48 protein-coding genes (2 of these 48 only partly in view) are annotated in these 56,368 nt (G+C 70.8%); 25 read left to right on the top strand and 23 right to left on the bottom strand.

The window, feature by feature from the left end; genetic code table 11:
- From AC1ROY_RS20970 to AC1ROY_RS20955, 4 genes are all read right to left on the bottom strand, one after another.
- Positions 1 to 555: the 5' portion of an ABC transporter permease gene (locus tag AC1ROY_RS20970; RefSeq protein ID WP_493150827.1), read on the bottom strand. Its footprint begins 453 nt before the window's first position; the window shows 555 of its 1,008 coding nt (coding positions 1-555); the start codon lies at positions 553 to 555; the stop codon falls past the left edge of the window.
- Positions 556 to 661: 106 nt separating this feature from the next.
- The gene (locus AC1ROY_RS20965) at positions 662 to 2,245 is read right to left on the bottom strand and encodes an ABC transporter substrate-binding protein (RefSeq protein ID WP_493150826.1); all 1,584 of its coding nucleotides are present in this window, start codon (positions 2,243 to 2,245) and stop codon (positions 662 to 664) included.
- A gap of 11 nt (positions 2,246 to 2,256) precedes the next feature.
- A complete protein-coding gene (locus AC1ROY_RS20960; protein ID WP_493150825.1) occupies positions 2,257 to 6,060 on the bottom strand; it encodes a hydantoinase B/oxoprolinase family protein in 3,804 nt (1,267 codons plus the stop codon).
- A gap of 135 nt (positions 6,061 to 6,195) precedes the next feature.
- Complete coding sequence (locus AC1ROY_RS20955; RefSeq protein WP_493150824.1) at positions 6,196 to 7,131, bottom strand: AroM family protein; 936 nt, start codon at positions 7,129 to 7,131, stop codon at positions 6,196 to 6,198.
- Positions 7,132 to 7,401: 270 nt separating this feature from the next.
- On the opposite strand from AC1ROY_RS20955, the gene AC1ROY_RS20950 reads away from it, so the two are divergent.
- From AC1ROY_RS20950 to AC1ROY_RS20935, 4 genes are all read left to right on the top strand, one after another.
- Positions 7,402 to 9,039, top strand: coding sequence for a thiamine pyrophosphate-binding protein (locus AC1ROY_RS20950; protein WP_493150823.1), 1,638 nt, complete (start codon positions 7,402 to 7,404; stop codon positions 9,037 to 9,039).
- On the top strand, positions 9,039 to 11,192 hold the full coding sequence (locus tag AC1ROY_RS20945) for an acetate--CoA ligase family protein (protein WP_493150822.1): 2,154 nt from the start codon (positions 9,039 to 9,041) through the stop codon (positions 11,190 to 11,192). Before AC1ROY_RS20950 ends, AC1ROY_RS20945 begins: the two co-directional genes overlap by 1 nt.
- Before the next feature lie 108 nt (positions 11,193 to 11,300).
- A complete protein-coding gene (locus AC1ROY_RS20940) occupies positions 11,301 to 12,266 on the top strand; it encodes a Bug family tripartite tricarboxylate transporter substrate binding protein (protein WP_493150821.1) in 966 nt (321 codons plus the stop codon).
- Between the two features lie 10 nt (positions 12,267 to 12,276).
- On the top strand, positions 12,277 to 13,254 hold the full coding sequence (locus AC1ROY_RS20935; RefSeq protein WP_493150820.1) for a Bug family tripartite tricarboxylate transporter substrate binding protein: 978 nt from the start codon (positions 12,277 to 12,279) through the stop codon (positions 13,252 to 13,254).
- 4 nt (positions 13,255 to 13,258) lie between these two features.
- Here the strand turns inward: AC1ROY_RS20935 and AC1ROY_RS20930 are convergent, their stop codons facing one another.
- Together AC1ROY_RS20930 and AC1ROY_RS20925 are read right to left on the bottom strand one after the other, a co-directional pair.
- Positions 13,259 to 14,137 (bottom strand): LysR family transcriptional regulator, encoded by an 879-nt coding sequence (locus AC1ROY_RS20930; protein ID WP_493150978.1) that lies wholly within the window; start codon positions 14,135 to 14,137, stop codon positions 13,259 to 13,261.
- A 65-nt stretch (positions 14,138 to 14,202) separates the two neighbouring features.
- On the bottom strand, positions 14,203 to 14,955 hold the full coding sequence (locus AC1ROY_RS20925) for a maleate cis-trans isomerase family protein (RefSeq protein ID WP_493150819.1): 753 nt from the start codon (positions 14,953 to 14,955) through the stop codon (positions 14,203 to 14,205).
- Between the two features lie 204 nt (positions 14,956 to 15,159).
- Here AC1ROY_RS20925 and AC1ROY_RS20920 point away from each other — a divergent pair, with 204 nt between their 5' ends.
- Positions 15,160 to 15,918, top strand: coding sequence for a class II aldolase/adducin family protein (locus AC1ROY_RS20920; protein ID WP_493150818.1), 759 nt, complete (start codon positions 15,160 to 15,162; stop codon positions 15,916 to 15,918).
- Between the two features lie 78 nt (positions 15,919 to 15,996).
- Here AC1ROY_RS20920 and AC1ROY_RS20915 read toward each other — a convergent pair whose 3' ends face one another.
- The 3 genes from AC1ROY_RS20915 to AC1ROY_RS20905 are packed head-to-tail and all read right to left on the bottom strand — an operon-like array spanning position 15,997 to position 19,026.
- Positions 15,997 to 17,157, bottom strand: coding sequence for a CaiB/BaiF CoA transferase family protein (locus tag AC1ROY_RS20915; protein ID WP_493150817.1), 1,161 nt, complete (start codon positions 17,155 to 17,157; stop codon positions 15,997 to 15,999).
- Positions 17,158 to 17,176: 19 nt separating this feature from the next.
- Entirely contained in the window at positions 17,177 to 18,142 is a 966-nt protein-coding gene (locus AC1ROY_RS20910; protein WP_493150816.1) for a Bug family tripartite tricarboxylate transporter substrate binding protein, read from the bottom strand.
- Positions 18,143 to 18,201: 59 nt separating this feature from the next.
- Positions 18,202 to 19,026: an enoyl-CoA hydratase/isomerase family protein gene (locus tag AC1ROY_RS20905; RefSeq protein ID WP_493150977.1), complete on the bottom strand. Its 825-nt coding sequence runs from the start codon at positions 19,024 to 19,026 to the stop codon at positions 18,202 to 18,204.
- A 123-nt stretch (positions 19,027 to 19,149) separates the two neighbouring features.
- Here AC1ROY_RS20905 and AC1ROY_RS20900 point away from each other — a divergent pair, with 123 nt between their 5' ends.
- Entirely contained in the window at positions 19,150 to 20,046 is an 897-nt protein-coding gene (locus AC1ROY_RS20900) for a LysR family transcriptional regulator (protein ID WP_493150815.1), read from the top strand.
- On the opposite strand, the gene AC1ROY_RS20895 is transcribed toward AC1ROY_RS20900, so the two are convergent.
- Positions 20,043 to 20,876, bottom strand: a complete 834-nt coding sequence (locus AC1ROY_RS20895) for a TauD/TfdA dioxygenase family protein (protein WP_493150814.1) — start codon at positions 20,874 to 20,876, stop codon at positions 20,043 to 20,045. The genes AC1ROY_RS20900 and AC1ROY_RS20895 overlap by 4 nt on opposite strands.
- A gap of 137 nt (positions 20,877 to 21,013) precedes the next feature.
- On the opposite strand from AC1ROY_RS20895, the gene AC1ROY_RS20890 reads away from it, so the two are divergent.
- A complete protein-coding gene (locus AC1ROY_RS20890) occupies positions 21,014 to 21,934 on the top strand; it encodes a LysR family transcriptional regulator (protein WP_493150813.1) in 921 nt (306 codons plus the stop codon).
- A 46-nt stretch (positions 21,935 to 21,980) separates the two neighbouring features.
- Here AC1ROY_RS20890 and AC1ROY_RS20885 read toward each other — a convergent pair whose 3' ends face one another.
- Positions 21,981 to 22,511: a hypothetical protein gene (locus AC1ROY_RS20885; protein WP_493150812.1), complete on the bottom strand. Its 531-nt coding sequence runs from the start codon at positions 22,509 to 22,511 to the stop codon at positions 21,981 to 21,983.
- Positions 22,508 to 23,596, bottom strand: coding sequence for an FAD-dependent oxidoreductase (locus AC1ROY_RS20880; protein ID WP_493150811.1), 1,089 nt, complete (start codon positions 23,594 to 23,596; stop codon positions 22,508 to 22,510). The genes AC1ROY_RS20885 and AC1ROY_RS20880 overlap by 4 nt, the downstream gene beginning before the upstream one ends.
- Positions 23,597 to 23,799: 203 nt before the next feature.
- Here AC1ROY_RS20880 and AC1ROY_RS20875 point away from each other — a divergent pair, with 203 nt between their 5' ends.
- Together AC1ROY_RS20875 and AC1ROY_RS20870 are read left to right on the top strand one after the other, a co-directional pair.
- On the top strand, positions 23,800 to 24,609 hold the full coding sequence (locus AC1ROY_RS20875) for a GntR family transcriptional regulator (protein WP_493150810.1): 810 nt from the start codon (positions 23,800 to 23,802) through the stop codon (positions 24,607 to 24,609).
- Entirely contained in the window at positions 24,606 to 25,670 is a 1,065-nt protein-coding gene (locus AC1ROY_RS20870) for an extracellular solute-binding protein (RefSeq protein WP_493150809.1), read from the top strand. Before AC1ROY_RS20875 ends, AC1ROY_RS20870 begins: the two co-directional genes overlap by 4 nt.
- 4 nt (positions 25,671 to 25,674) lie before the next feature.
- Here AC1ROY_RS20870 and AC1ROY_RS20865 read toward each other — a convergent pair whose 3' ends face one another.
- Together AC1ROY_RS20865 and AC1ROY_RS20860 are read right to left on the bottom strand one after the other, a co-directional pair.
- Positions 25,675 to 26,196, bottom strand: a complete 522-nt coding sequence (locus AC1ROY_RS20865; protein ID WP_493150808.1) for a hypothetical protein — start codon at positions 26,194 to 26,196, stop codon at positions 25,675 to 25,677.
- Positions 26,193 to 27,290, bottom strand: a complete 1,098-nt coding sequence (locus AC1ROY_RS20860; protein WP_493150807.1) for an FAD-dependent oxidoreductase — start codon at positions 27,288 to 27,290, stop codon at positions 26,193 to 26,195. The genes AC1ROY_RS20865 and AC1ROY_RS20860 overlap by 4 nt, the downstream gene beginning before the upstream one ends.
- 209 nt (positions 27,291 to 27,499) lie before the next feature.
- Between AC1ROY_RS20860 and AC1ROY_RS20855 the strand changes: the two genes are divergently transcribed.
- From AC1ROY_RS20855 to AC1ROY_RS20835, 5 genes are read left to right on the top strand one after another with little or no spacing between them, the layout of a single operon-like run.
- Positions 27,500 to 28,312, top strand: a complete 813-nt coding sequence (locus AC1ROY_RS20855) for a GntR family transcriptional regulator (RefSeq protein WP_493150806.1) — start codon at positions 27,500 to 27,502, stop codon at positions 28,310 to 28,312.
- On the top strand, positions 28,309 to 29,370 hold the full coding sequence (locus AC1ROY_RS20850; protein WP_493150805.1) for an extracellular solute-binding protein: 1,062 nt from the start codon (positions 28,309 to 28,311) through the stop codon (positions 29,368 to 29,370). Before AC1ROY_RS20855 ends, AC1ROY_RS20850 begins: the two co-directional genes overlap by 4 nt.
- A 27-nt stretch (positions 29,371 to 29,397) precedes the next feature.
- Positions 29,398 to 30,456 carry an ABC transporter ATP-binding protein gene (locus tag AC1ROY_RS20845; protein ID WP_493150804.1) on the top strand — a complete coding sequence of 353 codons (1,059 nt, stop codon included), beginning with the start codon at positions 29,398 to 29,400 and terminating at the stop codon, positions 30,454 to 30,456.
- On the top strand, positions 30,453 to 31,313 hold the full coding sequence (locus tag AC1ROY_RS20840; protein ID WP_493150803.1) for an ABC transporter permease: 861 nt from the start codon (positions 30,453 to 30,455) through the stop codon (positions 31,311 to 31,313). Before AC1ROY_RS20845 ends, AC1ROY_RS20840 begins: the two co-directional genes overlap by 4 nt.
- Entirely contained in the window at positions 31,310 to 32,089 is a 780-nt protein-coding gene (locus AC1ROY_RS20835; protein WP_493150802.1) for an ABC transporter permease, read from the top strand. Before AC1ROY_RS20840 ends, AC1ROY_RS20835 begins: the two co-directional genes overlap by 4 nt.
- Before the next feature lie 191 nt (positions 32,090 to 32,280).
- On the opposite strand, the gene AC1ROY_RS20830 is transcribed toward AC1ROY_RS20835, so the two are convergent.
- The 8 genes from AC1ROY_RS20830 to AC1ROY_RS20795 all read right to left on the bottom strand — a co-directional run bounded on the left by AC1ROY_RS20830 (position 32,281) and on the right by AC1ROY_RS20795 (position 40,960).
- Positions 32,281 to 33,066 (bottom strand): polysaccharide deacetylase family protein, encoded by a 786-nt coding sequence (locus AC1ROY_RS20830; RefSeq protein ID WP_493150801.1) that lies wholly within the window; start codon positions 33,064 to 33,066, stop codon positions 32,281 to 32,283.
- A gap of 16 nt (positions 33,067 to 33,082) precedes the next feature.
- A complete protein-coding gene (locus AC1ROY_RS20825; RefSeq protein ID WP_493150800.1) occupies positions 33,083 to 33,847 on the bottom strand; it encodes an IclR family transcriptional regulator domain-containing protein in 765 nt (254 codons plus the stop codon).
- Positions 33,848 to 33,849: 2 nt separating this feature from the next.
- Positions 33,850 to 34,620 carry an IclR family transcriptional regulator domain-containing protein gene (locus AC1ROY_RS20820; protein ID WP_493150799.1) on the bottom strand — a complete coding sequence of 257 codons (771 nt, stop codon included), beginning with the start codon at positions 34,618 to 34,620 and terminating at the stop codon, positions 33,850 to 33,852.
- Positions 34,621 to 34,874: 254 nt separating this feature from the next.
- Complete coding sequence (locus AC1ROY_RS20815) at positions 34,875 to 35,354, bottom strand: sarcosine oxidase subunit gamma (protein ID WP_493150798.1); 480 nt, start codon at positions 35,352 to 35,354, stop codon at positions 34,875 to 34,877.
- Positions 35,347 to 38,280 (bottom strand): sarcosine oxidase subunit alpha family protein, encoded by a 2,934-nt coding sequence (locus tag AC1ROY_RS20810; RefSeq protein ID WP_493150797.1) that lies wholly within the window; start codon positions 38,278 to 38,280, stop codon positions 35,347 to 35,349. Before AC1ROY_RS20810 ends, AC1ROY_RS20815 begins: the two co-directional genes overlap by 8 nt.
- Positions 38,277 to 38,522, bottom strand: a complete 246-nt coding sequence (locus AC1ROY_RS20805) for a sarcosine oxidase subunit delta (protein ID WP_493150796.1) — start codon at positions 38,520 to 38,522, stop codon at positions 38,277 to 38,279. Before AC1ROY_RS20805 ends, AC1ROY_RS20810 begins: the two co-directional genes overlap by 4 nt.
- Positions 38,522 to 39,793 (bottom strand): sarcosine oxidase subunit beta family protein, encoded by a 1,272-nt coding sequence (locus tag AC1ROY_RS20800; protein ID WP_493150795.1) that lies wholly within the window; start codon positions 39,791 to 39,793, stop codon positions 38,522 to 38,524. Before AC1ROY_RS20800 ends, AC1ROY_RS20805 begins: the two co-directional genes overlap by 1 nt.
- Positions 39,794 to 39,988: 195 nt before the next feature.
- Positions 39,989 to 40,960 carry a dipeptidase gene (locus AC1ROY_RS20795; protein WP_493150794.1) on the bottom strand — a complete coding sequence of 324 codons (972 nt, stop codon included), beginning with the start codon at positions 40,958 to 40,960 and terminating at the stop codon, positions 39,989 to 39,991.
- Positions 40,961 to 41,160: 200 nt separating this feature from the next.
- Here AC1ROY_RS20795 and AC1ROY_RS20790 point away from each other — a divergent pair, with 200 nt between their 5' ends.
- From AC1ROY_RS20790 to AC1ROY_RS20760, 7 genes are all read left to right on the top strand, one after another.
- Complete coding sequence (locus AC1ROY_RS20790; RefSeq protein WP_493150793.1) at positions 41,161 to 42,144, top strand: Bug family tripartite tricarboxylate transporter substrate binding protein; 984 nt, start codon at positions 41,161 to 41,163, stop codon at positions 42,142 to 42,144.
- Positions 42,145 to 42,275: 131 nt separating this feature from the next.
- Positions 42,276 to 44,393: a hydantoinase/oxoprolinase family protein gene (locus AC1ROY_RS20785; protein ID WP_493150792.1), complete on the top strand. Its 2,118-nt coding sequence runs from the start codon at positions 42,276 to 42,278 to the stop codon at positions 44,391 to 44,393.
- Positions 44,390 to 46,120, top strand: coding sequence for a hydantoinase B/oxoprolinase family protein (locus AC1ROY_RS20780; protein ID WP_493150791.1), 1,731 nt, complete (start codon positions 44,390 to 44,392; stop codon positions 46,118 to 46,120). Before AC1ROY_RS20785 ends, AC1ROY_RS20780 begins: the two co-directional genes overlap by 4 nt.
- Positions 46,117 to 46,983 (top strand): ABC transporter permease, encoded by an 867-nt coding sequence (locus AC1ROY_RS20775; RefSeq protein WP_493150790.1) that lies wholly within the window; start codon positions 46,117 to 46,119, stop codon positions 46,981 to 46,983. The genes AC1ROY_RS20780 and AC1ROY_RS20775 overlap by 4 nt, the downstream gene beginning before the upstream one ends.
- Complete coding sequence (locus AC1ROY_RS20770) at positions 46,980 to 47,774, top strand: ABC transporter permease (RefSeq protein ID WP_493150789.1); 795 nt, start codon at positions 46,980 to 46,982, stop codon at positions 47,772 to 47,774. The genes AC1ROY_RS20775 and AC1ROY_RS20770 overlap by 4 nt, the downstream gene beginning before the upstream one ends.
- A gap of 14 nt (positions 47,775 to 47,788) precedes the next feature.
- Complete coding sequence (locus AC1ROY_RS20765; protein ID WP_493150788.1) at positions 47,789 to 48,853, top strand: extracellular solute-binding protein; 1,065 nt, start codon at positions 47,789 to 47,791, stop codon at positions 48,851 to 48,853.
- Positions 48,854 to 48,861: 8 nt separating this feature from the next.
- Positions 48,862 to 49,983, top strand: a complete 1,122-nt coding sequence (locus AC1ROY_RS20760) for an ABC transporter ATP-binding protein (RefSeq protein WP_493150787.1) — start codon at positions 48,862 to 48,864, stop codon at positions 49,981 to 49,983.
- A gap of 94 nt (positions 49,984 to 50,077) precedes the next feature.
- Here AC1ROY_RS20760 and AC1ROY_RS20755 read toward each other — a convergent pair whose 3' ends face one another.
- Positions 50,078 to 50,839 (bottom strand): class II aldolase/adducin family protein, encoded by a 762-nt coding sequence (locus tag AC1ROY_RS20755; RefSeq protein WP_493150786.1) that lies wholly within the window; start codon positions 50,837 to 50,839, stop codon positions 50,078 to 50,080.
- A 90-nt stretch (positions 50,840 to 50,929) separates the two neighbouring features.
- Between AC1ROY_RS20755 and AC1ROY_RS20750 the strand changes: the two genes are divergently transcribed.
- The 4 genes in view from AC1ROY_RS20750 to AC1ROY_RS20735 are tightly spaced (at most 52 nt apart) and all read left to right on the top strand, a layout consistent with a single transcriptional unit that may run on beyond the window.
- Positions 50,930 to 53,077 carry a N,N-dimethylformamidase beta subunit family domain-containing protein gene (locus AC1ROY_RS20750; RefSeq protein WP_493150785.1) on the top strand — a complete coding sequence of 716 codons (2,148 nt, stop codon included), beginning with the start codon at positions 50,930 to 50,932 and terminating at the stop codon, positions 53,075 to 53,077.
- Positions 53,078 to 53,129: 52 nt separating this feature from the next.
- Positions 53,130 to 54,707 carry an ABC transporter substrate-binding protein gene (locus tag AC1ROY_RS20745; RefSeq protein ID WP_493150783.1) on the top strand — a complete coding sequence of 526 codons (1,578 nt, stop codon included), beginning with the start codon at positions 53,130 to 53,132 and terminating at the stop codon, positions 54,705 to 54,707.
- Positions 54,708 to 54,720: 13 nt separating this feature from the next.
- On the top strand, positions 54,721 to 55,665 hold the full coding sequence (locus AC1ROY_RS20740; protein WP_493150782.1) for an ABC transporter permease: 945 nt from the start codon (positions 54,721 to 54,723) through the stop codon (positions 55,663 to 55,665).
- On the top strand, positions 55,658 to 56,368 hold the 5' portion of the coding sequence (locus tag AC1ROY_RS20735; protein WP_493150781.1) for an ABC transporter permease. Its footprint extends 165 nt past the window's final position; only the first 711 of its 876 coding nucleotides appear in the window; the start codon lies at positions 55,658 to 55,660; its stop codon lies off the right edge, out of view. The genes AC1ROY_RS20740 and AC1ROY_RS20735 overlap by 8 nt, the downstream gene beginning before the upstream one ends.

Here is a 56,368-nt window from a genome sequence, read left to right as displayed (position 1 = left end):
ATCGAAGAGCACCATGCCGGTGACGGTGGGCGGCGGGTCGGCCGAGATGGAGAGGATGCCGCCCGTGGGCAGCCACTCCCACCACACCGCGACCACCAGCTGCAGCAGCAGTGCGATCCAGAAGGCCGGCAGCGCGACGCCGGACACCGCCAGCACCCGGATGCCGTGGTCCAGCCAGGATTGTCGCCGGACCGCCGCCAGCATCCCCAGCGGGATGCCCACCGCGCAGGCGAAGCCCATGGCCAGCAGCACCAGCTGCATCGTGGCCGGCACGTAGCGCAGCAGGTCGTCGCCGACCTGGTTCCCGCTCTGGATCGAGCGCCCGAGGCGGCCATGCGCGAGGTCGGTCACATATCGGAGAAACTGCTCCGGCAGAGGCCGGTCCAGCCCATATTCGCGGCGCAGCGTCGCCACCATGTCGGGCGTCGCATCCGGCCCGGCCGCCAGCGCCGCCGGATCCGCCGGCGTGACGTTGGAGATCACGAAGGTGATCAGCACCAGCCCCGCCAGCATCAGGCCGACATAGGCGCAGCGGCGGGCCAGGTAGCGGAGCATGACTAGATCATCATCCGGCCGGGCACTTCCGCCCGGTCGGATAAAGATGATCGTGAAAACACGAGGCTGGAGCGGTTTTCATGAGCCATGGCGAACGAAAGCCGCTTCAGGTTCGGGCGGCATAGAGCGGGAAGAGATCCACCTCGCCCGTCAGGTTCAGCGGCTGGTTCACGAAGCCGCGCACATAGCCGCGCATCGCCCAGCGCTGGTTGGCGGTCATGCAGAAGACCGCGGGCTGCAGCTCCAGCACGCGGCGCTGGATATCGGCATACATCGCCGCGCGCTTCGCGCCGTCCAGCTCGACGGCGGCCTCGGCGACCATCTGATCGATCTGCGTATCACGCAGGTGATGGATGCCCCAGAACTGCCCCGCTGCGGTGGAAGCGTATTGCGAGGCCACCGTGTCGGGCGAGGTGGTGACGGGGGTCACATAGACCGCCGTCATCGCCGCCGCCGTCTCGGGGCTTGCGCCGCGCCCGATCAGCGTGGGCCAGGGCTGGCCGACGATGTTCACGCGGATGCCCAGCGGCTGCAGCGCGTTCAGCAGCACGAGGCCGATCTGCCGCTGCACCTCGTTGCCCGCGACGTGCAGGTATTCCAGCTCGTAGCCGCCCTGCGGCGTGGCGGTGCGGGCCATGTACGCGCGCGCCTTGTCCAGGTCCTTGCGCGGCATGTCGAGCGTGATGCGCCCGGCCGTGACCACGGGGAAAGGCCCGTCCAGCACCTTCGCGTCGCCCTTGTGGATGGTGACCAGCGAATCATAGTCGAAGGCGTGCGCGATGGCCTTGCGCAGGTTGAGGTCCGCCGTCGGCCCCTTCTGCGTGTTCATCATGATGAAGAAGGGCGCGGCGCCGGGATCGTTGGTCACGACCATGCCGGGCATCCGCTCCAGCTGCTGAAGGTCGTCGGGCGTGAGGCCCGAGGCGATGTCCACTTCGCCCCGCTGCAAGGCCGCCTTGCGGGGCGCGGATTCCCGCATCACGCGGAAGATCACGCCGGCCGGCCGGTCGGCCTCCGGCATGGGCCAGCCCTTCCAGTATTCGGGCACGGCCTCCAGCGCCATCACCGTCTGGCCGTCCCAGCGGCGGATGCGGAAGGGGCCGGAGCCGGCGGCGTTGGTGGTCAGCCACTTCTGGGCATCGTCGTCGCCGTCGAGATTCGCCGCGACCTGCTTCGGATTCACGATGAACCACAGCGGCAGGAAGGCGATGAAATCCGGATAGGGGCGCTCGAGGGTGAAGCGCACCGTATGCGCATCCACGGACTCGATCTTCTCGGGCTTCAGGTGGCGCGAGAGCATCCAGGAGATGCCCTTGTTCAGCCGCAGCCCCCGCACGAAGGAGAGACGCACCGCCTCCGCATCGAGCGGATCGCCATTGTTGAACTTCGCGTTGGCGGCGAGCCGGAACGTCCAGACCGTGCCGTCGGCGCTGGTCTCCCAGCTTTCCGCCAGCCAGGGGATAACCCGGGCGGGCGTGCCGTCATAGCGCACCAGCGCATCGTAGAGGCAGCGCTGCATCATGCGGGTGGACCAGTCGTAGCGCTGGTGCGGGTCCAGGATCGGCACCGGCTGGTTGCCGGAGAAGACGAGGATGCGGCGATTGCCCTCGCGCTCGAAGCCGAAGGCCGGGTCGAGGGAGGAGGCGGCCACGAGGCCGCCGGCACCCAGCAGAAGATCGCGGCGTTGCATCGGTCCGTCTCCTATTCCGCGGCCTGGCGCGCGGCACCGGCGGCGACATGGCTGACATAGCCCTCGCGCACATCCCTCTCGACGAGGGCGGCGGGGCGCTCCTCCGGCGGGCCGAAGCCCGAGCCGCCGCAGAGGCGGATCTCGATCATCCGGCTGGTGTCGGTCAGCGTCACCAGCTCGCCGGTGCCGCAATCGCGGACCAGATTGCCCTCGCGGTCCAGCACGGCGCCGCGCGCGCTGCCGCCCTGACGGCCGCCGAAGAGGCCGGGCGCATGCACGCCGACACCTTCAGCCGCGACGGAGGCCTGGGTGGGCAGCCCGTCATCATGCAGCTTGCGCATGCGGGTGCGGGTGCCGAGGCCCCCGCGCTGCCGCCCCGGCCCGCCGGAATCGGTGATCAGCGACTTCTCCACCACCAGCACCGGCGAGCGCGTCTCGAAGAGCTCGATGGAGGTGTTGGCGGCCGAGGTCGGCCAGAGCAGCGCGGACTTGCCGTCCCCACGCGCGCCGGCCCCCTGGCCGCCCCCCATGAAGAAGTGGTCGGAGTAGAGGTGCCCCGTCGTGTCGCGCCCGTGCACCTTGATCGAGACGGGCAGCCCGGTATGCGCCTGCACGCGATCGGGCGCCGCCTCGGAGAGCGCCCGGAAGATGTTGGGCGCGAGGTACCAGCCGGTACGCGTGCGCAGCGCCACCGCGGCCGGGCGGGTGCAGTTCAGCACGGAGCCCTCCGGCGCCTTCACCGTGATGGGCCGGTAGCAGCCGGCATTGCCGCGCACCTGCGGGCTGAGGATGCATTTCAGCGGGTAGGAGCCGTGCGCCTCGGTATAGCTGTAGGTGCAGTTGAGGCCGCCCACCGGCAGCTGGGCCGGCGCGCCCGCGAAATCCAGCGTGATCTCGTCGCCCGCCACCGTCAGCTTCAGCGGATAGTGCAGCGTCTGGCCCAGCATGTTGTTGCTGACGCTGGAATGGTACTCGCCGTCCGGCAGCGCGCGGATGGCGTCGCGCATCGCCCGCTCCGCCCGGCCCTGCACGACCGCAGCCAGGGCGCGCAGATCCTGCATGCCGTAGTCGCGCATGAAGCCCAGCAGCCGCTCGCCGCCCTGGGCATTGGCGGCGATGAAGGCGTGCAGGTCGCCCAGCACCTCCTCCGGCTTGCGGACGTTCTCGGCGATGATGTCGAACAGCGTGTCGTTGGCCTCGCCCGCGCGGTAGAGCTTCGCCATCGGGATCTGCAGGCCCTCGTCGAAGACCTCCTGCGCCTTCAGCCCGTCCTTGATGCCGCCGATGTCGCCGACATGGCCCACCGTGCCCAGCAGCGCGACCATCCGCCCGTTCATGAAGACGGGGGTGACGATCGCGATGTCGTAGAGGTGGCCGGCGCAGAGCCAGGGGTCGTTGGTGACCAGCACGTCGCCCGGGCGCAACGTCTCCGCCGGATATTTTTGCAGCATCGCCTTCACGGCGCGCGGCAAGGTGAGGTTGAACACCGGCATGGCGCGCGGCGAATGGGCCAGGGATTCGCCCTCCGCATCCAGGATGTCGCAGGCGAAATCCTGCGCCTCGGAGACGATGAGGCTGAAGGCGGTGCGGCAGATGGCCTGCCACATCTCCTCGACGATCGTGACCAGCCGGCTCCACATGATCTCCAGCGAGACCGGGTCCGCCTCGATCAGCGCGCGGGCCTCCTCGATGGGCGTTAGCGGCGTGATGCGCGCGGCCACGGGGGCGGAGACGCCCACCCGGATGCGCAGCATACCCGCCGCGCCCACGGTCACACGGTCGCGCGGGCCGATGATGGTGGTGGCCTCGCGCTCCTCGATGATGGCCGGGCCCTGCACCGTCTCGCCGGCGGGCAACGAGTAGCGGTCATAGACGGGCGTATCGAGGAAGGCCTCGCCGAACCAGGCCATGCGGCGGCCCTTGAGCGCGACGCCGCCCTCGGGCGCGCCCGCCTGTTCCACCGCCAGCGCCGGATAGGGGCCGACGGCGCGCACGCGGAAGGAGATGATCTGCGCCGAGACGCCCTCGTAGACCGAGGTGAAGCGCGCCGAATAGACGCGCCGGAAGGCGTCCATCACCTCCGGCAGGCTTTCGGCCGTGATCGGGCCGGCCGGCAGCGGCACGTTGATCTCGTGGATCTGGCCCGAGAGGCGCATGTCCGCGCTGCGCTCGACCGCGATGTCGGCGAGCGGCACGCCCGCGCCCGTCAGCATGGCGGAGGTCTCGGCGGAGAGGTCCGCGAGCACCGCCTCCATGGCGGCCGGGGCGGCCGCGTCGTCCAGTGCCACGGGGAGCGAGCGCACGCTCTCGAAGGACAGCGGCGCGGCGAGGAAGCCCAGCGCCGAGGCGGCACCGGAGGCGGGCGGGATCAGCACTTCCTCCACGCCCAGGATGCGCGCGACCTCCACCGCATGGGCGGGGCCGGCGCCGCCGAAGCCCACCATGGCGTAGCGGCGCGGGTCCTTGCCCTTCTCCACGATGTGGATACGCGCGGCGGCGGCCATGCTCTCCGTCACGGTGCGATGGATGCCCCAGGCGGTCTCGACCGCCGAAAGCCCGATCTTGTTGCCGACGGAAGCCAAAGCGGCTTCCGCGGCGGGCTTGTCCAGCGCCATGCGCCCGCCGAGGAAGAAGCCCGGGTCGTAGTAGCCCAGCATCAGGTTGGCGTCGGTCACGGTCGGCTGGGTGCCGCCGCGGCCGTAGCAGGCCGGGCCGGGATCGGCGCCGGCCGAATGCGGGCCCACCTTGAGTAGCCCCACCTCGTCGATCGCGGCGATGGAGCCGCCGCCCGCGCCGATCTCGATCATGTCGATCACGGGCGCCTTGATGGGCAGGCCGGAGCCCTTCTTGAAGCGGTGCAGGCGGGCCACCTCCATCATCGGCGCGACCTCGCAGCGGCCCTCGGCGATCATGCAGGCCTTGGCGGTGGTACCGCCCATGTCGAAGGAGATGACGTCCTTCTGATCCACCAGCCCGCCGAAGAAGGCGGTGGCGAGCCCGCCGCCGGCAGGGCCCGATTCCAGCAGGCGGATCGGAAAGGCGCGCGCCACGTCCGGGGATATCAGCCCGCCCGCGGACTGCATCAGGCGCAGCGCGCCCCGGAAGCCGCGGGTCCAGAGCTCGCGCTCCAGCCGCTTCAGGTAGCGGTCCATCAGCGGCTGCACATAGGCGTTGGCGCAGGTGGTGACGAAGCGCTGGTACTCCCACAGCTCCGCCACCACGGCGGAGGAGAGGGAGAGCGCGATCTCGGGAAACTCCTCGCGGATGGCGGCGGCGGCGGCCTTCTCGTGCGCGGGGTTGCGATAGGCGTGCAGGAAGCAGACGGCGATGGCCTCGGCGCCACCCTCCACCAGCTCGCGTGCGGCGCGCTTCACGGCGGCGATGTCGAGCGGGGTCACCACCTCGCCGTCGCGGTCCATCCGTTCCGCGACTTCCAGGCGGCGGCGGCGGGCCACCAGCGGGTCCGGGTATTGCAGGAACAGGTCGTAGATGTCGTAGCGCTGCTCGGTGCCCATCTCGATCACGTCGCGGAAGCCCGCGCTGGTGATCATGCCGAGCGTGGCGCCCTTGCGCTCGATCAGGGCGTTGGTGACGAGCGTGGTGCCATGGACGATCTCGGTGATGTCGGAGAGCGCGAGGTCGGCATCCGCCACCAGGTCGGAGAGGCCTTCCAGCGCACCGACCGAGGGGTCATGCGGCGTGGTCAGGCATTTGTGCAGCCGGATGGTGGAATCGCTGCGGTCCAGCAGGATGAAATCCGTGAAGGTCCCGCCGATGTCGAACCCGATCCGATAGCGCGAGGCTGCTTCCACCATGTGACCCGAGATCCATGCCATTCCGATCCTGAGCGGATACAGGAGCGCGCCTTGCCGTCCCATAAGGACCGCCCCTTACGCGCGGCCGTCGAGGCGCCTGATAAAACAGCCGCAGCGCCCAAGAATCGGGCAGGTCTACCGCCCACGCGCGATCATCAGGCGGCGGATCAGCTCCGTGGGCGAGCTGGCGTTCAGCTTGGCCATGGCGCGGCCGCGATGGATCTCCACGGTGCGGTAGCTGATGCCGAGGCGCCGGCCGATTTCCTTGTTGCCCGCGCCTTCCAGCACGGCCGCGAGCACGTCCCGCTCGCGCGGCGTGAGGATCTCCGCCTCGCCCGGCAGGCGCTCGATCAGCGCCTGCAGCGGGTCCTCCTCCGGGGCCGGCAGGGGCCGCGCGGCCATCGCGACGAGTTGCAGGCGCATCGCGCCCGCCACGATGCGCCGCGCCGTCACCACGGGCTTTCGCGTGCGCGCCGCCAGCTGCGCCGCCATGGCCTCCGTGTATCCGACCGAATGCATGAGGATGAGATTGGCGCTCGCCAGACGGTGCACCGCCTCGTCCAGATCCGTCAGGTCGCCCTCGCGCATCACGGCACTGGCATCCTGGATCAGCGTGCCGTGGGAGAAGCCGCGATGCTGCTCCGGGATCGAATGGATCACGCCCAGCCGCGCCTCGCCCATCACCAGCGCCCCGATCCAGGCATCCACCACCTGCTGCGCGTGCACGAAGGGCGTGCGCAGGCGATAGGGCTGGAACAGGCTGGTGCTCAGCAGCACGATGAGGTCATGGCCCTCGCCGTCGAGCCGATGCAGCAGGGGCTCCAACCGGCGGGCCAGGAAGCCCGCCCCGATCGTCACGCGGCTGCCGTCCGCCAGGCGCGTATAGAGCACCGGCTCGCGCGGCCGCGGGGCGCCGGCCGCGATGCCGGCCTCGTCCAGCCCGTCGAGCGCCCCGTATTCGCGCGCCTGCACCTCCTGCGGCCCGGCGCCGGCGAGGGTGAGGACCTCCGGCACGACATCGTCCCGCGGCGCCTGGCCAATGGTCACGAAGGCTATGCGTGGCTTGGCCATCCCCTCTCCCTGTGTCGCCGGTGTTCCTCGCGCCCCGGCCCGAGGCGATCCATGCCTTCGGGGCCCAGGCTAGAGTGCCGGCAGGACCGCCGCCATCCACGATGGCTTGGGGGTGCCGATCACGGGGAAGCGGAGCCCCCCGCCGAATGGAATTCATCGTGCACGGGTCGATTAATAACAGATACGCATGAATAAATTATATCAAATTGTATTTGATATGAATTCAAACTGGCGCCCATCCTGTTCCTCATAAGGACCTGGTTGGAGAGCATGGCAGTCACTGGCGCGGAACTTGTGGGACAGGCGCTGAAGCGCCTCGGGGTCGATACCTTTTTCTTCATCATGGGCGCGCCGATGCTCCAGGCTGAGAAGGCCTGCCTCGACCTCGGCCTGCGCGGCATCGACGTGCGACACGAGCAGGCCGCGGCCATGATGGCCCACGCCTATGCGCGGCTGCGCAACGTGCCGGGCGTGTGCATGGCCTGCTCGGGGCCGGGCGCGCTCAACCTCGGCACCGGCCTCGCCAATGCGCTGGTCGATTGCGCGCCCGTCGTGGCCCTCGGCGGCTCCAGCCCGGTGAAGGAATACGGCATCGGCGCCTTCCAGGAATTCGACCAGCTCGCCGCGATGAAGCCGCTCACCAAATGGGCCGAGCGCGTCTACGAGACGCGGCGCATCCCGGAACTCATCGCCACCGCCTTCCGCATGGCGACCGCGGGAAAGCCCGGCCCCGTCTATCTCGACCTGCCCGGCGACGTGCTCTTCGCCTCCATCGACGAGGCCGACGTGGTCTGGCCCGCCCCGCCCGGCGAGCGTCCACGCCCGGCCGCCGATCCTGCGCAGATCGCGCAGGCGATCGAGATGCTGGAAGCGGCCGAGCGCCCCGTGGTGATCTCGGGCAGCGGCATCCTCTGGTCCGGCGCTTCCACGGCGATGGCCGACTGGGTCGAGCACACGGGCATGCCCTTCTACACCACGCCCCAGGGCCGCGGCGTGGTGCCCGAGGACCATCGTTGCGCCTTCCCGAACGCGCGCTCCACCGCGCTGCGCGAGGCCGACCTGGTGCTGGTGCTCGGCACCCGGCTCAACTACGTCTTCGGTCATGGTAAGCCGCCGCGCTTCGCGAAGGACGCGAAGCTCATCCGCATCGACATCGATCCCGGCGAGATCGCGTCGACGCCGCAGGTCGCGCTCGGCATCTGCGCCGATGTGCGTGTCGCACTCGGGCAATTGCTCACGGCGGCCGACACGCTCGGGGGTGATCGCTACGCGTCCTGGATGCGGCGCCTCGCCGAGATCGAGGCCGCGAAGGCCCCCGCCGCCGAGGCCGCGCTCGCCACCGACCAGATGCCGATCCACCCGCTGCGCCTCTGCAGGGAAATCCGCGACTTCCTGCCACGCGACGCCGTCCTCTGCGTCGACGGGCAGGAGATCCTCAACTACGGCCGCCAGACCATCCCGACCCACACGCCGGGCCACCGGCTGAACTCCGGCCCCTTCGGCATCATGGGCGTGGGCCTGCCCTTCGGCCTCGGCGCCAAGGCGGCCAAGCCGGACAAGATGGTGCTGGTGCTGCATGGCGACGGCTCCTTCGGCCTCAACGGGATGGAGCTGGACACGGCCGCGCGCCACAACCTGCCGGTCATCACCGTGATCAGCCTGAACGGCGGCTGGACGGCCGATCCCAAGCGGGAAAAACCCGGCCGCGAGCTCGGCTACACGCGCTTCGACGAGATGGCCAAGGCGCTCGGCTGCCACGGCGAATATGTCGAGCGTCCCGAGGACATCCGCCCGGCGCTGGACCGCGCCGCGGCCGCGGTGGCGAAGGGCCAGCCCGCCCTGGTGAACGTGGTGACGGACTGGCAGGCGCGCGCGCAGACCGTGCGCTTTTCGGCGAGCAGCACCTGATGCCGGACACGATCGCCCTGCGGAGCTCCATCCGCGACATCCTCAAGCCGAAGAGCGTTGCCATCATCGGCGCCTCGCGCGACCCGTCCAAGCGCGGCTACCGCGCCATCCAGGCGCTGTTCAACCAGGGCTTCAAGGGCACGATCGTGCCGATCAACCCGAAGGAGAGTGAGATCCTCGGGCTGCCCTGCTACCCGAACCTCGCCGCCGTGCCGCACGGCATCGACACCGCGCTGGTCTGCACGCCCGCCCGCGCCGCCCCGGCGGTGATCGCCGAATGCGGCGAGAAGGGCGTGAAGGGCGCGGTCCTGCTCGCCGGCGGCTTCGGCGAGGCCAGCGAGGAAGGCGCCGAACTGGAGGCCCGCGCCATCGCGGTCGCGAAGCAGTATGGCGTGCGGCTGATCGGGCCGAACACCAACGGCATCTTCGACGCCCATACCGGGCTGAACCTCGTGGGCTGGCCCGGCATCTACAAGGGCGGCCTCGGCCTGCTCTCGCAGTCGGGCAACGTCGCGATGTCGATGATGACGGCCAGCATCCGCACCGAGCAGGCCGGCTTCACAACCTTCGTGGGCGTCGGCAACGAGAGCGACATCCGCTTCGACGAATACCTGCGCTACTTCGGCGACGACGCCGAGACGCGCGCGGTGATCGTCTATGCCGAAGGCTTCGAGGACGGCGCCGCCTTCGTCGAGGCCGCGCGCGAGGTCACCGCCGTCAAGCCGGTGGTGCTCTACAAGGCCGGGCGCACGCGGCAGGGCGAGGGCGCGGCGCGCTCGCATTCCGGCTCGCTCGCGGGCGACTACGCGGTCGGCAAGGGCGTGATGCGCCAGGCCGGCATCGTGGTGGTCGAGCGCTCCGACGAGATGTTCCCGGTGGCCGAGGCGCTGTCGCACAATGCCGGCCGCCCCGCGCTGCGGATCGGCATCCTCTCCGAGGGCGGCGGCGTGATCTCGCAGGCCGCCGACGCGCTGGCCGAGCGCGGGCTGCAGATCCCCCTCTTCGAGCCCGCGACGGAGGCGGCGCTGAAGCTCATCGCCCCCAATGCCAGCCAGCTCTTCAACCCCGCGGACTACGGCGGTGCGACCGATCCCCATCCGCGCTACCTGGCGCCCTGCACGCGCGCCATCCTGGCCGATCCCAACATCGATGCGCTGCTCTCCGTCGGCTATGTCGGCGGCTACCAGTGCCGCAACGACACAGACGAGATCCGCGAGGCGGAGAACCAGGCGGCGCGCGAGATGGCCGCCGCCTCGAAGGAATTCGGCAAACCCATCATCGTGCAGAACCACTATGCCGAGTGGAACACCGAGGCGATGCGGATCTTCCGCGAGGCGGGCGTCGTCGTGGTGCGATCCATCGAGATCGCGGCGGCCTGCCTCGCCGGGATCGAGCAGTACCACCAGGTGCTTGAGCGCAAGGCGCAGGCCCCGGCCGCGGCCGTGCCGCCCCGCGCGCCGGAGGCGCAGGCGATCCTCGACGCGGTACGTGCCGAGGGCCGCGCCGCGCTGCTGGAGCCGGAAGCGCTGCGCCTGCTGGCCGCGAGCGGCGTCGCGGTGCCGCCCTTCGCGGTGGTGTCCGGCGCGGAGGACGCGGCGAGGCTGCCGGCGGCCCTGACGGGCGCGCCAGTCGCGATCAAGATCGTGTCGAAGGACATCCTGCACAAATCCGACGTCGGCGGCGTGCAGCTCAACCTCTCCGGCGCGGTCTCCATTGCCCAAGGCGTGGCCTCGATGCGCGAAGCCGTCGCCGCGCGCATGCCGGCCGCGGCGATCGAGGGCGTGCTGGTCGCACCGATGGCCCCGCGCGGCGTGGAGATCATCCTCGGCGTCACGACCGACCCGCAATACGGCAAGGTGATGCTCTTCGGCCTCGGCGGTGTCTTCGTCGAGGTGCTGAAGGATGTCGCCTTCCGCGCCCTGCCGCTGTCCCGCGCCGATGCCGAGGAGATGCTCGGCGAGATCAAGGGCCGCGCCATCCTCGACGGCGTGCGCGGCGGCGCGGCGGTGGACCGCGAGGCGATCGTCGCGCTGATGCTCCGGCTCTCCGACATCGCGCTGGCGCATCCGGAGATCACTGAGATCGACCTCAACCCCGTCATCGCCGGCCCCTCCGGCGCGACAATCGCGGATGCCCGCATCCTGCTGGGCTAAGCACGGACTAGCCTACGGGCCGGGGCGCCCAAGCGTCCCGGCCGCCGACAAGACCAGGGTGGATCAAAACGCCATTCGCGCACGGCTTCGCAGCGGATGGAGACGGCGATGTGGTGGATCAGGATGCTGGCCGGGCTCGCGTGTCTCGCGGCGCCCTCGGCATGGGCGGATGATGCCTATCCGGCGCGACCGGTGCGGATCGTCGTGGCCTTCCCGGCGGGCGGCAGCGTGGACATCCTAGCGCGCCTCGTCGGGCAGGAGCTGACGCGCCGCCTCGGCCAGCCCTTCACCGTCGACAACCGCAGCGGCGCCGGCGGCAGCGTCGGCACCGACTTCGTCGCCAAGTCCGCCCCCGACGGCCTGACCCTGCTGATGGCGGGCGCCGGACCGATCGTGACGATCCCGGCGCTGAACCCGAGCCTGCCCTACGACCCGTCCCGCGACCTGGCGCCGGTCACCCTGGTCGCCCTGCAACCGAACATGCTGGTCGTCACCCCCTCCCTGCCGGTGCGGACGGTGCAGGAGCTCATCGCCTATGGGCGCACGCATCCGGGCGGCCTCAGCTATGCCACCGCGGGCATCGGCTCGTCCCAGCACCTCGCGGCCGAGGTCTTCGCGCTGCGCACCGGCCTGCGGATGACGCATGTGCCCTATCGGGGCGGCGCGCCCGGGCTCAGCGACGTGATGGCCGGCCAGGTCCAGATCATGTTCGACACCATCCCGACCGCCCTGCAGGCCGCCCGCGGCGGCCAGGTGCGTGCGCTGGCGGTGACGACGCTGAGCCGCTCCCCGGCCATGCCCGAGCTGCCGACCGTCTCGGAGGCCGGCGTTCCCGGCTTCGAATCCCGGGCCTGGCTCGGCCTGCTCGGGCCGGGCGGCCTGCCGGCCGGCATCGTCGCGAAGCTCGACCGCGAGGTGCGCGAGATCGTGGAGATGCCGGAGATCGGCGCCCGGCTCGTGGATCTCGGGCTGGAGGTCGTGCCGAGCACGCCCGCGGGCTTCCGCGCCTTTCTCGACCGCGAGATCGCGACCAACCGCGCCATCGTCGCCGCCGCCAACATCACCCTGAACTGAGGACCGACGCATGCGAAACCGCTTCCTGGGCTGGACCCTGTCCGTCCTTCTCCTCACCGGCCTGGCTCTCCCGGCCCATGCCGCCGATCCCTACCCAACCCGGCCGATCCGCATGATCGTGGCCTTCGCCGCCGGCGGCAGCATCGACGTGGTGGCGCGCATCATGGCGCAGGAGCTGGGCCGCTCGCTCGGCCAGGCCGTGGTGGTGGAGAACCGCGCCGGCGCCAGCGGCAATCTCGGCGCCGACTTCGTCGCGAAATCCGCGCCCGACGGCTACACGCTGTTCATGGGCAGCGCCTCCTCGCTGGCCGCCAACATGGCCCTGTTCCGCAACCTGCCCTACGACCCGCGGCGCGATTTCGCGCCGGTCCGGCTGATCGGGCTGCAGCCGAACGTGATCGTGGTGCACCCCTCCCTGCCGGTGACCAGCGTCAGCGAGCTGATCGCCTATGCCCGCGCCAACCCGGGCCGGCTGAACTTCGGCAGCGCCGGCTCCGGCTCGGCGCAGCACATGGCGGCGGACGTGTTCCGGCGCATGGCCAATATCGACATCGTGCACGTCCCCTATCGCGGCGGCGCGCCCGCCCTGAACGACCTCATCGCCGGCCAACTGCAGCTGATGTTCGAGACCATCCCCACGGCGATCGAGCCGATCGCCGCCGGCCAGCTGCGCGCGCTCGCGGTCACCATGCCCCAGCGCGTGACGCGGCTGCCGGACGTGCCCACCGTCGCGGAATCGGGACTGCCCGGCTACGTGTCGCGCGGCTGGATGGGCATCGTCGCGCCGACCGGCACCGATCCGGCGATCATCGACCTGCTGGCTCGCCACAGCGAGGCCATCGTGGCCATGCCGGAGCCGCGCCAGAGGCTGCTAGGGCTGGGGCTCGAGATGATGCCCAACACGCCGGCCGAATTCGCGGCCTTCATCCGCACGGAGGTCGCGAACTACCAGGAGGTGGTACGGAACATGGGCATCCAGCTCGACTGATCGGTTACGTCCGCCTGGCGTTGTAGTGCTCGATCACGAGCTGCTTCAGCGCCAGCGCGGCAGGCGTCATGACGCGCGACTTCAGGCTGTAGAGCGAGAAGCGCGACGGCACCCGCGGCTCGTCGATGGGGCGCGAGAGCAGCGTCGGGTCGTCGGGCTCGGGCACGCCGGGATCGGGCAGGATGGCCACCCCGGCCCGCGCGCTCAGCAAGGCGTAGAGCGTGGAGTAGGTGTTCACGGTGATCGCGTGGTCCAGCCGGAAGCCGGCGCTGGCGGCGGCGCCGTCGAAGATCAGGCGCGGGTTGGCCGAGGGCGGCATGGACACCAGCACCTCGCCCTCGAGGTCGCGCAGCGGGACCGAGGCGCGCGCGGCGAAGCGGTGGTCCTTGTGGAAGGCCACGTGGAAGAATCCGTCGTAGAGCGTCTCGATCAGCAGCTCCTCGATCGGCTGGCGGATGAATCCGATGCCGAAATCCAGCACACCGTTCAGCACCTCCTGACGGATCGAGCTCTGCAGCCCCTCATGCACCACCAGCGTCACCTGCGGATAGCGGCGGCGGTATTCGAGCACGATGCCGATGAGGTTCGATTGCGCCACCGACATGGGGCAGCCGATCGCGACATGGCCCCGCGTCTGGTCGCGCAGGTCGCGCACCGCTTCGACGCCGGCGGAGAGGTCCTGCAGGATGCGCTCCGCCACGGGCACGAATTGCGCGCCCGCGGCGGTGAGCGCGACCTGGCGCGTGGTGCGGCGGAACAGCTCGACGCCCAGCTCCTGCTCCACCTTGCGGATGATCCGCGACAGGCCTGGCTGGGAGAGCCGCAGCTCCGACGCCGCCGCGATGAAGCTGAAGTAGCGCGCGACCAGCACGACCGCGCGCAGCTCCCGCGCCGAGAAGTCCGGGGGCCCGGGCGGCGGGCGCCTCGCACCCGTCAGTCTGGCGCTCGTCAGACGGTCTCCAGCGCGGCCTGGAAGACCTGACCGCAGCCTTCGGGCATCGGCGCCCCGATCTGCCGCAGCGCGCCCCAGAGCGAGGCCTGGTTCGAGGTGACGACGGGCACGCCGAGCAGGCGCTCCATCGTCGCGATCTCGCCCATGACCTTGAGGTTGGTGCAGCTCACGAAGAGCGCGTCGCAATCCGCGATGGCCTCGCGGTGGCGCAGGGCGAGCGCCGTGACATCGGTGGGCGCGATCACCGGCACCTGTGCGCTCAGGTCGCAGCGAAAGGAATCCCAGGCCACGACCTCGATGCCGTAATGCGCGAGGAACTCGACCTCGTGCAGGCTCACGGCATCGGGATAGGGCGTGATCATGAAGATCCGGCGCGCGCCCACGGCGCGCAGCGCGCCGACCACGGCGGAGGAGGTGGTGAGCGCGGGAATGCCGGTCTGCTTGGTGATCTGCCACGAGAGGGCTTCCTCGTTGCCGATGCCGTCGAGGAAGGTGCCGCTGGTGCAGCCGTAGACGATGCTGTCGGGCTCGCACCAGGCGAGGTCGCCCGCGGCGCGCCCGACGGAGCGCGCCATGGAGAGCAGGCTCTCGGCCGTCAGCGTCCGGCCCTCGCGCGAGAGGCGGTTGAAGCTGATGCGCACGCCCGGCGGGAGGAAGGGCGGAATCTCGTCCTCCATCGCGGTGTTGGCGGGCGGCAGGAGGATTCCGATGCGCAGGGCTCTGGTGTGTTGGGCTCTGGGGCTCGTCATGGCGCTCTCCGCGGATGAAGGAATGGGCCTCGCCTTCCACCAAGTCTGGCCGAGCGCGACGCCTATTGCAATGCGCTGAATGGGTCTCCCTTACCGGCTGCGATGCCGCCGCGGCATCACGAGCTGCGCAAGTTTCGTCTTGTGCTCCTTATGTGGACTCCCTCACCTTCGGACGAGCGCACCCCGAACCGAGGAGCCGCCGCCATGTCCTCCGCCACGATCAGCCGTCCGCAGATGACCGACGCCGAATGGCAGACCCGCTGCGACCTTGCGGCGCTCTACCACATCGTCCACGACTTCGGCTGGACCGACATCATCAACACCCACATTTCGGCTCAGGTCCCGGGCGAGCCGGGGCATTTCCTCATCAACCGCTACGGCGACATGTTCGACGAGATCACCGCCTCGTCGCTCGTGAAGATGAACCTCGAGGGAGAGGTGCTGGACGGCAGCAAGAGCTTCAACGCGGCCGGCTTCACCATCCACAGCGGCGTGTACAAGGCGCGGCCGGACGCGATGTGTGTGCTGCACACGCACACCCGTGCCGGCGTCGCCATGTCCATGATCCGCGACGGCATCCGCCCGATCAGCCAGGACGCGCTCTACGTGCTGGGCGACCTCGCCTACCACGAGTTCGGCGTGCCGGCGACGCAGGAGGAGTGCGACGCGCTCGGCGTCTCCTGCCAGAAGGGCAGCAGCGTCGTGCTGATGAACCACGGCCTGCTCGCGCTCGGCCCCACCATCCCCAACGCCTTCAAGCGGCTCTACTACATGGAGCGCGCCTGCGAGGTGGAGCTGCTGGCCCGGCAGCTCGGGCAGGAGCCGGAGGTCATCGCACCCGAGGTGGTCGAGCAGGTGACCGCCCGCAACGCACGCTGGCGCGCCAAGCCGGATTACGGCGTGGCCGAGTTCGAGGGGCTGAAGCGCGTGATCGAGCGCAAGGGCGCGCGCTTCCGCAGCTGAAGCGGGATCCGCCGCAACCGCGCCTCGTCCTCGCGAAGAAGGGACCGTGATCGGCCTCGACCGATCACGGCCCGGCGCCTACTCCGCCGCCAGCTCCTCCTGCATCGCCCAGCGGCGGATCTCCTCGCCCTGCTCGTCCAGTCCCGGCGCGGGCCGGCGCACGGCCGAGGGCGTCTCCGACAGCCGCACCGCCGGCGCCAGCGTGCGCTTCAGCCCCTGGGAGGCGCCGGGCACCTCGGCCACCATGCCGCGGGCCACGGCCTGCGGATGCGCCAGCGCCTCGTCGTAGCGCAGCACCGGCTCGGCCGGGATGCCCGCCTGCATCAACGCCTCGAGCCAATGGGCGCTGTCGCGCAGCGCCACCTTCGCGCCGAGGATCGCGACCAGCGCGTCGTTGTTGGCCACCCGCGCCTGCATGCCGGCGAAGCGCGGATCCGCCGGCACCTCCGGCAGCTCCAGCAGGTCGCAGAAGCGGCGGAAGAAATGGTCCTGCCCGGCGCCGATGGTGATCCAGCCGTCGGCCGTGCGGAAGGCCTGGTAAGGCGCGTTGCCGCGATGCGCCTGGCCCAACCGCTCCGGCACGCGGCCGGTGCCCAGCACCAGCGCCGCCTCGTAGACGCCGAAGGCCATGGCGCTCTCGAAGAGCGAGGCCTCCACCTGCTGGCCGCGGCCGGTGCGCTCGCGGGCCTGCAAGGCGCCCAGGATGCCGATGCAGGCGAACATGCCGCCCGCGACGTCGGAGATGGCGATGGGGAGCCGGCAGGGATCGCCGTCCACCGGCCCGTTCCCCGCCATCAGCCCCGACATGGCCTGCGTCATCAGGTCGAAGCCGCCGTGGTCGGCCCAGGGGCCGGTCTGGCCGAAGCCGGAGATCGAGGCCTGGATCAGCCGCGGATTGGCGGCCGAGATGCTGGCCCAGTCCAGCCCCATGCGGGCCAGCGCGCCGGGGCGCATGTTCTCCACCAGCACGTCCGCGCGCTCCACGAGGCGGCGCAGCACCCGCGCATCCTCGGGAAGTTTCGGGTCCAGCGCGATGCTGCGCTTGTTGCGGTTCCAGAGCGCGAAGGGCGCGCCCATGCCGTCCACGACAGGGCCCATGACGCGCGCGTCGTCGCCCTTCTCCGGGCGCTCCACCTTGATGACGTCGGCGCCCATGTCGCCGAGCAGCATGGTGCAGTAGGGCCCCGAGAGATGGCTGGTGAGATCGACGACGACGAGGCCGTCCAAGGCTCCTGGCATACGATATCCTCCTGGTGGTTCAACTGGCGGTCAGGCCGGTGGCCTGCACCACGGCGCGCCAGCGCGGCACCTCGCGCGCCATCAGCGCATCGAGCTCCGCGGGCGGGCCGATCACGGGCTCGAAGGCCTGGCCGAGCATCCAGTCGCGCACCACGGGCATGGCGGTGGTGGCGTTGATCTCCTCGCTCAGCTTCTGCGTGACGGCGGGCGGCGCGCCGGCCGGCAGGAAGAGGCCCTGCCAGCTGTCCACCGTCACGCTCGGCAGCGTCTCGCTCATCGTGGGCACGTCCGGCAGGAACATCGAGCGCTGGGGCGTGGAGACGGCCAGCGCACGGGCGCCGCCGTCGCGCAGCACGCTCATGGCCGCCGGGACCGTCAGGATGGCCGCCGGGATGTTGCCCGCCATCACGTCCTGCGCCAGCGGGCCGCCGCCGCGATAGGGCGCGGGCTGGGTCGGCACGCTGACCATGCTCAGCAGCGCCGAGATCAGGTGCCCGGCGGTGCCGGCGCCGCTGTTGCCGAGGATCATGCCCTGCGGCGTGGTCTTCGCGGCCTGGACGAAGTCCCCGAAGCTGCGCAGCGGCGAGTTCGGCGGCACGACCAGCACCTGCGAGATGCGCGCCAGCAGCGCGAGGCCCTGCAGGTCCTTCACGGGATCGAAGGGCAGGCTCGGGAAGAGGCTGGGCGCCGTGGACAGCGGGTCGCTGCTGACCAGCAGGGTGTAGCCGTCGGGCCGCGACTTCGCGACCAGGTCGGCGCCGAGGTTGCCGCCTGCGCCGCTGCGGTTGTCCACCACCACCTGCCAGCCCAGCCGGTCGCCCAGATGCCGCGCATAGAGGCGGCCCAGGATGTCCAGACTGCCGCCGGGCGCGAAGGGCACGACGAGGCGGATGGGCCGGTCCGGGAACACCTGCGCCAGCGCCGGCCGGGCCAGCATCGCCGCCCCGGCCAGGGAGGCGAGAGCGCGCCTGTTGATCTCCATCATTCGGTCTCCAGAACATCGCGGGTTGGCCCTGATGCCTGGCGTCCTCTTCCCTTGCGGTCTCAGCGGCCGGTGAAGACCGGCTTGCGCTTCTCGAGAAAGGCGGCGGTCGCCTCCTTCAGGTCGTGGCTGTCCATGGCGCGGCCGACGGCGGCGGCGATCGCCTCCGCGCGCCCCGCCGTGTCCGATGCCGCCAGGGCATCGAGCGTGATCTTCGAGCCGGCGATGGAGAGCGGCGCGCGCTCCGCCAGCGCGGCGAGCAGCGCCTCCGCCCGCGCAGGCGCGTCCGCCACCACCTCGTCGGCCAGTCCGATGCGCAGCGCCTCCGCCGCGTCCAGCCGGTCGCCCAGATAGAGCACGCGCCGCGCGGCCTGCAGCCCGACCAGCGCATGCAGGCGCTGGCAGTCGCTCAGGCTGTAAACCACGCCGAGCCGCGCGGCCGGGATGCCGAAGCTGGAATCCGGCGTCGCGATGCGGAAGTCGCAGGCCATCGCGAAGCTGAGCCCGCCGCCGAGGCAGAGCCCCTCGATCAGCGCGACGCTGGGCTTGGGGCAGTCCGCCAGGGCCGTCACCGCCGCGTCGCTGATCCGCCGGTGCTCCACCAGCGCCGCCTTGCGGTCCTCGCCCGCAGCCAGGTCGCCGATGTCGGCGCCGGCGGAGAAGCAGCCGGGGCCGCCGCGCAGCAGGATGGAGCGGATCCCGGGCTCGGCCGCCGCCTCGGTGAAGAGGGCGCGCAGGGCACGGTACATGGCCAGCGTCACGGCGTTGCGCTTGGCCGGGCGCGCCAGCGTGACGGCCAGCACGCCCCCCTCCTCCCGCGCCAGCAGCCCGTCGCAGGCATGGCGCCCGAGACCGGAGACGGGCGGTTCGAGGGTCGGGGTCTCCACGGACAAAAGTCAGCTCCGCAAGCTATGTGCCAGCGCCAGTAAGTTGCGGTTGCGTCCCGGAAACAAGCCGAAAATACTGCTCCAAGCGATGCCGTTCCGGCATCATGGGCCAGGAGCGATGCCATGCTGCCCGCGGGACTGCGCTATTTCCTGGCCGTCGCCGAATGCGGCTCGATGCGCGAGGCGGCGGAGCGGCTGCGCATCGCGCAATCCGCCGTCAGCCGCCAGATCCTGAAGCTGGAGCAGGAGCTGGGCAGCACGCTGCTGGAGCGCCGTCCGCGCGGCGTGGTGCTGACGCCCGCCGGCGACATGCTGCTGCAGCACGCGCGGGAGCAGCGGCAGCTCACCGAGCGCCTGCACGCGGACCTCGAGGCGATGGAGAAAGGCCAGAGCGGCCATGTGCTGCTGCGCTCGGTGGAGAGCTTCGCCGGCTCCACCCTGCCCGGCGTCCTGACGCGCTTCCGCGCCCGGCACCCCACCGTGACCGTCGATGTCGCGGTGGTCTATTCGGAGGAGGTGCTGGATGGGCTGCTGGAGGGAAATTGCCATCTCGGCCTCTCCTCGACCCGTCGGCCCAGCGGCGCGCTGGACACGCTGGCGGCGGCGCCCGAGCCCGCCCATGTGCTGCTGGCCCCCGGCCATCCCCTGGCGCGCGAGAGGCGCATCGAGCTGGCCCAGCTCCATCCCTACCCCATCGTGGCGCCCACCCGCTCCGGCAGCAGCCGCATCGCCTTCGATACGGCCTGCCGGGCGGAAGGTGTCTCCCTGAAGGTCGCCGTGGAGACCAACAGCGTGCATGTCGCGGCAGGGCTGGCGCGGGAGAGCGACTGCGCTGCGCTCTTTCCCGCCAGCGCGGCCGGCATCTTCATCGCGGCGGGAAAGCTGGTGGCGGTGCCGCTGGCCAATCCCATCCTGTCGGGCGGGCTGGTGATGCTGCTGAAGCGCCGCGGCCGCAATCTGCCGCCCGCGGCGGAATCGCTGGCCCGCGCCCTGGCGACGGCGCTGGCGCACAGAACCTAGACGGGCACGTCGCCCGCCAGGGTCACGCGGTGCATGAGGCGGCGATGGCCGTGGTAGTCGTTGACCGGGAAGTGCAGCGCGCAGCGGTTGTCCCAGAAGGCGATCGAGCCCACCTCCCAGCGGAAGCGGCAGGTGAACTCCATGCGCGCCTGATGCGCGAAGAGATATTCCAGCAGCCCCGCGCTCTCCTCCTCGGTCATGCCGCCGAAGCGCACCGCATGGCTGAAGCTGAGGTAGAGCGACTTGCGCCCGGTCTCGGGATGCGTGCGGATCAGCGGGTGCTCGGCCTCGAAGACGCGGGAAGAGCCCGCCGCCTTGCCGTCCTCGCGCGTGCGGGTGCGCTCGGCCTTGAGCGAGCTGTTCACCACGCGCAGCGGCGCGAGCATCTGCTTCATGCCGTCCGACAGCGCGTCATAGGCCGCGTAGCAGCTGGCGAAGCAGGTGTCGCCGCCCTGGGGCGGGATCTCGCGCGCGATCAGCATCGTCGCCGTGGGAGGCTCGGCGAGGTAGGTGGTGTCGATGTGCCAGGTGCCGCCAAAGTTGATCCGCTCGTGCTCCAGCTTCTCGACCACGATGACCTCCGGCGCCTCCTCCAGACCTTTGAGGAAGGGGTAGTGCACCACCTCGCCGAAGCGCCGCGCGAAGGCCGCGAAGGCGGCCGGGGGAAGCGGCTGGTCGCGGAAGAAGATCACGCCGTGCTCCAGCCAGATCTGCCGGATGCGGGCGATGAGGTGGTCGGGCACCTCGCCCAGCAGGTCCACGCCGTGGATCTCGGCGCCGAGCGCGCCGGCGAGCCGGCGGACGCTCAGCGAGGGTGCGATGACGTTCATGTCGGCTCTTTCCCGGGAACGCCCGAGGCTAGGGCCATGTGCGGGCCGCAGGCCAATCCAATGCGACGATAGGAGTTATGCAGGCGCCGGCATCGCCGCCCTTTCGTTCCGTATAAGCACCGCGCTTAGATGGCGCCATGAAGATCCGGCAGCTCAAGACCTTCCTGCATGTGGCGGAGCTGGGCAGCGTCAGCAAGGCCGCCCAGCGGCTGAGGATCGCCCAGCCCGCCCTGAGCCGCCAGCTGGGCCAGCTGGAGGAGGAGCTGAAGGTGGCGCTCTTCATCCGCCACGGCCGGGGCATGGTGCTGACCCATGCCGGGGAGACGCTGCGCGACCGCGCCAGCAGCATCCTGAAGCAGCTGGAGGAGACCAGGCTGGAACTGGCCTCGGAGAGCGAGGTGCTGCGCGGCCGGGTGGCCTTCGGGATGCCCCCCTCCGTGGCGGAGGCGCTGGCCGGGCGTCTGATCGAGACCTTCCTGACGCAATATCCCGAGGTGTCGCTGCGCTTCGTCACCGCCTCCAGCGGATATCTGCTGGACTGGCTGCATGGCGGCGAGATCGACGTGGCCGTGCTGCATGCCGGGGATGAGACGACGAACATCGAAGCCTCGCCCCTGCTGGTCGAGGAGCTGTTCCTGATCACCGCGGCCGACGACCCTGCCGCCGCGCAGCCCGCCATCGGTTTCGCCGAGGTGGCCCAGCGGCGGCTCCTGCTGTCCGGGCCGCACCAGGGTCTGCGTCTTCTGCTGGAAAAGGAGGCGCTGCGGCAGGGGCTGGAGCTGGATATCCTGCTCGAGGCCGATGCGCTGCCGGTGGTCAAGACATTGGTGGCGAGGGGAACCGGCGCGACGATCCTTCCCATCGAAGCCGTTCGCAAGGAGATCGAGGCCGGCAAGCTGATGGCCATCCCTCTGGAGCCGAAGCTTTCCCGTGGATTGGTGGTGGCACGGGCCCTGGGCCAGCCTGCTTCCGATGCGGTGGAGCGGTTCTGCGCTTCGTTGCGCCGGGAGGCGATGGAGATGGTCGAAGCCGGGCTGTGGCAGGGTTCCCCATCATAGGCCGGGCCGCGGCGGGGCTCGGCGGCTCGCCCGCGGCAGATGCCGCTCAGGGATTCGACGTCCGCTCCAGGCGCGCCTGCAGCAGGTCGCGCGACGGGACATAGCGGTGGTGGAGCTGGTCCTTCAGGGAGGGCAGCGTCGCCTCGCGCAGCATGTCGCAGGTGTCGTTGATGTCGGCGAGCTTCACATGCATGGCGCGCTCGTCGCCGCTCGCGACAAGGCCGCGCACGTAGTCCAGGTAGATCGCATTGTCCTCGGGCGTGATCGCCTCCAGGGCGCGGAAGTAGTCGCCATGCGGCGGCGGGGTGATCAGGTCGATGATCTCGATCGCGCGCTCCTCGCAGCCGATCTCCCGCAGCCACTCCTTGCCCTTGCCGCCGGCCATCAGCGCATCGTGCATCAGCGCGGCCTCCACGCTGGCGCGATCGGCCAGCGGATCGCGGAAGATCGTGCGCAGGGCCACGCGCTCGAAATGCTGGCACCAGGGGCGGCCAATGCGGTCGCGCGCATCGCCATGCATCTCGATGGCGAGGGCGACGAGCTTGGTGAACCAGGGCGCGGTCGGGACGATGCTCATGGGGTCTGTCCTTGTCGGCTTTCGGCCAGGTCGCGATGGACGATGGGCGTGTCGTAGGCCTCGGCGGGCGCTCCGCCGGAGAGGGCACGCTGCCCCACGATGCGTTCGGCGAGAAGCTGCGCAGGGTCGATGACGGGGCGCATCTCCGCCTCCCAGGCAGCGAGGCCAGCCTCCACGCCGGCGTCCAGCGCGCGCGCCAGCGCGACGGCGCTCCGCATGGCGATATTGGCGCCCTTGCCGATGCTGGAGGGCATGGCATGCGCCGCATCGCCCAGGATCGCGACCCGGCCGGCGGACCAGCGATCGAGCCGGATGGAGCCGTAGAGATCGAAGCGCGTGGCCATGGCGGCGGCCGGCAGGATGGGGGCGAGCTCCGGGAAGGAGGGCAGCCAGATCTCCGGACGGACCGGCAACCCGTCGGTGCCCGGCTCGTCCGACGGCGCCATCATCACGAAGTAGCACTGCGTGGCGCTGCAGGGTGTGTAGAGGATGCGCAGCCGCCGCGCGCCATAGGCCCAGAAGTCGCGCGCGCGCTCCCAGATCTCGCCCTCGAGGGCGGTGCGGTCGACCAGCACGCGCACCAGCCCGTCGTCGAAGCGCGTGCGGCGCGGCGCGAGGCCGAGATGCGCGGGAAGCGCGCAGGCCGTGCCCTCGGCGATCACGACGAGGTCGGCCTCCGCCATGCCGCCATCGGCCAGGCCGATGCGCCCGTCCCGCTCCACGCGCGTGACCGGCGCGCCCGCGACCAGCGTGGCGCCGGCCTCGCGCGCGGCGGCGACCAGCAGGCCATGGAGGTCGCCGCGCAGGGCCGTGCGGAAGGTGCCGCCATTGTCGTCGCGGATGCGCAGCTCGCCGTCCACGATCGTGTCGTAGGACAGGGGGGCGAAGGAGGCGTCATGGAGACGCCGCTCGATGCCGATCGCCGCCGCGGCGGCGAGCCCGTCGGCCGTCATGTAGAGGCCGCCGCCATAGCCGCGCAGCACGGGCGCGGATTCGCGCAGCGTCACCTGCCAGCCGCGCCGGCCGAGCGCCGCCGCGGCCGTCAGCCCCGCCATCCCACCGCCGACGATCTCGGCCCGACGCATTGCCATCTCCGGTCAAACTGCAGGCGGAATTTCAGCCAGCGCACTTGGTATGACAAGTGATCTGAGGAAGGCGTTCGCGCCACGGCAGCGGAGTTCTGCCCATGGAATCGGCGGATATGCCGGCACTATGGGCACATCACGCTCATCTCCACCTAAATTGGTCCGATATGCCATTGTAGAGCGGGGATTGAGATGGTGGTGTCATGACAATGTCCCGAGCCAAGCCCGTCCCGAACGAGTTCCTGGTCGCCACGCCCCTCTACCGCCAGGTCGAGGAGCGGATCGCCGCCGACATCTATGCGGGCCGCTACCGGTCGGGGGACCGCCTTCCTTCGGACGCCGAGCTCGGTGCCGGCTTCGGCGTCAGCCGCATCACCATCCGCCACGCGCTGGACAAGCTCGTCGCCGCGAACCTCATCCGACGCCAGCGCGGCGTGGGCAGCTTCGTCCTCGGCGGCGAGGAGGCACGCAAGACTGCGAGCCTGGTCGGCGATATCGACGAGATCCATCCGCACATCCATTTCCGCCTGCTCTCCTCGGACGATGCCGCCCCCTCGCCCGCCCTCGCCGCGCTCCTGCCGGCGCCGGCCCCGGAGGGATGGACGCGCTATGTCTGCGTGAACCATGCCGGGCGGCAGCCGCTCTCCTACGTCGAATCCCACTTCCCGGCCGAGGCCGCGCGCTGGCTCGATGCCGAGGATTTCCGCGGCCACGTCCCGCCCGCGCGGCTCATCGAGATGCGCTCGGGCATGAGCTTCGCCCATGCGGACCAGACCATGAGCGCGGTGCTGGCGCCGGAGGAGGTCGCGCGGCATCTCGGCCTGCCGGCAGGCTCGCCCATCATGCGGATGGAGCGCGTCTATCTCGCCCAGGGCGGACAGGTGCTGGAGGCCACCACGGCCCACTACCACCCCGACCGCTACCGCTACGCCGTGCGCCTGCTGCGCGGCGGCGCTCCAGCCATCGGCCCGCGGGCCGTGCCTTCCCGATCCCCACGAGGAGCCAACTCATGACAGGCCTGTTCCGCCCGACGCGCCGCGGCTTCGGCGCATGGTCGCTCGCCACCGGCGCGAGCCTCGCCGCGCCCGCGGTGAAGGCGCAGACGCGCCGCCTCTCGGTGGTCGTCTCGGCGATCTACAAGCGCTCCTTCGACCGCTTCGTGGTGCCGCGGATGCGCGAGATGCACGGGGTGGAGGTCGTCTCCTCCGCGCTGCTGAGCGCCGAGGCGCTGGCCCGGGGCATCGCCCAGCGCAGCAGCCCGCAGATCAGCCTCTTCACCCTTGACCAGGGCCCTTGGCTGCAGGGCAAGGATCTCGGCCTCTGGGCGAAGCTCGATCCGGCGCTGGTGACGAGCACGCGGACCATCCCGGCCGGCTTCCAGGATCCGGACGGGCATGGCGCGGCGCTGTTCAGCATGCTGACCGGCCTCTGCTACGACGAGCAGGCGCTGCGCGCGGCCCGCGCGCCGATCCCGGAGTCCTTCTTCGACATGTGGGCCGCGCCCTATCGCGACCGCGTGGCCATGCCGCAGTTCACCAACACCTTCGCCTTCATCACGCTCGCCTATGCCAACCGCCTGCTCGGCGGCACGGACACGGACAGCTTCGGCCGCGGCTTCGCGAAGATGCGCGAGCTGAAGCCCAATATCCGCACCTTCATCGGGCCGCTGGGGCAGCTCATCCAGCTCTTCCAGCAGAAGGAGATCTGGATCGCCTTCGCGCCGCAGCTTTCCGCCCTTCAGGCCTCGGCGGCCGGCCTGCCGATCAAATGGGCCGCGCCGAAGGAGGGCGCCGTGGCACTCTCGCACTTCATCGGCATCCCCGAGAACGCGCCCAACATGGAGGACGCCCAGAAGCTCGCGAACGTGATGCTCGCGCCGCAGTACCAGAAGGAGCTCGCCGAGACCGACTTCATGGTGCCGGTGAACACCGCGACGCAGCTGAGCGAGGCCTTCAAGGCCAGCTTCCCCGTGACGATGGAGATGACGCAGGCCGCCGCGCAGGTGCCCTGGGCCGAGTACAACCGCACCCGCGTCCAGCTCGCCGAGCGCTGGCAGCGCGAAATCCAGAGCTGATCCGCTACCCTCTCTCGAGCCGCTCCTGCAGGAGGTCGCGCGAGGGGATGTAGCGGTTGTGGAGCTGGCCCTTCAGCACGGGCGAGGTCGCCTCGCGGAAGGCGTCGATCGTGTCGTTGATGTCGGCGAGCTTCACATGCATGGCGCGCTCGTCGCCGCTCGCGACGAGGCCGCGCACGTAGTCCAGGTAGATCGCGTTGTCCGCCGGCGTGATGGCGTCCATCTGCCGGAAATGGTTGGCGTGCGGCGGCGGGGTGATGCGATCGATGATCTCGATCGCGCGCTCCTCGCAGCCGATCCCGCTCAGCCATTCCCTGCCCTTGCCGCCGGCCATCAGCGCATCGTGCATCAGCGCGGCCTCCATGCTGGCGCGGTCGGCCAGCGGGTCGCGGAAGAGCGTGCGCAGGGCGACACGCTCGAAATGCTGGTACCAGGGACGGCCGATGCGGTCACGCACACCGCCATGCATCTCCTCGGCCATCACGACGAGCTTGGTGAACCACAGCGCGTTGGGGACGATGCTCATGCCAGCTTCTCCTCGATCATGGCGGTGGGGTCGGAGGCGGTGCCGCGCCGCACGATGGGCCCGCCGCCAAGCGCGGCCTTCGCGCGCTCGGCGATGATGCTTTCCGCCAGAAGCTGCGTCTCCTCGACGACGGGGCGCATCTCCGCCTCCCAGGCAGCCAGGCCAGCCTCCACGCCCGCCTCCAGCGCGCGCGCCAGCGCGACGGCGCTGCGCATGGCGATGTTGGCGCCACGGCCGATGCTGGAGGGCATGGCATGCGCCGCATCGCCGATCACCGCCACGCGGCCGGCGGACCAACGCTCCATCCGGATCGAGCCGTAGCGGTCGAAGCGGCCCTCCCCGCCGATCCGCTCCAGCAGCGGCGCGAGCTCCGGGAAGGAGGGCGACCAGACCTCCGGGCGGACGGGCAGCCCGTCGGTGCCCGCCTCGTCGGCGGGCGCCATCATCACGAGATAGCAATGGGTGGCGCTGCAGGGCGAGTAGAGGATGCGCAGCCGGCGATGCCGGAAATTCCAGAAGTCGCGCGCATTCTCCCACTCCTCGCCCGCCAGGAAGCTCCGGTCGAGCAGCACGCGGACCAGCCCCTCCGGGAAGCGCGTGCGGCGTGGCTCCAGGCCGAGGCGCGACGGCAGGCGGGATCCGGTGCCCTCGGCGATCACGACGAGATCGGCTTCCGCCGTGCCGCCGTCCGCCAGGCCGATGCGCCCCGCCGGATCGACCTGCGTCACACGGGCGGAGGTGAGCAACATGGCGCCGGCCTCGCGCGCGGCCCGGGTGAGCAGCGCGTGCAGCGTCCCGCGCAGGGCGGTGCGGTAGGTGCCGATGTTGACGTCGCGGCCGCGCAGCTCGCCATCCACGAAGGTCTCGAAGGCGCAGGGGGCGAAGGAGGCGGCCTCCAGCTCATCGCGAAGGCCCAGGTCCCCGATCGCCGCGAGCCCGTCCGCGGACATGTAGAGGCCGCCGCCATAGCCGCGCAGCGCGTCGGCCGCCTCGCGCAGGGTGACCTTCCAGCCGCGCCGCGCGAGCGCGGCGGCAAGCGTCATGCCGGCCATTCCCCCGCCCACGATCTCCGCCCGCCTCACGTCTTCGGACATGGTCCCTCCATCGAGGGCCCCATCATCCTGTCCTCTGTTGATATGACAAATCCATCCATGACCACATTCTCCCTCAGGCCGCCGGCGGATCGCCCACAGAAAGGGCAGATTCGGTGCAACATGGCCCAAGGCATGGGCAATGCAGACCTCGGCGGTCCAGTTTGCGGCCTCCGCCGAGATTGTGACCCCGATCGCACACAGCCTATGTCATGACAATGCCTGGACCGAAGCCCGTCCCGGACGAATTCCTCGTCCCCACCCCACTCTACCGCCAGGTGGAGGAGCGCCTCGCGGCGAGCATCTATTCGGGCCGCTACAAGCCGGGCGACCGCATGCCGACCGATGCCGAGCTCGGCGCCATGTTCGGCGTCAGCCGCATCACCATCCGCCACGCGCTGGACAAGCTCGTCGCCGCCAACCTCATCCGGCGCCAGCAGGGCGTCGGCACCTTCGTCCTGGGCGGCGAGGAGGCGCGCAAGACGGCGAGCCTGGTCGGCGACATCGACGACATCCACCCGCATATCAACTTCCGGCTGCTCTCCTCCGGCCACGAAGCGCCGCCGCCCGCCGTGGCCGCGCTGATGCCGCCCGGCAGCCCCGAAGAGATCTGGACCAGCTTCGTCGCCGTGAACCACACGGGGAAACTCCCGCTCTCCCATGTGCGGGCCTATTTCCCCGCGGCGGTCGCGCGCTGGATCTCGGCCGAGGATTTTGCCGGACACGTCCCGCCGGCGCGGCTCGTCGAGATGCGGTCCGGCCTCCGCCTCAGCCATGCCCGGCAGACCATGAACGCCGTGCTTGCGCCCGAGGATGTGGCGCAGCAGCTGCAGCTCGCGCCCGGCTCGCCGATCATGCGGATGGAGCGGGTATATTTCGCGCAGGGCGGACAGGTCATCGACGCGACCTGTGCGCACTACCATCCGGACCGCTACCAGTTCTCGGTCCGGCTGGAGCGCAACAGCGCCGTGCCGGCCGGGCCGCGCCCCGTCGACTCCCCCCGCAAGCGAGGATCCCGCCCATGACCGGCATCATCCGCCCCAGACGCCGCGAGCTCGGCGCCCTCGCGCTCGCGGCATCGACGCTCGCCGCGCCCGCGGTGAAGGCGCAGGCCCGCCGCCTCTCGATCGTGATCTCCGCGGTGTACAAGCGTGCCTTCGACCGCTTCGTGGTCCCGCGCGCGCGGGACATGCATGGCATCGAGGTCGTCTCCTCCTCGCTGCTGAGCGCGGAGGCGCTGGCCCGCGCGATCGCGCAGCGCAACAGCCCGCAGATCAGCCTCTTCACCCTCGACCAGGGACCCTGGCTGCAGGGCAAGGACCTCGGCCTCTGGGCCAGCCTCAACCCGGCGCTGGTGACCAACCTCGCCCATGTGCCGCCGGGCTTCCGCGACGCGGACGGCAAGGGCTCGGCCGTCGCCACCTCGCTCGTCGGGCTGATCTATGACGAGCAGGCGATCCGCGCGGCCGGGGCGCCCCTCCCCGAATCCTTCCTCGACCTCTGGAAGCCGGCCTATCGCGACCGCGTGGCGATGCCGCAGTTCACCAACACCTATGCCTTCATCGCGCTGGCCTATCTCAACCGGATCCTCGGCGGCACGGACGGCGACGGCTTCGGCCGCGGCTTCGCGAAGATGGCGGAGATGAAGCCCAACATCCGCACCTTCATCGGGCCGCTGGGGCAGCTCATCCAGCTCTTCCAGCAGAAGGAGATCTGGATCTCCTTCTCGCCCCAGAGCACGGCGCTGCAGGCGGCCGCCGCCGGCCTCCCGGTGAAATGGGCCGCGGCGAAGGAGGGCGCCATCGCCTCCAGCCACTTCCTGACCATCCCGGAGAACGCGCCGAACATGGAGGATGCGCAGAAGCTCGCAAACCTCATGCTGGCGCCCCAGTACCAGCGCGAGATGGCCGAGACCGTCTTCGCCGGCCCGGTGAACAGCGAGACGCAGCTCGACCCTGCCTTCGCCGCCACCTTCCCCGTCACGCGCGAACTGTCGGCCGGAGCCTCGCAGGTCCCCTGGGCGGAGTACAACCGCAGCCGGGTCCAGCTCTCCGAGCGCTGGCAGCGTGAAATCCAGAGCTGAGGGGCGCCAGGGATGCAGCTGGGGGCCATGCAGGCAGGCCACAGCCTGGAACTGACCGGGCTGAACAAGAGCTTCGGCACGACGACCGTGCTGCGGGATGTCTCGGTCTCCGCGGCGCCGGGCAGCTTCGTCTCGCTGCTCGGCCCCTCCGGCTGCGGCAAGACGACGACGCTCAACATCGTGGCCGGCTTCGAGAAGCCGGACAGCGGCGACGTGCGGCTCGACGGAACCTCCGTCACGCGCATGCCGCCGCATCGCCGCGGGCTCGGCATGGTGTTCCAGAGCCACGCGCTGTTCCCGCACATGACGATCGCGCGCAACGTCGCCTTCGGGCCGCAGATGCAGGGTGTGGCCGCCGCGGAGATCGACCGGCGGGTGAAGAACGCGCTGGAGCTCGTCCGCCTGGGCCATATGGCGCAGAAATACCCGCGCCAGCTCTCGGGCGGGCAACAGCAGCGCATCGGCATCGCGCGCGCGCTGGCCGCCGAGCCGCGCATCGTGCTGATGGACGAGCCGCTGAGCAGCCTGGACGCCCAGCTCCGCCGCGACATGCAGACCGAGCTGCGCCGGATCCAGCGCACCGTCGGCACCACCGTCATCTACGTCACGCACGATCAGGAGGAGGCGATGGCGCTCTCCGACCAGATGGTGCTGATGCGCGGCGGGCAGGTGGAACAGGCGGGCCGCCCGGAGGAGCTGTACCAGCGCCCCGCGACGGAGTTCGTGGCCGGCTTCATCGGCGAATCCAACCTCTTCGACGCGACGCCGCTCTCCCATCCCGGCGGCTTCGCGCTGAGCGGCGGCACGGCCATCGAGACCGCCGCGAAGGCCGTCCCGGCCGGCACCGCCGCGCGGGTGGCGGTGCGGCCGGACCGCGTGGCGCTGGTGCCGGTTGCGGATCATGGCGATCTGCCGGTCCGCGTGCTCGACCGCCACTATGCCGGCGAGAGCTTCCGCTACAGCCTGGCCCTGGCGGACGGCACGCCGCTCGTTGCCCGGCTTCACGTCTCCGCGCCGCACCTGCCCATGCCGGGCGAGGCGGCCGCCGCGCGCGTCGCGCCGGCCGACTGGTTCGTCTTCCCATGACGCGCTGGTGGGGCATCGGCGGGGTCGGCCCGGCGCTGCCGCTGGCGCTGCTGCTGACCGCCTGCTTCGTCGTGCCGATGGCGATGGTCTTCTCGCTGGCCTTCCGCCCCTTCGACGCGCGCGTGCTGATGGGCACCGACTTCACCTTCGCCAATCTGGCGCGCTTCCTCGGCGACTGGCACTACATCGAGGCGTTCCTCCGCACGCTCTGGCTCTCCGCCCTCACGGCGGTGATCTGCATGGTGCTGGCGGTGCCCGTCGCCTGGAACCTGCACGGGATGCGCTCGAGCCTCGGGCGGCTGGCGGCGACCATGCTGGTCCTGACGCCGCTGATGGTCAGCCTGGTCGTCGCCTCCTTCTCCTGGACACTGATCATCGGCGGCAACGGAATCCTGAATCAGGTGCTGGAGGCGGCCGGGCTGTCGCGGCTGCGGCTGATGAACACGGCGACGGGCGTGGTCATCGTCAGCGTGTTCAGCCAGCTGCCCTATACGATCCTGACGACGCATGCAGCGCTGGAATCGGTGGACCAGCAGCTCTGGCGCGCAGCCATCGTGCACGGCGCGCGGCCGGCGCGGGCCTTCTGGCGCGTGATCCTGCCGCTCTGCCTGCCGGGCATCGTGGCGGGCGGGCTGATCGTCTTCGCGCTCACCATGGCGGCCTTCGTGATCCCCTTCCTGATCGGCGGCGGGCGCATCCTGGTGGCGCCGCTGCTGATCTACCAGTCGACCATGCAGCTCTTCGACTGGCCGGGCGCGGCGGCCCTCGGCATCCTGCTCTTCGCGCTCACCCTCTCCTGCACCTGGGCCGTGGCGGCGCTCGCGCAGCGGCTGATGCCCTGGGAGCGCCCGCGATGAACCGGGTGATGGGCGGCTTCGCGCTGCTGATCTACGCGGCCCTGGCCCTGCCGGTGGTGCTCGTCGCCGCGGCCTCCTTCACCGCCGGCGACTATCTGAGCGTGCCGCCGCAGGGCCTCTCGCTCCGCTGGTGGCGGGCGATGCTGGACGACCCTGACATGGTCACGGGCTTCCTCATCAGCCTGCGCGTCGCGGCGGCGACGGTGGCCATCTCGCTGCCGCTGGGCGCGCTCGGGGCGATCGGCGTGGCGCGCGCGCCGGGCGGCTGGCGCACCACGCTGGCGACGCTGCTCGCCTCCCCGCTCAGCGTGCCGCTGGTGCTGGTGGGCTTCTCGCAGCTCGTCTTCCTGACGCAGCTCGGGATGATGAACGAGGGCGGGCTGATCCTGGCCCATGTGGTGGTGAGCACGCCCTATGTGATGCGCTCGGCGCTGGCGAGCTTCGCGCTGATGGATCCCTTCACGGCCCGGGCCGCCGCGATCCATGGGGCGAAGCCCTGGCAGGTGATCTGGCACGTGATCCTGCCGGCGCTGCGGCCCGGGCTGGTCTCGGGCTGCCTCTTCGCGGGGCTGGCCTCGCTCAACAACATCGTCGTCTCCGCCTTCCTGGCCCGTCCCGGCGCGAGCCCGCTGCCGGTCGTGATCTTCAGCCGCATGGAGAACCTGGCCGAACCCTCCGTGGCGGCCGCGAGCACCTCGGTGATCCTGCTGACGACGCTGATGTGCCTCGTGCTCGAAAAGCGCTATTCCCTCTTCGCGACGCTGGCCCGCCGCTGAGGGCGCAGGAATCGTGGAAAGATCACTGCCGATCTGATTCGCTTCTCACCCATTGAGTGGACGACCGGCGGGTGAGCAGCGGCATCCTGCATGCGCAGCGCCCGGGGTGCCGCTGAAGCGACCGCGTGCCCGAATCCCTCCCCGCCCCGTGGCCCCGGCACAGCTCTCCCGGCCGGGGCCAGGACGCGGCGTCAGGTCACCTCGGCCGCCAGCGCGTGCGAGGTCAGGAAGCGCGTCCCTGCATGGGACTTCATGAAGCCGATCAGCCGGTCCAGCATCGCCAGCCGCCCCGGATGGCCGATGAGCTGCACGTGCAGGGTGAGGTGGAAGAACGCCCCCGGCCAGGCATGGGTCGCGGCGAACTCCTCCTGCCACAGCACCTCCACCTCCCGGGCCGTCCGCAGGATGCGCTCCATCCGCCCGCCATGGATGAAGAAGGGCGCATCGGCCAGGTGCCAGTGCACCGGCAGCTCCACCAGGTCGACCGGCACGCCATCGCGCAGGTGCCGATAGGGCCGCACCGCGTCGTGGAAGTTGGTGGAGACCGTCACGCCCTCCTCCAGCAGCAGGTCGAGCGTGTGGGCGCTCCATTCCCAGGAGGGCGAGCGCCAGGTCACGGGCCGCTCGCCGGTGATGCGCTCCAGCGCGCGGATCCCGCCCACCAGCTCCGTCCGCTCCTCCTCGCGCGAGAGGCCGACCGGCGTGCGGTGGTTCGCGCCGTGGCTGCCGAGCTCGTGGCCCGCGCGATGGATGGCGAGCACGGAATCGGGATAGCGGTCCGCGGTGATGCCGGGCACGAAGAAGGTCGCCTTCACCGCATGGCGCTCGAGCAGCGCCAGCAGCGGCGCCAGCCCCTCGCGGATGGCGAAGGCCCCGTGCGAAAGCAGCACGGGCTTCGCCGCGTTCTCCGGATTGATGGCAAGCCAGAGGGCTTCCGCATCCAGGCAGATGCCGAGCACGACGGGAAAGCCGGTCATGGGAATCTCCAGCGCATCAGGCGATCGCGGCGCGCAGCCGCTCCAGGCAGGGGCCGAGCAGCATCTCGCGCGAGCCCGTCTCGACATGCAGGCCGATGCCGAGCGCCACCGGCCCCGGCGCGAGGATGGCGATGGAACGCAGGCCGAGCTCCGCCTCCTCGCTCACCAGCGCGTAGCCGGCCGCCCGGGCGGCGAGGATGGCGTCGCGCAGGCGCGGCTTGTCGGTGAGCGTGAAGGGCGTCTGCGCGCGCGGCTCCAGCCGTTCCAGCCATGCGTCGAGCTCGTCCTCGGGCAGCAGGGAGAGCAGCATGCGCCCGCCGGCGCTGCAGAAGGCCGGCATGCGGAAGCCGATGCCCGTGCCCAGATGCCCGCGCTGCGCCGGCGCCGCGCGGGCCACCAGCACCGCCGCCTCGTCATCCAGCACGGAGGCAGAGCAGAGCGCGCCCATCTCCGCCGCGACGGCCTCGCAGACGGGCTGCAGCGCCGTGGTGACGGGGTTGGAGCGCAGATAGGCCGCGGCAAAGCCCAGGACGCGCGGAGTGACGCGGAAGACCCGCCCGTCGCTCTCGACGAGGCCTTGCTCCACGAGCGTCAGCAGGGCGCGGCGCGCGGTGGAGCGCGGCAGGTCGGCGGCCTTGGCCAGGTCGCTCAGCGAGCCCTGGCGCCGGTCGGGGCTGAAGGCGCCGAGCACCGCAAGCCCCCGCGCCAGCGCCTCGGAGAATTCATGGGCGTTGGGCCGCGCCTGACGCCTCGCGCTGTCCTGGTCGCGGAGCCGGGCCATGATCAGACGAGCTGGTCGGCGAGACCCGCGGCCTCGGCCTCGATCAGGCGGCGCAGGTCCAGCAGCATGGTCGCGGCCGAGGCCGCCTCGATGCGCATCGTGACGCCGAGCGCCGCCACGATGCGCCCATCGAAGCGGCGCAGCGGCACGGCGAGGGAGCGGAAGCCCAGCTCCGTCTCCTGGTCCACGAAGGCAAAGCCCTCGCGCCGCGCATCGCCGATAGCGGTCAGCAGGCCGGAGCGGCCGGTGACGCTGCGGCTGGTGAGGCCGGCGGATCCGGCGTCCTCCATCAGCGCCGCCAGGGCGGGTTCCGGCAGGTCGGCGAGCAGGACGCGGCCGAGGGCGCTGGCCGTCGCGGGAAGGCGCGCGCCGGCCTCGCGCGGGGAAATCCATTGGGACGGCACGGCGCGCGCCACGAGCAGCACCTCGCTGCCGTCGAGCACGCCGGCCATGCAGGCCGCCCCGGTCTTGGCCAGGATCCGCTCGCAGGCCGGCTGAAGAAGGGTCGGCGCCGGGTCCGACAGGAGATAGGGGCCGGCCAGCCGCAGGCTGCGCGGAGTCAGCCGCCAGCCGCGCCGATCCTGATCGAGATAGCCGAGAGCGACCAGCGTGCTCAGCGTCCGGCGCACGGTGGAGCGCGGCAGCCCCAGCAGCTCCGCCGCGTCCCCGACGGAGAGGACCGGGCGCTCCGCCGAGAAGGCCCCGAGCAGGGTGAGGCCGCGCCCGAGCGCCGCCAGGGCCTCGCCGCCGGACCCCGGGGCACTCACGAGCATGGCGACTGACCGAACATGCCATGGCGCATAGCGAAGCGGCGGGTGCGCCGCAATCGAGGCTGCCGGCTTGGAGGCCGTTGGGCAACACCGGCGGCGGAGGGTTCTCGGAGGATTCTTCGCGCCTGGAAGGCGGCGGTCATGCCGGAGGCATGCCTTCGGCATGACGCCGGTGCCGGTGCATCGGCAAGGCCGGCAACGCACCAGGCGCGGAAAAGGCCCGCGAAACCGACCAGCCGGAGTTGCCCAAAGGCCTCTCATGCAAGGCCGAGGCCCCTGCCCGCATCCCGCAGCCAGTCCTGGAGCCAGGGCGCGTAGCTGCGCGCGACCAGGAGGTCGATGACCGTCTCGCCGCGGGGCAGCAGGATGACGGGGCATCGCGCCAGCCGGGTACGCGCGCAATGCCCGGCCGGGAAGCGGCGCGGGTCGAGATCCATCGCGGCGCCGCGGGCGAGCAGGCCGCGCGCGGACGGCCCGCTGACGCGCAGGCCGATCCAGGCGCCGGTCACATCGACCGCGTCGATCCCTTGCCGGGCGCCCTCGGCACCGGCGGCGCCCACCACCAGCCATTCGTCCGGGCCCAGCCGCAACACCGCGCCCTCCGCCGTCAGCGTGGCGCGGGAGACGGCGTCCGGCGGCTCCACTCCGCCCAGCCAGGCGCGGAATTCCGCCTTGTCTGCCGCCCAGACCGTGAGAAGAGGAGCAACCGGCAGGAGGTCCAGGGCCAGGTCAGCCACGCAGCCTCTCTCCTTCCGGATCCAGGAAGACCGGCTCCACCACGCGCACCCGCGCCTCCTCGCCCGCCAGGGGCGAGACGGCGAAGAGCTCCTCGCCCTGCCGCGCTCGCCCCCGCTCCAGCAGGGCGAGCGCGATCCAACGGCCGAGCGACGCGCTGTAGAGGCCCGCGGTCACATGGCCCTGGATGGGCATCGGCACCGGCGCACGCGGATCCGCGACGAGCTGGGCCCCGCGCGGAATGGGCTGCGCGGCATCGGCCGCCAGCAGCCCGACCATCTGCCTGCGATCGGGCGAGGCCAACGCCGGCCGCCGCAGCGCCGCCTGGCCCACACAGCCCTTCTTCCGGCTCATCATCCGGCCGAGGCCGAGGTCGTCGAGCGTGGTGCGGCCATCGGCCTCGAAGCCCGGCATGAAGAAGCCCTTCTCGGCGCGCATGGTGAGCATGGCCTCGGTGCCGTAGGGCATGGCGCCGAAGGACAGGCCCGCCTCCATCGCCGCCTCCCAGAGCGCCAGCCCATGCTGCGCCGGGACGTTCACCTCATAGGCGCGCTCGCCGGAGAAGCTGATGCGGAAGACGCGCGCGGGCAGGCCGGCGACGCGGCCCGCCGCAACGCCCATATAGGGCAGCGCGGCGTCGGAGACGTCAAAGCCCGGACGCAGCGCCGACAGCACCTCGCGCGAGCGCGGGCCCGCGATGCCCAGGGCGGCCCAATGCTCCGTCACGTTCGTCAGCGTCACGTCCAGCCCGGGCCAGGCGAGCTGCAGCAGGCGGTCGAGATGGCCCTGCACGCGCTCCGCATTGCCGGTGGTGACGGTCATCACGTAGTGCCGCTCGCCGAGGCGGCTCGTGGTGCCGTCGTCCAGCACCATGCCGTCCTCGCGCAGCATGACGCCGTAGCGGCAGCGGCCGATGGCGAGATTCCCCCAGGAATTGACGTAGACGCGGTCGAGGAATTCCGCGACGTCGCGCCCGCGCAGGTCGAATTTCCCGAGGGTCGAGACGTCGACGAGGCCGACCGCGCCACGGGTGTTCAGCACCTCGCGGTCGATGGCCTGCTGATCGGTCTCGCCCCCCTGGGGATAGAGCTGCGGCCGCCGCCAGGTGCCGACCTGCGCCATGCGGGCGCCATGGGCGTCGTGCCAGGGCTGCATGGGCGTGACCCGCGCCGGCGCCACGCGCAGCCCGACATGGCCGCCCGCCAGGGCGCCGAAGGTCACCGGCACCAGCGGCGGCCGCGGTCGCGTGACGCCGACATCGGCCAGATCCGCCCGCAGCAGCTCGGCCACGCGCGCGGCGCCGATCAGCCCGCTGGTCCGCCCCTGGTCGGTTCCCATGCCGAGCGTGGTGTAGCGCTTCACCTGCTCGACGGACCGGAAGCCCTCGCGCAGGGCGAGGTCGATGTCCTCCACCGTCACGTCGTTGTGCAGGTCCACGAAGCGCTTGCCCCGCGCGCCCTGCGGCAGCGGCGCGATGGCGAGAGGGCGCATGGGCGCCTCCGCTTCCTCGATGACCGCCGGCGGCGTGCCGCCCCCGAGCGCAAAACCCTGCGCCAGGCAGTCCGAGAGACGGGTCGCGCCGGTGCAGGCCCCCACGCATTCCAGGGGCGGATCCGCCGGAACGAAGGCGCCGGTCGCCGGATCGAGGCGCGTGGCGCCGCCGGCCTGGGCCAGGAGCTGCAGGCCGGGCGTGAAGCCGCCCGAGACCAGCAGCGCGTCGCAATCGATATGCTCCGACGGGCCCGTGACGCCCTCGCCGGACAGGCGCATCACCTCGCAGCCCGTGACCGAGCGCCCGCCGCGCGCAGCGACCACGGCATGGCCGGGCAGGCAGCGCAGGCCGGCCACCCGCGCGGTCAGCGCCAGCGGCCCCTCCGCCACGGCCCGCAGGTCCACGATGGCCGCGATGGCGACGCCGGCCCGATGCAGGGCGATCGCCGCGCCATAGGCGCTGTCGTTGTTCGTGAAGATCACCGCGCGCCGGCCCGGCAGCGCCGCCTGCCGTTCGGCATAGGCGCGCGCCGCGGAGGCGAGCATGACGCCGGGGCGGTCGTTGTCGAGGAAGACCAGCGGCCGCTCCTGCGCGCCCGTGGCGAGGATGATGCGGTCGGCGCGCACGATCCAGCGGCGCTGGCGGGGGCCTTTTCCGGCCAGGTGCTCCAGCACGTCCACGCGATGGCCGTCGGAGATGGCGAAGGCGGTCGCGCGGCGCAGGATCGTGACGTCCGGCTGCGCCTCCAGCGACGCCTCGCGCGCGGCGAGCCAGAAGCCGGCCTGGATGCCGTCGATGAGAGCGTCGGGATCGGCCGCCGCCAGGCCGAGGCGTGAGCCGTCATCCACCAGCATGACGCGCGTCCCCGGGGCCGCCAGGGCGGAAGCCGCCGCGATCCCCGCGGGCCCGCCGCCGATCACCAGGACCTCCACATGCGCGTGGACCTGCTCGTAGTGGTCGGGGTCGGGCAGGCCGGGAGCACGGCCGAGGCCGGCTGCCTGGCGGATGAGGCGCTCGTAGAGCGGCCAGAGACGCCGGGGGCGGAGGAAGGTCTTGTAGTAGAAGCCCGCGGGCAGCAGCGGCGCCGCGATTCCGGCGATCGCGCCGAGGTCGAAGCCGACCGAGGGCCAGGCATTCTGGCCGGCGGCGACGAGGCCCTCCACGAGCGGCACGAGGCCGCCCTTGCAATTGGGCGCGGTGGCGGCACCCTCGCCGAGCTGGAACAGCGCGTTGGGCTCCTCCGCGCCATAGCCGAAGATGCCGCGCGGACGGTGATACTTGAAGCTGCGCCCGACGATCCGCACGCCGTTGGCCATCAGCGCGGAGCTCAGCGTGTCGCCGGTCTGACCGGTGTAGGATCGGCCATCGAAGCGGAACTCGATGCCCTGGTCGCGATCGATGCTGCCGCCTGTCGCGGCGCGAAAGGGCTGGGTCACGCTGCGCCGTCCAGGATGGCGCCGGTCGCCGTGTCGCGCGTGATCGCGAACCAGCAGCGGCAGCCGGCCGCGTGGTACCAGAGCTCGCGATGCGGCCCGCGGGGGTTGTCGCGCAGATAGATCTGCGCGTGCGCCTCCTCGGGCGGGAGATCCGCCGCGACGGTCGGCGGCACGCCGGCATCGCCGCCGTAGTCGAATTCGGTGACGTCGCGGGGGCCGCAGCAGGGGCAGGGAATCAGCATCAGTGCAGCCACGGCGTGGCGCCAGCGCCGCGCTCGTCGATGAGCGCGCCGGTGGCGAAGCGGTCGAGGGCGAAGGGGGCGTTCAGCGGGTGCGGCTCGTCGCGCGCGATGGTGTGGGCGAAGCACCAGCCGCCGGCGGGCGTGGCCTTGAAGCCGCCGTAGCACCAGCCGCCGTTGAGATAGAGGCCCTCCACTGGCAGCTTCGAAATGAGGGGGCTGCCGTCCATGGTCATATCCATGAGCCCACCCCAGCTGCGGAGCTGCCGCAGCCGGCTGAAGCAGGGGAAGAGCGCCAGGCAGGATTCCACCGCGTGGTCCAGCGGCTCCGGCGAGCCCCGCTGGGCGTAGGAGTTGTGGCCGTCGATGTCGCCGCCCATCACCAGCTCGCCCTTGTCGGACTGGCTCGCATAGAAGTGCAGCGCGCCCGAGGCGACGACGGCGTCGAGCACCGGCTTCACCGGCTCGGAGACCATGGCCTGCAGCACGTGGCTCTCCATGGGCAGGCGCAGGCCCGCCATGGCGGCGAGCACGCTGGAATTGCCCGCGACGCAGAGGCCGACCTTGGAGGCGGTGATCGGGCCGCGCGTCGTCTCGACCCCTGTGACGCGCCCGCCCTCGCGGCGGATGCCGGTCACCTCGCAGCTCTGGATGATGTCGACGCCCAGGGCATCGGCGGCACGCGCATAGCCCCAGGCGACGGCGTCGTGCCGCGCGGTGCCGGCGCGCGGCTGCTCCAGCCCGCCGAGCACCGGCAGCCTCGCATCGGGCGAGAGGTCCAGCGCCGGCAGCCGGCGCGCCAGTGCGGCGCGGTCCAGCAGCACGGCATCGATGCCGTTGAGCCGCATGGCGTTGCCGCGCCGCATGAGGCCGGTGAGGTCCGACTGCGTGTGCGCGAGGGTGATGCAGCCGCGCTGGCTGAACATCACATTGTAGTTCAGCTCCAGGCTCAGCCCCTCCCAGAGCTTCATGGCGTGCTCGTAGAAGAGCGCGTTGGGCGGCAGCAGGTAGTTGGAGCGGACGATGGTGGTGTTGCGCCCGGTGTTGCCGCCGCCGAGCCAGGCCTTCTCCAGCACCGCGATGCGGCGGATGCCGTGCTCCTTCGCGAGGTAGTAGGCGGTGGCAAGGCCGTGCCCGCCGCCCCCCACGAGCACCACGTCGTAGCCCGGCTGCGGCTCGGGGCTCCGCCACATCTCGAGCCAGTTGCGATGGCCGGTGAGCGCGTTCCGCGCCAGCGAGAGGAGGGAGAAATGCGCTCTGCCGCGGGCCGCCAAGGGCGATGGCTCCATTCCAACTATCGAACAAAAAGACGATAGTTCGCCCATAACCTCAAGGTCAATCCAGATCCTTTAAGGGCTAAGCCATTAAATCGCTTGATACCCTCACCGTATCGCAGGATAATCGAATTTAGGTTCGGTAATTGGACATCGAGCCGGCCTGGAGCATCGCCCTTGGACCCGAACGGCGCTTCAGCGCCAGACCTCGCGGAACAGCCGCATCCAGTTCGCGCCCAGCAGCCGCGCGATGCGCGACGGCGCCCAGCCGCGCCGCTCCATCGCCGCCGTCAGGTTCGGGTATTGCTCGATCCGTCCGAAATCCGGCGGGAAGACCGCGCCCTTGGGCTGGATGAGCTGCCGCCCGTAGCCCTTGTCCCGCAGCAGATAGGCGAAGTCCTCCTGGGTGAGACCCTGCGTGAAGTCCGTGCCGATCGCCACCTGCTCTTCGCCGCAGAGGTCGATGATGTGGGCGATAGCGTCGAGGTAGTCCTCCAGCGTGGACTCGCTGCCGCGCCGCATGAAGGGCGGGAACATGGTCACGCCCACCAGCCCGCCATGCTCGGCGACGAGGCGCATCTCCGCGTCGGTCTTGTTGCGCGGATGGTCCTTCAGCGCCCTGGGCGCGCAATGGGTGTAGGCGACCGGCTTTCCGGAGGCGAGCACGATGTCGCGCGCGGTGTCGGTGCCGACATGGCTGAGGTCGATGAGGATGCCTTCGGCATTCAGTGCCTGCACGAGGTCGTGCCCGAAATCGGTGAGCCCGCCGTCGCGCGATTCCAGGCAGCCGGAGCCCGCCATGTTCGCGGTGTGGTAGGTCATCTGCACGACGCGCAGCCCGAGCTCGGCGAAGAGCGGCACGCGGCGCAGATCCTCGCCGAAGCCGACCGAGTTCTGCCAGCCGAGGATGATGCCGACCTTGCCCTGCTCCTTCGCGCGCAGGATATCGTCCGGCGCGTAGACCTGGAGGAGCAGCGCGGGGTGCTCGCGGAACCACTGCTTCCACTGCGCGATCGCATCGATGGAGGCCTCGAAGCCCTCCCAGATTCCGCAGGTGCAGTTGGCCGCGGTGAGGCCGCCATCGCGCATCGCGGCGAAGACCTCCGGGCTCCATTTCGAGACGATGAGCCCGTCGATCACCAGCGAGGTTTCGTGCAGCGAGGTCATGCGCGGAGCGGAGCCTTTTCCCTGTGTCGCGGCCGCCATGCTAGGGCGGGGCCATGCGGGGCGTCACCACAGAATCTCTGAAACTACAAACAAAAACAAATGGTTGATTCATTCTCCGGACAGTCCGGCGAAGGGAGAATCGCGGTTCGCGGCATTCGTGAAACCTCCAATGCGCCACCCGGCGCGAACCGGAGACGATGATGCCTGCACGCCTGCCCCGCCGTGCCCTCGCGCTCGGCGTCATCGCGCTCGCCGCGCCGCGCCTCGCCCGCGGCCAGACCTTGCCGCGCCCGGCCCGCCTCGTGCTCGGCTATGCGAGCGGCACGGCCATGGACACGGTGGCCCGCCTCTATGCGCGCGAGTGGCAGGGCCGGTACGCGCCCTCCGTCATCGTGGAGAACCGCACCGGCGCGAATGGCCGCCTCGCCGTCGAGGCGGTGAAGGCCGCCGCCCCTGACGGCATGACCATCCTCATGACGCCCGAAAGCGCGCTGACCATCTTCCCGTCCGTCTATGGCGCCGGCCTGCGTTACGACCCGCTCGCGGATTTCGTCCCGGTCGCCCCCATGTCGGGCTTCGCCTACAGCTTCGCCGTCGGCGCCGGCCATCCGGCGAAGACCTTCGCCGAATTCGTGGCCTGGGCCCGCACCCAGCCCGAGATCACCTATGGCAGCCCCGCCGCCGGCTCGGGCCTGCACTTCCTCACCGTGCTGATGGCCAGGCGCTTCGGCCTCAACATGACGCATGTGCCCTATCGCGAGACGGCGCAGATGCTGTCCGACCTCGAGGCGCTGCGCCTCGGCGCCGCGATGCAGGTGGGCGGCAACGTCACGCAGCTGCACCAGGCGGGGCGCGTGCGGATCCTCGCGGTCTCCTCGGAGGAGCGCGTCCCCTCCCTGCCCGACGTGCCGAGCTTCGCGGAGCTCGGCTATCCCGACATGACGGCGCTCGCCCTCTACGGCCTCACGCTGCCGGCCGGCACGCCGCGCCCCATCGTGGACAGCCTGGCGCAGCTCACCCTTGCGGCCGGCGCGAAACCGGAGGTGCGCGAGGTGCTGGTGCGGCTGGATCAGGCGCCGGTCGCCACCTACCCGACGCCGGAGGCCTTCGCCGCGCGCATCCGCCAGGAGCAGGAGCGCTGGGGGCCGGTGGTGCGCGATTCCGGCTTTCGCCCGGAGTCCTGAAAAGACCCTTGTCCTTCGGAAATCGATCTCTTACGCTTTCGCGCAATGTCGGACTATCGAACAATCGTTCTTTAGTGCGCTGATCCTCATGGTTCCCGGCACGGCCACGAAGTCGGAAGGAAAGTGACCGCATGTCCGCTCCAGACGTCGTTCGCATCGCCGTGGATATCGGGGGGACCTTCACGGACGTGGTCCTGGAGACCCCGGCCCGGCAGGTGGCGGCCAAGGTGCTGACCACCCTCGACCATCCGGAGCGGGGCGTGCTGGAAGGGATCGGCCAGGTCCTGGAAAAGGCCGGCCTCGCGCCCGGCGATGTCGGGCTCGTCATCCATGGCATGACGCTCGCCACGAATGCGATCATCGAGCGCAAGGGCGCGCCGACGGCCCTCGTCACCACCGCGGGCTTCCGCGACACGCTCGAGATCGCCTTCGAGAACCGCTTCGACCCCTACGACGTCTTCATCGAGCGGCCGGCGCCGCTGATCCCGCGCACCCGCCGATTCGAGGTGCCGGAGCGCATGGACGTGGCCGGCCGCGTGCGCCTGGAGCTGGACGAGGCCTCCGTGGAAGCCCTCGTGCCGGCCCTGGAGGCCGAGGGCATCGAGAGCGTCGCGATCGGCTTCCTGCACAGCTACGCGAACCCGGCGCATGAGGAGCGCGCGCGCGACATCCTGCAGGCGCGCCTGCCGGGGCTCAGCATCACCCTCTCCTCCGCGGTCTGCCCGGAGGCGCGCGAGTACGAGCGCTTCAACACGGCCTGCGCCAATGCCTTCGTCCGCCCGCTCATGGCGCGCTACCTGACCGCGCTGGCCGGCGAGCTGGAGCGGCGCGGCTTCGGCTGCCCCCTGCTGCTCATGACCTCGGGCGGCGGGCTCACGACGCTGGAGACGGCGGTCGAGTTCCCGATCCGCCTGGTGGAGTCCGGCCCGGCCGGCGGGGCGATCCTGAGCGCGCATGTCGGGCGGCAACTCGGCCTCGATTCCGTGCTCTCCTTCGACATGGGCGGCACCACCGCGAAGATCTGCCTCATCGACGAGGGCCGGCCGACCACCGCCCGCGGCTTCGAGGTGGCCCGGCAGGACCGCTTCCTCCCGGGCAGCGGCCTGCCGCTACGCATCCCCGTGATCGAGATGGTGGAGATCGGCGCCGGCGGCGGATCCTTCGCCGCCGTGGACGAGTTGGACCGGATCACCGTCGGGCCGCGCAGCGCCGGCTCCGATCCAGGGCCCGCCTGCTACGGCCGCGGCGGCACGCAGCCCACCGTGACCGACGCCGACCTGCTGCTGGGCCGCATCGACCCCGCGGGCTTCGCCGGCGGCTCCATCACCTTGGACGCGACACGCTCGGCCTCGGCGGTGGAACTGGCGGTGGGGCGGCCGCTGGGGCTTTCGGCGGTGCTGGCGGCCTCCGGCATCAGCGAGATCGTCGAGGAGAACATGGCGAATGCGGCGCGGATCCACGCGGTGGAGCGCGGCGCCGATCTCACCGATCGCACGCTGATCGCCTTCGGGGGCGCGGCCCCGCTGCACGCGGCCCGCCTGGCCGAGAAGCTCGGCATCCGGCGCGTGGTGGTGCCTCGCAATGCGGGCGTCGGCTCCGCCATCGGCTTCCTGCGGGCGCCGATCGCCTTCGAGCTGGTCCGCAGCCGCTTCATGCGCCTTGGCGCCTTCGCGCCGGAACAGGCCAATGCGGTGCTGTCCGCCATGTCGGCGGAAGCGCGCGGCGTCGTCGCCCGCGGCGCGCCGGGGACGGCGATCGAGGAGCGGCGAAGCGCCGAGATGCGCTATCGCGGCCAGGGACACGAGATCACCATCGCCCTGCCCTTGCAGGACTTCACAGCCGAAGATGCCGCCCGGCTGCGCGGGCTGTTCGAGGAGGCCTATGCGGCACGCTTCGGCCGCGTCATCCCCGGCCTCGACATCGAGATCCTGAGCTGGACGCTCACCGCCACGGCCGGCGTTCCCGCCGCCGCGGTGGAGCCCGCATCGCCGTCGGCCAACACGGCGACAGCCGTTGCCGCGCCGAGTTCGACGCGCGGCCTCTTCGACCTCGACGGCGGCGGTATGCGGCTCCTGCCGGTCTATGAGCGCGCGGCGCTGTTCCCTGGCGTGTCATTGCCCGGCCCGCTCGTCATCACGGAAGCGGAGACGACCACGCTCGTCGGCGGCGGCTTCGATGCGCGCATCGATCCCAGCGGCGCCATCGTGATGACCGCGCGCGACCGCATGGTGCGGGAGCTGGCGGCATGAGCGGCGACGCGACGCGCATCCGCCACCAGTCCGCCTGGAACCGGCTGATCAACATCGTCGAGCAGCAGGCGCAGTCCCTGGTGCGGGCCGCCTTCAGCACCGCGGTCCGCGAGGCGCGGGACCTCGCGGCCGGCGTCTACGACCTGTCCGGCCGGCTCATCGCCCAATCGCCCTGCGGCACGCCGATCCACGCCAACATGATGGCGAATTCGGTGGGGCATTTCCTGAAGCGCTGGCCGGTGGCGACGATGCGCCCGGGCGACGTCTTCCTCACCAACGATCCCTGGCTCGGCAACGGCCATCTGAACGACTTCACCGTCGTCACGCCGGCCTTCCGTGGCGGCCGCGCGGTCGCCCTCTTCGCCTCCGCCTGCCACGTCGTGGACATCGGCGGGCGCGGCGTGCTGGCCGACGGGCGGCAGGTCTACGAGGAGGGGATCTGCATCCCGCTCATGAAGCTCGCCGAGGGCGGCGTGATGAACGAGTGGCTGCTCGACATCATCCGGGTGAACGTGCGCGAGTCGACGCAGGTCATCGGCGACCTCTACTCGCTGGCCGGCTGCAACGACGGCGCCTGCGCGCGGCTCGTCGCCATGCTCGACGAGTTCGGCCTCGAGAATGTGGAAGAGGTCGGCGCCTATATCCTCGACCGCACGCGGCAGGGCGCACTGGCGGCGCTGGCGCGCGTGACGCCCGGCACCTACCGCAACGAGATGGTGCTGGACGGCTTCGAGGCGCCCGTGACGCTGCGCGCCGCCGTCACCATCGGGCCCGAAGGCGTGCTGGTGGATTTCGCCGGCACTTCCGGCGTCTCGGGCTTCGGCATCAACGTGCCGCTCTGCTTCGCCGAGGCCTATTCCAGCTTCGCCGTGAAATGCATCCTGGCCCCGGCCGTTCCGAACAACGCCGCGGCGCTCGGCCTCATCCGGACCGTCGCGCCCGAGGGCTGCATCCTGAACGCGACCTTCCCCTCGCCGGTGGGTGCCCGCCACATCGTCGGGCAGATGGTGCCGGACCTGCTCTTCGGCTGCCTGGACCAGGCGATGCGGGCCAGCGTTCCCGCCGAGGGCGCCTCCTGCCTCTGGACCCTGCGGCTGATGGGCGGCCAGGGGCGCGTGGACGGCGACCCCGAGGTGCTACGGGACGCGACGCCCTTCACGGTGGGCTCGATCCATTCCGGCGGCACCGGCGCACGCCCTCGCCAGGACGGCCTCTCGGCGACCGCCTTCCCGAGCGGCGTCCGCACCGTGCCCGTGGAGGTCACGGAGACGCTGGCCCCGATCCTCGTCTGGCGGAAGGCGCTGCGCCCCGACAGCGGCGGCGCGGGCGCCTTCCGCGGCGGGCTGGGCCAGGTCATGGAGATCGAGAACGGCGAGGGAAAGCCCTTCGCCATCGGCGCCGCCTTCGAGCGCGTGCGCAACCCCGCGCGCGGCCGCCATGGCGGCCTGAACGGCGGCGCGGGCGTCCTGTCGACCACGGGGGGCCGGGCGCTGGCGTCCAAGGGCCACCAGACGATCGCGGCCGGCGACCGCCTGGTGCTGGAGATGCCCGGCGGCGGCGGCTGGGGCGATCCCTTCGCGCGCGAGGCCTCCCGTGTCGCTGCCGACGTGCAGGATGGCTATGTCTCCGCCGAGGCGGCGCGGCGGGACTATGGCGTCGTGCTGGATGCCGGCCTTGCCGTGGACGAGGCGGCCACGGCGCGATGCCGCGCGACGGCCAAGCCATGACGCTCGGAGCCAGGCTCGCACGGCGTCCCGGCCTGCAGGCCGCGCTCCTCTGCCTGCCGCTCGTGCTGTTCCTGGCCGTCTTCTTCGTGCTGCCCATGCTGCGCATGGTCGCGAGCAGCTTCGGCTCGCCCGAAGGGCCGACGCTGCAGAACTACGCCCGCTTCCTGGACAACGGCTTCTACGGCGAGACGCTGCTGACCACGATGGAGATCGCCCTGGCCACCTCGGTCCTGGCGGCCGTGCTGGGCTATCCCGTGGCGCTGGTCATCGTGCGGGGGCCGGCCTGGATGGGCCGGGGCATCACCGCGATCATCATCGCGCCGCTCGTGGTCAACATCGTCACGCGCACCTACGGCTGGAAGGTGATCCTGGCGAACAGCCGCAGCGGCGTGCTCAACTGGGCGCTGTCCTCGCTCGGCCTGATCGAGGCGCCGCTCCGGCTCCTCTACACCGAGGCGGCCGTGGTGATCGGCACGCTGCATCTCTACCTGCCGCTGATGGTGCTGCCGCTCGCCGCGGCGCTGACGCGGATCAATCCGGAGGTGGAGGCCGCGGCCCGCACGCTGGGCGCCTCGCCTTGGGCCGTGTTCCGGCGGGTGACGCTGCCGCTGAGCCTGCCAGGCCTCGGCGCCGGCATGACGCTGGTCTTCTCGCTGACCGCGAGCGCCTTCATCTCGCCGGCGATCCTCGGCGGCAACTTCGTGAAGATGCTGGGCACGCTGGTGGAGGAGCAGATCCTCTCGGTCTTCGACTGGAACTTCGGCGCGGCGATCGCGACGGTGCTGATGGTGGCCGTCCTGGCCGTGAACCTGGCCTATATCCGCTTCATCGACTCCCGCCTCGCCGCGAGGCGCGCGGGATGAGGATCTCCCCGGGCGCCGTCTTTCTCTATGCGGTCACGGGCCTCGTCGCCGTCTTCTCGGCGGCGCCCCTGCTGATCCCGATCGCGATCTCCTTCAGCGACACCGACTTCACCGCCTTCCCGCCCCGCGGCTTCACGCTGCGCTGGTACGCCGCGGTGCTCCAGGACCCCGAATTCCTCCGCGCCCTCTGGGTCAGCACGCGGCTCGCCTTCGCGGCGACGCTGACGTCCCTGCTCCTGGGAACGCCGGCGGCCTTCGCCCTCGTCCGCTGCGACTTCCGCGGCAAGGCGGCGCTGCAGGGCCTGCTGCTCTCGCCGCTGATCGTGCCCGTGCTGGTCAGCGGCATCGCGCTCCTGCAGCTCTTCACCGCCATGGGGCCGTCCAACGTCTGGATCCGGCTGGTCATCGCGCATGTGCTGGTGACGGTGCCCTATGTGGTGCGCACGGTGTCGGTGAGCCTGCAGCTCGTGGACATCCGCCTCGAGGAGGCGGCGCGGACATTGGGGGCCAACCGCGTCCAGGCGCTCCGCCGGATCATCCTGCCGCAGATCGCGCCCGGCCTCGCGGCCGGGGCGCTCTTCGCCTTCATGATCTCCTTCGACAACTACCCGATCTCGATGTGGCTCAACGACGCCGAGCACCTGCCGCTGCCCATCCTGATCTACGACTACGTCCGCCGCCTCTTCGACCCGAGCATCTCGGCGATCTCGGCCATGATGACCGCGCTGGCCGTCTGCGTCGTCTTCGCGCTGGAACGGCTGATGGGCCTGCGCCGCACCATGGGCATGTGAAGGAAGGGATTCGAATGACCACCGATCGCCGCAGCCTGCTGACCGCCTCCGCCGGGCTCGCCACGCCCCTCCTGCTCGGCCGCCGCGCCGGCGCGCAGGACCGCTCGATCCAGGTGGGGATCTTCAACGGCGTGCAGGCCGACTTCATGCAGCGCGAGGTGATCGCCCGCTTCGAGCGGGAGCGCCGCGTCCGCGTCTTCGTGACGCGCGGGCCGACCGCCGCGCATATCGCCCGGCTCCGCGCGACGCGCGAGCGGCCGACCTTCAGCGTCATGTGCATGGACGCGATGGGCGTCGAGATCGCCGCGCGCGACGGGCTGCTGGCGAAGCTCTCGCCCGGCGCGATCCCGAACCTCGCGAATGTCTTCCCGCGCTTCGTCATCAACGACGACCATGCCGTGGCCTTCGCCGTCTCGGTCGCCGGCCTGTTCTACAACCCGCAGGCCATCCGGCCGCTCGCGAGCTATGGGGAGCTCTGGGACCGGCGCTTCCGGCGGCGCTTCAGCATGGTGTCGCCGACCTATCCGCAATCCGTCTGCCTGCTCATCGCGACGGCCGCGCTGGTCACGGGAAAGCCCTTCGCGGAGGCGCAGCACCTGATCGACCGGATCTGGCCGCGGATGGAAGAGCTGCGGCCGAACCTGCACAACATCTACGCCGCCGAGGCCGACATCATGCAGATCGCGCAGGGCGAGGCGGATGTCGGCGGCATCGAATACTCCAAGACCATCTACCCCTACACGATGCGCGGCGCCGATGTGACGATGTGCTTCCCGCGCGAGGGCAGCTTCGCCGGGCTGAACTGCCTCGTGCAGGTCAAGGATGGGCCGGAGCCGGAGCTCGCCGCCGCCTTCATCAACCTGATGCTGGACGCTTCCGTGCAGAAGCCGCTGGCCGAGGCCACCGTGGCCGCGCCGCCGATCCGCGGCCTGGATTTCGCGCCCGAACTCGCGCGGCTGATGGCCTATCCGGTCGAGCGGATGGACGACCTCGGCATGTTCAATCCCGACTGGGCCGCGCTGAACCCGCTGCGCGGCGGCTGGATCGAGCGGCTCAACCAGCTGTTCACACGCCGCTGATCCCGGGGATGCACAGCGCCGCCCTCATCCTCGACCGCCTGACCAAGACCTATGGCGCCGCCGCCGCGGTGGACCGGCTGTCGCTCACCGTCCCGTCGGGCGAGCTGCTGGCGCTGCTGGGGCCGAGCGGCTGCGGCAAGACCACCAGCTTGCGCATGATCGCGGGCCTGGTGGAGCCGAGCGCGGGGGACATCCGGCTGGACGGGACCTCCATCGTCGGCCAGCCGGTGCACCGCCGCAACACCGGCATGCTGTTCCAGTCCTATGCGCTGTTCCCGCACCTCACCGTTGCCGGCAACCTGGCTTTCGGCCTCGAGATGCGGCGGATGAGGAAGGCCGAGATCCGGCAGCGCGTCGCCGCCGCGCTCCAGATGGTGCGCATGGGGGATTTCGCCGACCGCTCGCCGCAGTCGCTCTCCGGCGGGCAGCAGCAGCGCGTGGCGCTGGCCCGCGCGCTGGTGATCGAGCCGTCCATCCTGCTCCTGGACGAGCCCTTCGGGGCACTCGACAAGTCGCTGCGCGACACGATGCAGATCGAGCTCCGCCAGCTGCAGCGGCGGCTGCACGTCACGACGGTCATGGTCACGCACGACCAGGAGGAGGCGCTGACGCTGGCCGACCGGATCGCCGTCATGAACCAGGGGCGGCTCGAGCAGATCGGCACGCCCTCGGAGATCTACCGCAGGCCGGCGACACGCTTCGTCGCGGGCTTCATCGGGACGTCGAACTTCCTCGCCGGGACGGTGCTGGGGCGTGAGGGCGATGCCGTCGCGATCGGTCTGGAGGACGGGCGGCTGCTGGCCTCGCCGCCGGAGCCGGGGGGAAGCTGGCCTTCCCCGGGGTCGACCCTCACCGTGGCGGTGCGGCCCGAGATGGTGCGCGTGCTGCGGCCCGCTGCCGCATCGGAGCAACCGGCCAACAGCCTTCCCTGCGTCATCGAGGAGGTCATCTACCGCGGCGCGGTCACGCAATTCCACATGCGCCGCGCCAATGGCGAGCGGCTGATCGCCTATCATCGCAACGACGAGCGAGGCGATGTCCCGGGCCTGCTCCCGGGCGCGCCCGTGTCCGCCGTCTGGGAGGGCGGCGCGAGCTGGATCTTGCGGGACACGTTGCCGGTCCAGGCCTGACGGCTTTCGCCGGCGCTCCGGCCCGCCTGCCGTTCAGGTCTCTGGCCGCGGTGACCGTGGCCATGCCGAGGCCGATCACCCCCGCGGGACAGGCTCAGCGCGCGTAGTCGGGCTCCTCGCGGTCCAGCACGCGGCGCCAGGCATCGAGGTGCAGCCGCGCATCCAGCCGCTCGCCCCAGGGGCCGGTGTGGTGGCGGCGCAGGCCTTCGGGCAGCCTGTGCAGGGGCTGGCCGGTCTGCATCGCGGTCATCTGGTACATGCAGGTGCGCTCGGCCATGTAGGTTTCGTCGAAGGCGTCATGCACGGTGGGACCCACCACCGTCACGCCATGGCCGCGCATCAGCAGGATGGTCTTGTCGCCCATCAGGCGCGCGATGCGATCGCCCTCGCTGTCGTCGTGGACGGGCTCGTTGCCCTCGTCGTCGTACACGGTGCGATCGTTCAGCAGCAGGCTGTTGTGGTGCGAGAGGGAGAATTCCGCGCCCTCGATCATCGACAGCGCCGTGAGGTAGCGCGGGTGCACGTGCACCACGCAGGCCGCCTTGGGATTGGCGAGGTGGATGCGGGTGTGGATGTGGAAGGCCACCTTGCGCAGCTCGCCCTTGCCGCGCAGCACGCGGCCCGCGAGGTCGCAGACGATGAGGTCGCTGGCGCGCAGCTCCTGGAACAGGTAGCCGCGGGGGTTGATGAGGAAGGTCGGCTCCTCGCCCTCCAGCATCAGGCTGTTGTGGTTGCCGATATGCTCGTTCCAGCCGTGCCGCGCGCCGATGCGGAACACCGCCGCCATGTCGCAGCGCTGCGCCCATTCGCGCTCCTCGGCCTCGCTGCTGCTCAGGCTGGCCAGGACATTCGCCATGATCTTCTCTCCATGCGCGGCGCCATCCTGCCGCGTTGACGCGGGCCTTTCCAGCACCGAGCATTTCCGCCCCCGCACAGGAGCGTATCGATGCCGCAAGCCGAGCTGCCCATCACCGGATATCTCGACCGCTTCTCGCATCGCCCCGGCGAAAGCTTTCAGGTGAAGGTGAGCATGCCCGGCGGCGGCGCGGCACGGGCGAGGCTGGTGCGGGTGATCTCGGGCGACCCCAATCCGGACGGACCGGGGCTGCGCTTCGCCGATTGCGCCGGGCATTTCGACCGCGAGTTCCAGGCCCGGCACCAGCCCGTCCGTCCCGGCTCCTACGCGCGCGTGCCGCGGCCGCCCCGCCGAGCGGCTGGCCCCTGCACCTGGTCGGCGCTGGCGCGGCTGGAGGCCATGCCGCCTGCCGACGCGGCGCTGATGAGCGAGGAGCAGCCCGGCGCCGCGGTGACGCTGGGGGTCGGCCCGGGCGGCGCCTGGGCCGAGATCGCGCCCGGCCTCCGGGTTGAGACCGGCGCATCCTGGCCGCTGCGGCAGTGGATGCGGATCTGGCTGAGCGCGGACCCTGGCACGGGCCGGATCATCCTCGGCCAGCAACCTCTCGGCGGAACACCCGTCACCGTGCAGGCCACCCAACCCGCCCTGCGGCTGCCCGATGGCAGCGGCGCGCTCCTCATGGCGGCGCGCGATACCACCCAGCCCTGCGCCCATTTCACCGGGAAGCTGGAGGCGCCCGCGCTGCATGCCGGCTTCCACACCGCCTGGCCCGACGCGCCGGACCCACTCTCGGCCTGGGATTTTTCCCTGGACATCACGACCCAGGCCATCACCGACACCGGGCTGCAATCCTGCCATGGCGTGCTCGTGAACGCCCCCACCCGCGCCATGACCGGCTCGCGCTGGACCGGCGCCGAGATGAACTGGCGCCACGCGCCCGCCGACTACGCCGCCATCCATTTCCACGCCGACGACCTCGGCGATTGCGGCTGGGAGACCGACTTCGAATTCCCCGTGCCGGAAGGCCTTGGAAGCGGCGCCTATGCCCTGCACCTCACCTGCGCGGCCGGCGAGGACTGGCTGCCCCTCTACATCCTGCCGCCCGAAGGCACGGCAACGGCGCCGTTGGTCTTCCTGGCCTCCACCTTCACCTACCAGGCCTATGCCAACCACGCCCGCGGCAACAACGATGCGGCCTACAAGGCGCGGGTCGCCGAATGGGGCGCCTATCCGCACAATCCCAGCGACTTTCCGCTGTATGGTGGCTCGACCTACAACCGTCACGCCGACAACAGCGGCGTCGCGCTTTCCTCGCGCCTGCGGCCGATCATGACGATGCGGCCGGGCTTTCTGACCTTCAATGATGCACGCGGCTCCGGCCTGCGCCACTATCCCGCGGACACGCACCTGCTGGCCTGGATGGAGGCCAAGGGCATCGATTTCGACGTCATCACCGACGAGGACCTGCATGAGGAGGGCGCCGCGCTGCTCGCCCCCTACAAGGTGGTGCTGACCGGCAGCCACCCGGAATACCACACGCCCGAGACCCTCGACGCGCTGGCGGAGTACACCCAGGGCACCGGCCGGATGATGTATCTCGGCGGCAACGGCTTCTACTGGCGCATCGCCTGCGTGCCCGAACTGCCGGGAACGCTGGAGGTGCGCCGCGCCGAGGGCGGCATCCGCGCCTGGGCCGCCAATCCCGGCGAATACTACCACCAGCTCGACGGCCAGTACGGCGGCCTCTGGCGCCGCAACGGCCGCCCGCCCCAAAGGCTGGCCGGCGTCGGCTTCTCCGGCCAGGGCCTGTTCGAGGGCACCCACTACCGAAAGCTCCCCGCCGCCGCCGACCACGCCTGGATCTTCGAGGGCGTGGAGGAGGAGACCTTCGGGGATTACGGCCTCTCCGGCGGCGGGGCCGCGGGCTTCGAGCTGGACCGCGCCGACTTCACCCTGGGCACGCCGGCCAACACCGCCATCCTCGCCCGCTCCGAGGACCCGCCGGCCTCCTTCGTCACCGTGCCGGAGGAGCTGCTCTCCCACCTCGCCACCATCTCCGGGGAGAAGGCCGATGCGCTGAAGCGGGCCGAGATCGTGCACTTCGTCACCCCCGGCGGCGGCGAGGTCTTCGCCGTGGGTTCCATCACCTGGTGCGGCAGCCTGTGGAAGGACGGCGCCTTCCAGGGGCCGGTCAGCCGCATCATGGAGAATGTGCTGCGCCGTTTCGCGACCGGTTGACGGCGCCCCCGGACGAGGCCGAGAGTTTTGGCGCCAACGAAGGGAAATCCGCATGAAACGCCTGCTGGTCGCCTCCTGCTTCGCCTCCCTCGTCATGGCTTCCCTTGGGGCCGGGCCCCTTCACGCGGCGCCCTTCACCTGCCCCGCCCGGGGCGGCGACATCGTCTTCGGCCAGGAAGCGAACGTGAATTCGCTGGACCAGATGACGTCCAACACCATCTCGACCCGCAACATCGCGATGAACGTCTTCGAGACGCTGATGACGCGCGACGAGAACAACAACCCCATCCTCGAGCTCGCCGAGAGCATGGTCGCCGCGCCGGACGGGATGACCTACACCTTCCGCCTGCGCTCGGGCGTCACCTTCCACAACGGCAAGCCGCTGACCTCGGCCGACGTCGCGGCCTCCTTCAACCGCTACAACCGCATCGGCCTGCAGCGCAGCACGCTGGACAATGTGGCGGGCTGGGACACGCCGGACCCGATGACCTTCGTCATCCGCATGAAGCAGGCGCAGCCGACGTTCATCGAGGCGCTGTCCTCCTTCTCCGTGCCCATCGTCATCGTTCCCTCCGAGCTGGAGAATGACGAGCGGCAGCAGCTGCGGACCATCGGCACCGGCCCCTTCCGTCTCATGGAATTCGTCCCGGGCAGCCATGCGCGCCTCGGCCGTTACGACGGCTACAGCCCCAACACGGCCTTCGAGCAGCGCACCGGCTTCGGCGGCTATCGCGTCGCCTGCGTGGACACCGTGACCTTCCGCATCGTCACCGAGGCCTCGGCCCGCGTGGCCGGGCTGGAGACGGGCGCGCTCCAGGGCGTGGAGGACGTGCCGACCCGCTCGGTGGAGGGGCTGCGCCGCAACAGCGCCATCACCATCCTGCCGCTGCAGAACTGGTGGATCCAGATCGCGCTGCCGAACACCTCCAACCCGCCCACCAACAACCTCGCCTTCCGCCGTGCCGTGCAGGCCGCGCTCGGCGCCGAGGACATCATGGATGCCGCGACGGACGGCAATTTCCGCCTGAATGTCGGCTTTCAGTTTCCCAATCAGGCGACCTACACGGATGCGGGCCGCGAGACCTACAACATCAACAACCCCACCCGCGCGCGCGCCCTGCTGCGCGAGGCGAACTACCGCAACGAGCCCATCGTCATCCTGACCAACCGCGACTATCCGCCGATGTACAATGCGGCACTGGTGATGGAGCAGCAGCTCAAGGCGGTCGGCATCAACGCCTCGCTCCGCGTGGTGGACTGGCCGACCTCGGTGCAGATGTCGCAGCAGCTCAACAGCAGCGAGTGGCACTTCTTCCACAGCGGCTGGGGCACCCAGCCGGCGCTGGGCGCGCTGGCGACCATGCAGTTCCTGGTCTCGCCCAATGCCGCCTATCGCCCGCGCGACGACCGCGACGATCCCGAGGTGCTGGCCGCCTGGAACGACATGAACAACCTGCCCGACCAGGCCGCCCGCAACGCCGCCTTCGCGCGGATGCAGAGGCTCATCCTGGAGCGCGCCTACGCCTATCCCTTCGGTTCGCTGACCAAGGTGCAGGCGGTGCGCGCCAACCTGCAGGGCTTCGTGCCCTTCCGCATCCCGCGCTTCTCCAACGTGTGGTTGCAGCGCTGAGGCAGGCGCGGCGTTGATCCGCCTCGCCACCCGCAGCCTGCTGAGCGCGATTCCGGTTCTGCTGATCGTCAGCCTGATCAGCTTCGGGCTCATGCGGCTGATCCCGGGCGACCCCGCGGCCGCAATCGCGGGCATTTCCGCATCACCGGCGGACATCGCCCGGCTGCGGACGGATCTGGGGCTGGACGAGCCGCTGCTTTTCCAGCTGCTGCAATACTATAAGGGCCTGTTCCAGGGCGATTTCGGCCGCTCCCTGCTGCTGGGCAAGGGCGTGCTGGCGGCGACGGCGGAGCGCCTGCCGGTCACCCTCGGCCTGTCGGCCTACGCGATGGTCTTCACCCTGATCATCGGCATCGGCTGCGGCATCGTCGCGGCTCTCCGGCAGAACAGCTGGGTGGACCAGGCGGCGATGATGTTCGCCATGATCGGCATCTCCGTCCCCAACTTCTTCCTGGGCCTGCTGATGATCATCCTCTTCGCGGTGAAGCTGGGGTGGCTGCCGAGCGGCGGCTACGTGCCCTTCACGGAAAGCCCCTGGGGCTGGCTGCAGAGCACCACCATGCCGGCCTTCTCGCTGGCCCTGCTGCAGGCCGGCCTGCTGGCCCGCATCACCCGCTCCTCGATGCTGGAGGTGCTCCGGCAGGACTATATCCGCACCGCCCGCGCCAAGGGCCTGCCAGGGACCACAGTGATCCTCAAGCATGCGCTGGCCAATGCGCTGATCCCCATCGTGACCGTGGTCGGCATCATCGTCTCGCTGCTGCTCTCGGGCGCCGTCGTGACGGAGGCGCTGTTCTCGCTGCCCGGCATGGGCCAGCTGCTGACCCAGGCCGTGCTGAACCGCGACTATCCGATGGTGCAGGGCGGCCTGCTGCTGGTGACGGCCTTCCTGGTGACAGTGAACATCGCCGTCGATCTGCTCTATGCCGTGCTCGACCCGCGGGTGCGCTATGACTGATGCCGAGGACATTCCGGAGAAGCGCGAGCACCCCGCGCGCGCCACGCTGCGCCGGCTGTTCCACCATCGGCTCTTCGTCAGCGGGCTCTTTCTCTTCGGCATCGTCGCCATCCTGGCCGCGGCGGCGCCCTTCATCACCGATGTCGATCCCAACCGGCTTTCCATGCGCAACAAGTTCCTGCCACCCGGCGGGAACTGGACGCTGGGTACCGACAGCCTCGGCCGCAGCCTGTGGTCGCGCGTCGTCTGGGGGGCGCAGCTCTCCATGATCATCGGCGGCTCCGTGGTGGCGCTGAACGCCGTCTTCGGCACGCTGATCGGCGCGGCCGCCGGCTACTTCCGCCGGCTCGACAACGCGCTGATGCGGGTGAACGACGCGCTGATGGCCTTCCCGGCCATCCTCCTCGCCATCGCCGTGACCTCGGTGCTGGGGCCTTCCACGATCAACGTCATCCTGGCGCTCTCCATCGTCTATATCCCGCGCACCGCTCGCATCGTGCGCTCCTCGGTCATCGTGCTGCGCGAGATGGAATACGTGCAGGCCGCCGTGGCCGCCGGCGCCGGGCACTGGCGCATCCTGCGGCGCCATATCCTGCCCAATGCGGTCGCACCGATGATCGTGCAGCTCTCCTTCCTCTTCGCCTATGCCGTGCTGTCGGAGGCCACGCTCTCCTTCCTCGGCGTGGGTGCCGTGCCGCCCACG

It is taken from the genome of Roseococcus sp. GW821-FHT12F05, assembly GCF_058806835.1.
The sequence above is the reverse complement of the archived record's forward strand: the minus strand, read 5'-3'. Positions and strand labels throughout refer to the sequence as shown.

Bases quoted from the DNA above. Each gene is read 5' to 3' on its own strand.
- AC1ROY_RS20790 (WP_493150793.1), top strand. From the start codon at position 41,161: ATGCCTGCACGCCTGCCCCGCCGTGCCCTCGCGCTCGGCGTCATCGCG.
- AC1ROY_RS20765 (WP_493150788.1), top strand. From the start codon at position 47,789: ATGACCACCGATCGCCGCAGCCTGCTGACCGCCTCCGCCGGGCTCGCC.
- AC1ROY_RS20820 (WP_493150799.1), bottom strand. From the start codon at position 34,620: ATGCTCGTGAGTGCCCCGGGGTCCGGCGGCGAGGCCCTGGCGGCGCTC.
- AC1ROY_RS20880 (WP_493150811.1), bottom strand. From the start codon at position 23,596: ATGCGTCGGGCCGAGATCGTCGGCGGTGGGATGGCGGGGCTGACGGCC.
- AC1ROY_RS20860 (WP_493150807.1), bottom strand. From the start codon at position 27,290: ATGTCCGAAGACGTGAGGCGGGCGGAGATCGTGGGCGGGGGAATGGCC.
- AC1ROY_RS20920 (WP_493150818.1), top strand. From the start codon at position 15,160: ATGTCCTCCGCCACGATCAGCCGTCCGCAGATGACCGACGCCGAATGG.
- AC1ROY_RS20870 (WP_493150809.1), top strand. From the start codon at position 24,606: ATGACAGGCCTGTTCCGCCCGACGCGCCGCGGCTTCGGCGCATGGTCG.
- AC1ROY_RS20830 (WP_493150801.1), bottom strand. From the start codon at position 33,066: ATGACCGGCTTTCCCGTCGTGCTCGGCATCTGCCTGGATGCGGAAGCC.
- AC1ROY_RS20945 (WP_493150822.1), top strand. From the start codon at position 9,039: ATGCCGGACACGATCGCCCTGCGGAGCTCCATCCGCGACATCCTCAAG.
- AC1ROY_RS20745 (WP_493150783.1), top strand. From the start codon at position 53,130: ATGAAACGCCTGCTGGTCGCCTCCTGCTTCGCCTCCCTCGTCATGGCT.
- AC1ROY_RS20750 (WP_493150785.1), top strand. From the start codon at position 50,930: ATGCCGCAAGCCGAGCTGCCCATCACCGGATATCTCGACCGCTTCTCG.
- AC1ROY_RS20835 (WP_493150802.1), top strand. From the start codon at position 31,310: ATGAACCGGGTGATGGGCGGCTTCGCGCTGCTGATCTACGCGGCCCTG.
- AC1ROY_RS20910 (WP_493150816.1), bottom strand. From the start codon at position 18,142: ATGATGGAGATCAACAGGCGCGCTCTCGCCTCCCTGGCCGGGGCGGCG.
- AC1ROY_RS20940 (WP_493150821.1), top strand. From the start codon at position 11,301: ATGTGGTGGATCAGGATGCTGGCCGGGCTCGCGTGTCTCGCGGCGCCC.
- AC1ROY_RS20885 (WP_493150812.1), bottom strand. From the start codon at position 22,511: ATGAGCATCGTCCCGACCGCGCCCTGGTTCACCAAGCTCGTCGCCCTC.
- AC1ROY_RS20915 (WP_493150817.1), bottom strand. From the start codon at position 17,157: ATGCCAGGAGCCTTGGACGGCCTCGTCGTCGTCGATCTCACCAGCCAT.
- AC1ROY_RS20855 (WP_493150806.1), top strand. From the start codon at position 27,500: ATGACAATGCCTGGACCGAAGCCCGTCCCGGACGAATTCCTCGTCCCC.
- AC1ROY_RS20875 (WP_493150810.1), top strand. From the start codon at position 23,800: ATGACAATGTCCCGAGCCAAGCCCGTCCCGAACGAGTTCCTGGTCGCC.
- AC1ROY_RS20960 (WP_493150825.1), bottom strand. From the start codon at position 6,060: ATGGTGGAAGCAGCCTCGCGCTATCGGATCGGGTTCGACATCGGCGGG.
- AC1ROY_RS20840 (WP_493150803.1), top strand. From the start codon at position 30,453: ATGACGCGCTGGTGGGGCATCGGCGGGGTCGGCCCGGCGCTGCCGCTG.
- AC1ROY_RS20770 (WP_493150789.1), top strand. From the start codon at position 46,980: ATGAGGATCTCCCCGGGCGCCGTCTTTCTCTATGCGGTCACGGGCCTC.
- AC1ROY_RS20795 (WP_493150794.1), bottom strand. From the start codon at position 40,960: ATGACCTCGCTGCACGAAACCTCGCTGGTGATCGACGGGCTCATCGTC.
- AC1ROY_RS20850 (WP_493150805.1), top strand. From the start codon at position 28,309: ATGACCGGCATCATCCGCCCCAGACGCCGCGAGCTCGGCGCCCTCGCG.
- AC1ROY_RS20900 (WP_493150815.1), top strand. From the start codon at position 19,150: ATGCTGCCCGCGGGACTGCGCTATTTCCTGGCCGTCGCCGAATGCGGC.
- AC1ROY_RS20895 (WP_493150814.1), bottom strand. From the start codon at position 20,876: ATGAACGTCATCGCACCCTCGCTGAGCGTCCGCCGGCTCGCCGGCGCG.
- AC1ROY_RS20785 (WP_493150792.1), top strand. From the start codon at position 42,276: ATGTCCGCTCCAGACGTCGTTCGCATCGCCGTGGATATCGGGGGGACC.
- AC1ROY_RS20805 (WP_493150796.1), bottom strand. From the start codon at position 38,522: ATGCTGATTCCCTGCCCCTGCTGCGGCCCCCGCGACGTCACCGAATTC.
- AC1ROY_RS20760 (WP_493150787.1), top strand. From the start codon at position 48,862: ATGCACAGCGCCGCCCTCATCCTCGACCGCCTGACCAAGACCTATGGC.
- AC1ROY_RS20775 (WP_493150790.1), top strand. From the start codon at position 46,117: ATGACGCTCGGAGCCAGGCTCGCACGGCGTCCCGGCCTGCAGGCCGCG.
- AC1ROY_RS20925 (WP_493150819.1), bottom strand. From the start codon at position 14,955: ATGACGAGCCCCAGAGCCCAACACACCAGAGCCCTGCGCATCGGAATC.
- AC1ROY_RS20950 (WP_493150823.1), top strand. From the start codon at position 7,402: ATGGCAGTCACTGGCGCGGAACTTGTGGGACAGGCGCTGAAGCGCCTC.
- AC1ROY_RS20755 (WP_493150786.1), bottom strand. From the start codon at position 50,839: ATGGCGAATGTCCTGGCCAGCCTGAGCAGCAGCGAGGCCGAGGAGCGC.
- AC1ROY_RS20890 (WP_493150813.1), top strand. From the start codon at position 21,014: ATGAAGATCCGGCAGCTCAAGACCTTCCTGCATGTGGCGGAGCTGGGC.
- AC1ROY_RS20845 (WP_493150804.1), top strand. From the start codon at position 29,398: ATGCAGGCAGGCCACAGCCTGGAACTGACCGGGCTGAACAAGAGCTTC.
- AC1ROY_RS20865 (WP_493150808.1), bottom strand. From the start codon at position 26,196: ATGAGCATCGTCCCCAACGCGCTGTGGTTCACCAAGCTCGTCGTGATG.
- AC1ROY_RS20965 (WP_493150826.1), bottom strand. From the start codon at position 2,245: ATGCAACGCCGCGATCTTCTGCTGGGTGCCGGCGGCCTCGTGGCCGCC.
- AC1ROY_RS20955 (WP_493150824.1), bottom strand. From the start codon at position 7,131: ATGGCCAAGCCACGCATAGCCTTCGTGACCATTGGCCAGGCGCCGCGG.
- AC1ROY_RS20780 (WP_493150791.1), top strand. From the start codon at position 44,390: ATGAGCGGCGACGCGACGCGCATCCGCCACCAGTCCGCCTGGAACCGG.
- AC1ROY_RS20825 (WP_493150800.1), bottom strand. From the start codon at position 33,847: ATGGCCCGGCTCCGCGACCAGGACAGCGCGAGGCGTCAGGCGCGGCCC.
- AC1ROY_RS20935 (WP_493150820.1), top strand. From the start codon at position 12,277: ATGCGAAACCGCTTCCTGGGCTGGACCCTGTCCGTCCTTCTCCTCACC.